Genomic DNA, 56,427 nt, shown 5'->3' on the forward strand with positions numbered 1-56,427 from the left:
GAGGATGATGGCAGCGTTCTTGATGCCGTCGCCAACCCACTCGCTTGTCACGTCTTCTGAGTAGTCGGGGACGACGGCGAACCCGACGAACGCACCGATGAGGAGCGCAACGGCCGGGTCACCGATGAACAGAAGCGCGGTCTGTGCGGCTCCCGTGACGAACGCCGGATTCTCGGCTTCCGGGTAGGCCGCAATGCTCCCGAGCGTGATGAGCACGATTGGGACGAGCAGTGGCGCAAACGACGCGGCCTTCGAGGGAAGCTGACCGTATTCGGCCTTGATGTCCTCGATGGTCATGTCCGGGTTCGGGTCGATGTGGTACTTCGAAGCGACCGTTGACGCCCACTTCGCGGCGACGAGCGTCACTGGAACCGAGACGATAATCCCGGCAATCATGACGAGTCCGATGTCCGCGCCGAGAATCCCGGCGGCGGCGATTGGGCCGGGCGTTGGCGGCACGAAGACGTGTGTGGCGTAGAGGCCGCCTGCGAGCGCCACGCCGAGCGTCGCAAGGGAGAGACTGGAACGCTCTGCGAGCGACCGGTTCAGCCCGGAGAGAATGATGAACCCGGAGTCACAGAACACGGGGATACTGACGACGCTGCCCGTGATGGCCATCACCGTCGTCGTGTGTTCCTCGCCGATGAGGTCCAAGATGCTCTCTGCGATGACGATTGCGGCACCCGTCCGTTCTAAGATGATGCCAATAATCGTCCCCGCGAGGATGACTATGCCAATATACGCGAGCACACCGCCGAAGCCGTCGGTGACGAGTGAGGCAACCTCGGTCGGGTCAAGTCCGGCGAGCAGTCCCGTCCCGTAGGCGGCGATGAGCAACGCGAGAAATGCGTGGAGGTTCAACTTGGCCGTCGCCAAAATGATGAAGGCGACTGCACCAAGGAGCAACAGTACCAATGGGAGTCCTTCTAGCATACACCAAAGCCTCAGTAACCGTCGGTATAAAATTTAATAATGAGAAATATGGCGAAAATATTGCGCGAATTTGTTGACAAACGTGAGTGTCTAGTCTGTCGACCACTCCATGGTGAGGTTTTCGACGATGAATTCAGTGTCGGCGTCTCAGATAATAGGTTTTATAATAATTTAAATATGTTTGTTGCCGACAGTTAGAACGTGTGCTCGTGATTCGCAGCGAACTCGACGATGCGCGATTTCGCGGTTTCGACCGTGTACGTCCCCCCGACGAGTCCGTCGAGAATCTCGCGGTGGAGCACGAGTTCGTCGCTCACTTGCTCGTTGTACCGCGCCATCTCTTCTAGGTGGGCGGCGACCGAGAGCGAGTCATCTGCGACGGCTTCGGGGTTGAGTGTGTCTGTTTCTTCGAGGCGCTGGCCGAGTTCGTCGAGCGTCGCATCCTGCTCGGTTCGAATCGCCTCGAGTTCGTCAAGCACGCTTGCTAAGTGTTCGATGCGGTCGGTGAGCACGACTGCGAGGTGTTCTACGTCGCCGGGTTCAATGGCAGAGACACGTCGCAGAAATTCGTCCATGAGTAGTGAGGGAGATGCAGGCAAAAAAGCGCGCTGCCTCAATTTTCCCAACCCGCGTCCGCTTCGGCAAACTCAGTCTCGGCAACTTCGGCGCGGCGACGAATCGCCCGTTCGATGAACTCCGGTGGTAAGTCGTCGATTTCACCCGCCTGCACCCGCCAGAGATTGGCGTAGAGGTCGTCGTTATCGATGAGGTCGCGGTGGGTGCCGCGTTCGACCACGCGGCCGTCGTCTAAGACGATGATTTCGTCTGCGTGTCGGATGGTCGAGAGGCGGTGGGCAATCGCAAACGTCGTCTTCTCTGCGGCGAGACGGTTCAGACTGCGCTGGATAAGGGCCTCCGTCTCCGTATCGACGTGGCTCGTCGCCTCATCTAAGATGAGCAGTGGCGGGTTTTTGAGAATCGTCCGGGCAATCGAGATGCGCTGGCGCTGGCCGCCCGAGAGTTTCACGCCGCGTTCGCCCACCATCGTGTCGTAACCATCGGGGAGGTTCATGATGAACTCGTGAGCCTCGGCGCGTTTTGCGGCGTCCACGATTTCCTCGTCTGTGGCGTCGAAGGTGCCGTAGGCGATGTTCTCCTTGACTGTCCCGTAAAACAAGAACGGGTCTTGGCTGACGTAGCCAATCGCCCGCCGAAGACTTTGCGTGTTCACCTCGTGGATGTCCGTGCCGTCGATGCGGATGGTCCCCTCGTCCGTGTCGTACATCCGGACGAGGAGTTTGAGGAGCGTCGATTTGCCCGCACCGGTCGGGCCGACGACGCCGAGCAACTGCCCGCGCGTGGCGGTGAGCGAGACGTTGTGCAACACCGGTTCGTCTGCTTTCGCGTAGCCAAAGGATACGTCGTCGTATTCGACCGTGCCCTCTGTGACGGTGAGGTCAGGAGCGTCCGACGATTCCATGTGCTTTGCCGTCTCGCCCATCAGCCCGAAGATGCGCGCGCTGCTCGCCTTTGCGCGCTGGTACATGTTGATGATTTGCCCGAACTGCGCCATCGGCCAGATGAACTGCTGGGTGTACACCATGAACGTCACGAACTGGCCCGCAGTCAGGGTTCCCGGCAGCCCCGCAGGTGCGCCGTTCAACACCCAGAAGCCGCCGACTGCGAAGGTGATGGCGAAGCCAATCCCGGTAATCACGCCGAGGCCGGGGAAGAAGACGATGCGCGTCGTGATGGCGTCCCAGTTGGTGTCGAAGTAGTGCTGTGAGGCCCCCTCGACGCGTTCGACTTCGTAAGACTCTGCGTTCTCCGTCTTGATGACCTGAATCCCGCCTATGTTGTTTTCGAGGCGGCTGTTTAACGCCCCGACGCTCGCGCGGACGGCGGCGTACTTCGGCTGAATCTTCTTGACGAACAAGTAGGTGAATACGGCGAGGACGGGCACGGGAAGCAACGCAACGAGCGCGAGCGGCCAGTTGATGGCGAACATGATGACGCCGATGCCGAGCACCATCACGCCAATGCGCAGCGCAGAGCTGATGCCCTCGTTCAAGAACGTCTCCAGTTGGTTCACGTCGTTGTTGAGAATCGAAAGCATCTCCCCAGTCTGCTTCTCGTCGAAAAAGCCCATGTCGAGCAGTTGCATCGTGTCGTAGGTGTCCACGCGCAGGGCGTGTTGTACGTGCTGGGCGAAGCTGTTCCAGCCCCAGTTTGCGAGCCACTGGAAGACGGCGCCGACGACGGTTGCTCCGGCGATGACGGCAATTGAGAGCCAGAGCAGGCCTGTGGGCGTCGATGGAACCCACGCCTGTGGGAGGAACGGAAGCGTGTACTCGCGCTGGCTCAGGAACACGGCGTCGATGGCGAGCCCGAGGACGAACGGCGAGATGAGGCCGACGCTGCGCGAGGTGAGCGTGCCGAAGACGCCGAGGATGGCCTGTGGAACCTGTTCCCTGCCGTACTCTGCGTACAGCCGCCACATGGGGTTCGTCTGCACCTGCGTGCGCAGCCGGGCGGCGCGTGTCGTGTCGGGTGGGTGCGGCTCAGTCACTTCCGTCTAGAGAGGCGCGGAATCGTTATCCCCTTGCCGCCGGGAAAGCGCCACACACAAACCGGCAGCCCACAGAGTGTGGTAGCAAGCACCTATGACCAGCCACGATGTCGCCGTCATCGGCGGTGGCTGCGTCGGGTTATCGGTCGCAAAGCACCTCGTCGCGCGCACCGAACTCGACGTCGCCGTCCTCGAAAAAGAGCATCACCTCGCTGCCCACCAGAGCGGTCGCAACTCGGGCGTCCTCCACCCGGGCTTTAACTACCCTCCAGAATCCAAAAAAGCCCGATTCGCTACCGAAGGCACCCGCCGGATGAAGGCCTACTGTGCAGAACACGACATCCCGTGTGACGAACTCGGCGTGCTCGTCGTCGCAACTACTGACGAAGAAGAACGCCGCCTCCACGACCTCGCAGACCAAGCCGAAGCGAACGGCGTCGAATGGGAACTCTTCGAATCGCAAGCTGAAATCCGCGAGCACGAACCCCACGCTGTCGGCCAAGCCGCCCTCTACGCCCCGGAAGCCGCCTCCGTCGATTCTCAACAGTACGTCTACACGCTCGCCCGCGAGGTGCAAAAGGCGGGTGTCTCGCTCTATCTCGGCCACGCTGTCTCGCAGGTTCGCCATACGGAAGCTGGCTACCGACTCACCACGTCGAACAGCACCATCGACGCCGACTATCTCGTGAACGCAGCAGGCCTCCACGCGGACACCCTCGCAAAGCAAGTTGGCGTCGGCGAGGAGTATCAGGTCGTCCCCTTCCGCGGCGAGTACTACGAACTCACCCCCGAGAAATCCCACCTCTGTCAGACGATGATTTACCCGACGCCCGACCCGGAGTTGCCGTTTCTTGGGGTTCACTACACCCGCCGGGCAGACGGGAAGGTCATCGTCGGTCCGAACGCCGTCCTCGCCTTTGGCCGCGAAGCCTACAAGAACACCCAGTTCGACCTTGCGGAACTCAAAGAGACACTGACCTACGAAGGATTCTTGAAACTCATCGCCTCGCCGATGATGCTCAAGGTGGCGTGGGAAGAGCTCAACAAATCCTACCGCAAGGAGAAGTTCGCAGAAGCCTCCCAAAAACTGGTTCCCGAGGTACGAGAAGCAGACCTGAACAAGAGCTATGCGGGCATTCGTGCCCAGCTCGTCACCGACGACGGCGAACTGGTCAAAGACCCACTGTTCATCGAAACCGAGGATGCCGTCCACATATTAAACGCCGTTTCTCCCGGCTTAACGTCCTCACTGCCGTTCGGTGAGGAGATTGCGAAAAAGCTAGAAGCGAAGGAGTGAACGACAGTCTCTGCAATTGACGATTAACGGCGAACACACCACACCGACTGCTCGTTTTTCAATTTATTACTTTACCGCCTGCCAGTAATCCGGTACTGAGGTTTTCAGATGAACCGTACGCTAGTTATCGCTGTTAGCTTCGTATTGCTCGTTTCCCTATCAGGTGTCGCTGTCGCGCATCCCGGACTCGGAATCTACAAAGACATCAATCGAGCGGAAGCGGACGGCTACGTCCAGATTTCTCCGTGTGTACCGGGCATGGGGTATCACTACGGAAAATTCGCTGAGATAGACGGTGACGTGAATACGGCCTCGCCAGAGGTACTCGTGTACGCATACAAAGACGGTGAACTCACGCTCGTCGCCGTCGAGTACATCGCAACTGAAGAGTTCAGACTCTACGGTAAGCACGCCCACCCATTCGACGTGATCCCGGGAACGTACGCGATTCACTCGTGGCTGTTCCTGCGGAACCCCGATGGGCTGACGACCGACTTCAACCCGCGGGTTGACGAGAACTGCAACGTCGTCTAACGCCGTCGCTATTTTTCGAGAAGAATCAAGAAAGCAGAGAGAAACCGCTAGTTTGCGCCAGCCGTTGGCGTCGCCCCCGGCCCTTTGTTCAGCGTGTACTGTTTGAGGAACACTGCTGCGATGATGCCAAAGCCAACCAGGTCTGTCATCAGGCCGGGTGCGATGAGCACCACGGCACCAGTGACGAGTGCTGCGCGTTCGAGATAGCTAGCCGCCGTGTAGAAGAACCCTTGCGTCCCTGCAGAGAGGGCGAGGACGCCGATGATGGCGCTCGTTGCCCCGATGACGATTTCTGTCGTACTCCCGATGAGCAGGAGCTGTGGCCCATACACGAACATGTAGGGCACGAGGAAGCCAGCAGCGGCGAGGTTCAGCGCGGTAAACCCGGTTTTCCACGGGTCAGATTCCGCAATCCCACTCGCGGTGAAGACGGCGAGCATGATTGGCGGCGTAATCGCACTGATGATGCCGAAGTAGAAGATGAACAGGTGCGCCGCCAGGAGTTCCACGCCCATCGCGGTGAGGGCGGGTGCGCCGAGTGCAGCGAGCACGACGTAGGCGGCCGTCGTTGGCAGCCCCATCCCGAGGATAATCGAGGTGAACATCGTCAGGATGAGTGCGATGATGAGCACGCCACCCGACGCGCTCGTGATGAGCGTGCTGAACTTCAGCCCGAGGCCGGTGAGCGTGACCATGCCGACGACGAGACCGGCGGTGGCACAGGCTGCGGCCACGACGATGGTCATGCGCATCCCGCGTTCCATCGCGGCAATGCCCATCTCGACGGCGTTGCGCCCGAGGCGCGTTACCGTACTCGTATCGCCGTTCGTGAGCGCGCCCACGAACTCTTTGGCCGTCGAGAGCGGAATCGCAACGACGAGCGTCAGCATGATGGCGTAGAACGCGGCCTTCATAGCGGAGTTACCCTGGACGAGCATGTAGACGAGCAAGACGAGCGGAATCAGGAAGTGTGCGCCCGTCTTGAGCAGGTGCCATGGGTCGGGCAGGTCTTCTGAATCGACGCCCTCTAAGCCCTGCTTTTTCGCGCGGAAGTGGACGGCCGCGCCAATCGAGAGGAAGTAGAGCAACGCCGGAATCGACGCGGCGGCGATGATGGTCACGTAGGAGATGCCCGTCCACGAGGACATGATGAACGCGCCTGCGCCCATCACGGGTGGCATAATCTGACCGCCCGAGGAAGCCGCAGATTCGACGGCGGCGGCGTAGCGCGATTTGAAGCCGGTGCGCTTCATCAGCGGGATGGTGAACGCGCCGGTGGTCGCGGTGTTTGCGACGGCACTGCCGTTCAGGCTGGCGAGGAAGCCACTTGCCATCACGGAGGTTTTCGCGGGGCCACCGGTCGTCTGGCCCGTCGCGCCGTAGGCGAGGTCGATGAACCAGTCTCCGATGCCGGTCACTTCGAGGAACGCCCCAAGGATGATGAACACGACGACGAACGTCGCGGAGACACCGAGTGGAATCCCGAAGATGCCCTCGGTCGTGAGGTAGGTGTGAGAAATGATGCGCTCGATTGAGTAGCCACGGTGGATAATCGGCTGTGGCATCAGTCGCCCCCAGTAGGCGTAGGCGAGGAACGACCCGGCGATGATAGGCAGGGCGCGGCCCGTTGCCCGACGCGTGATTTCGAGGACGACGAGAATGGTGATTGCGCCGAATACGAGGTCGGCCATCACGGGGTCACCAGAGCGTTCTGCGAGCGTCCCGAACTCGATTGCGTAGGCGATGTAGAGGATGCTCGGAACCGAGATTATCAGGAGCAACAAGTCGTACCACGGCACGCCCTCGTCGTCCTTCTCACGCGCGGGAAAGAGCAGGAAGGCGAGGATGGTGACGAACGCGAGGTGCAGGGGCCGGTTGATGAACGCGCCGGGCGTCCCGAACCCGGCGGTGTACACGTGATAGGTACCGGCGATGACGGCCACGGCCATTGCGAGGTAGCGAGCGAATCCGGCGATGCGCCTCGTCTTTTTTGTTTCCGCTTCGGTCTTTTCTTCGGTGTCTGCGTCAGGTGTATCGGTCATAGCTTTGCTTTTGCTTTCAGATAGGCATATTCGAGATACGAAACGCGCTCAGTAGAGAACTCAAGGGTATCCCACCGGTCCGCATACGCTGTGAGCGGTGTCTCTTCGTCCCCGACGACGAGCGACTGGTTGGTGTACGTCGCAACCCGGAGGGCGAACGAATCAAACGACCGGTTCATGTGGAGGACGGTGAAGTTCCCGACCCGCTCTTGGTCTCGCTCCGTGTATTCGAGGCCGATTGCAAAGTACTGAAACTCCTCGCGTATCTGGACGAGCTTCCCATCTCTGCTGACGAACACTTCGTGGATGGGCGTTTTATCGAACGAGTGGATGTAGTGGATGGCGAACTCTTGGCCGGGATCTAGTTGCACTACGCCGACCGTTTCCCCAGTCTGGGCGTCTTGAATGTGAAGTACAGTCACACCCGTTGTTGCGCCAGCACCCACGAGTAAACAACACGCGACGAGGATGGCGGCTAGACGGGTGCGCATGGTGTCGTGATTAGAGTCCGGCTTCGTCGAAGTATTTCTTGGAACCGGGATGGAGTTCGATTGGTGCGGCGCGGGCCGTCCCTTCGAACTGGTTGGCTGCTGGGTGGACTTCAGCGAGCTTGTCGAGGTGCTCGAAGATGGTCTTCGTCAGGTTGTAGGCGAGGTCTTCGCTCATGTCGCTCTGGACGATCATCGTGTTGGTGACACCGGGGACGTTCACGTCTTCGTCGACGCCGTCGTAGGTGCCTGCTGGGATGGTACCCTTCGAATAGTAGTCGTACTCGGAGGTGATCTGGTCTAAGTCTTCGTCGGGGAACTGCACGAACGCGATGTCGCGCTGGCTTGCGAGGTTCTGAATCGACGATGCCGGGTAGGCAACCGACCAGAAACCGGCGTCGACCTGTCCGTCCTGAATCGCCGTTGCAGTCTCAGAAAAGGAGAGACGCTGGGCGTCGATGTCGTCGTAGGTGAGGTCGTACCAGTTGAGCAGTTCCTTTGCGATGACTTCCGTCCCGGAGCCGGGCGCACCGACCGAGATGGTCTTGCCTTCCATGTCCGGAATGGTTTCGATGCCCGAATCCTTCGTCGTGATGACCTGCGTGCTGTTCTGGTAGGCACCGAACGCAGCCTTGAGGTCGAGCGCTTCGTCGAAGTCGCCTTCGCCGTTTACGGCGAGGAGGACGGCGTTCCCGAGAGCGAGCGCCATCGTCATCTCGCCGTTTGCGACGAGACGGCAGTTCTCGACAGAGGCCCCCGTGGACTCTGCGGTTGCTTCGACGTTCTCCATGTTGTTGTTGAGGATGTCTGCCATCCCACCGCCGAGTGGGAAGTAGACACCGCCTGTGCCACCGGTACCGATGGTGACGAACTGCTGGCCTCCGTCTTCACCGTCGCCACCAGAGCCACCAGGGCCGCCGGAACAACCGGCGATTGCGGCCGCTGCGGCCACTCCTGCACTTGATTTTAAAAAGCTACGGCGGTCGATACCGTTTTCTGAATTGCCACGAACCATACCCGAAAACCCTGATAGATAGCAATAAAGGTGACGAATAGATTGCTCCTCCATCATTATTACCATTAGTTAGAAAACCGGTAATAGACGGCCACTTGAGCTCGAATTTTTCCAATATTGGGTAGATTCATATTAACAATATCAACTGTGCGAATAGCGGTACTTTATATTCTATCACAGTGTTCCTGCTCAACCCGTGTAGCCGAGCCGTCGAAATTCCACAAACAACAAATACAATAGGGTGAAATGGACCTCCCCAGTCGGGAGGTTACTTTACGTCACTTTCGAGGACGCCAACCGGCTCCACGACAGCTTTGACCGCGTCTCCCGGCTTGATGACACCAGCTCCGGGCGTCCCGGTGCTAATCACGTCGCCCGGCTCGAACGTCATGACCAGTGAGTGAAACGCCACGAGCTCCGGCGGCTTGAATAGCATTCCTTCGAGGGTGTTCTCTGCGATGACTTCGTCGTTGACGACCGTTTGCACGGACACGTCATCGAGGAAGGCAGCAGGCGAGTCGGGGATGGCAATCCACGGCCCGGCAACGAGGAACGTGTCAAAACTTTTGGCGCGTGTGAGAAATCGTGGATTCTTCGCAAGGATGTCTTCGGAGGTCATGTCGATGATGGGGACGAAGCCAGCGACTACGTCGTCGAACTCGTCTTCTTCGACGTGCGAGAACGTCCGCCCCATCACGACACCGAGTTCTGCCTCTGCAGTCACGCGATTCGTAACCTCCTCGTCGGGAAGTCGAATCGGGCCGCCCGGCCCGGTCGCCGTGCTCGGCGGTTTGACGAAGCTCGCCGGTTCCTCTGGGCGAACCTCGTCTAAGTCTGCGGCGTGGTCTGCGTAGTTGAGGCCGATTCCCCAGAGCTTCTTGACCGGCGAAAGCGGTAGGCCGAACGAAATCTCGTCTGCGGGAATGCGCTGTGCGCGTGCGTCACCCGGTGCAGGAAGGCCGTCGGGAGCCTGTTTGAGCGCGTCTTGGATGGTCTCTAACGACGGGTCGGCCGCCGCAAGTGGCACGAATCCCTCGTCGTCTCCGAGCAGTGGCGTGCCGTCTGCACTGCGTGCGAGATACCGCATCTATTCCTCCCGGTCGGTCCAGAAGTCAAAGCTCCGCCCCGGTGCGAACACGTCGAGGCCGATTGCGAGTTCGTCGCCCGTGTTCTCGACGCGGTGGGACTCCCACGCGTCCAGCCAGACGGAGTCGTACTGCCCGAGGGTGACGTCGTCGTCTTCGGTGTAGATGGTGAGTTCGCCCTTGAGCACGAGACAGACCTGCTCGTTTTCGTGGTCGTGCATCGGTGAGGAGTGACCCGGTGGCTTCTCGAACCACTCGAACGTGAACTTGTCACTGCCAGCGAGCGAAACCCGCCGCCACCCCTCGTCCGGTTCGTACGTTTCTGCCGCGTCAAAATCGACTTCCTTCATGCCCGCTTGCTAATTGGGGCGGTGCCATTAGTCTAGCGATACCCCGTCACATACTGCAAAAAAGACGTGCGGAGAAGCCAGTTACAGGTTGGAGTTGCCGAGGCCGCCGTCGATTGGTAGTGCCGTGCCGTTGATGTAGCCCGAAAGCGGCGATGAGAGGTAGGCAACGGTGTCACCGAGCTCCATTGGCTTGCCAATCCGGGTGAGCGGGTTGGACTCTCCGCGGGCCGCGAGGCCGTCTTCGTAGGAGGCGTAGTCGCCGCGTTCGACGCCCTGTTCGATGAGGTCGCGGATACGTCGGGTTTCGTGTGGGCCGGGGAGGACCGCGTTCACGCGCACATCAGGTGCGAGTTCCGTAGAGAGCGTCTTTTCTAAGCCGATGACGCTCATGCGCACCGAGTTAGAGAGCACGAGCGACGGGATGGCTTCTTTGACGCTGCGGGAGGTGATGTTGACGACGGTGCCGCCGTCGCCCGCGGCGAGGTGGTCTGCCGATTCGCGGACGAGGCGAACGACGCTCATGACGAGCAGGTCGAAGGCGTCGTACCAGTCTTCATCGGTCGTTTCGAGGAACGGCCCGGACGGTGGGCCGCCCGCAGAGGTGACGAGGTGGTCAAGGCTGCCGAACTCGTCGACCGTCGTCTCGACGAGGTTCTCGATGTCGTCGGCTTCGGTGAGGTCTGCTCTGACGCCGATGACCTCACCGGTTGCGACCTCACGGACTTCTTCGACGGCGGCGTCGAGTGAGTCCTGTGAGCGACCGTTTACGACGACGTTCGCGCCTTCGCGGGCGAGCGCCTTCGCGGATGCTTTGCCAAGACCACTGCTCGATGCGGTCACGAGCGCGGTATTGCCCGAAATTTGCAGGTCCATGTGTGACAGCAATTGACCCCCATACTTAGGGTTATTGTTGGCCGTATTCGTCGAATGAACACGTCGCCAGCACGGCCGCCGTGCGCGTGCGCGATTGGGAAAAATCGCTCTGCAGAGACGGTGGAATTTGCCGAGAAAAACCCCATCGAAATAGTTTAACCCGGTTTTTCCAAATGCCCTAGTAGACTATGTTAGATTTCGTCTCACTAGAATCTGACCTTTCAGCCGAAGAGCGGATGGTCATGGAGACCGCCCGCGAATTCGTCGAAAAAGAGGTCAAACCAGACATCGCAGAGCACTACATAGAGGGGACGTTCCCGACGGAACTCATCTCACAACTCGGAGAGCTCGGCTTTTTCGCACCAAATCTTGAGGGGTACGGGCTGCCGGGCATCAGCGAAACCGCCTACGGACTGTTGATGCAGGAGCTCGAAGCGGGCGACTCCGGCCTTCGCTCGATGGCGAGCGTGCAGGGGGCACTCGTCATGTATCCCATCCACGCCTACGGGAGTGAGGAACAGAAGGAAAAGTGGCTTCCGGACATGGGTCGTGGCGAGGCAATCGGCTGTTTCGGGCTGACCGAGCCAAATCACGGGTCGAACCCGACCGCAATGGAGACGTACGCCGAAAAAGACGGCGACGAATACGTCTTGAACGGCGCAAAGACGTGGATTACGAACTCGCCCATCGCAGACGTGGCAATCGTCTGGGCACGCGACCGGTCTGCTGAAGACACACCCGTCCGCGGCTTCCTCGTCGAGACTGACCGCGACGGCGTGACGACGAACAAGATCGACGAAAAGCTCTCGCTTCGAGCGTCCATCACGGGCGAAATCGGGCTGAGCGACGTGCGCATCCCCGAGGACAACGTCCTGCCGGGCGTCTCCGGCATGAAAGGCCCACTGTCCTGTCTCACGCAGGCGCGTTACGGCATCGCCTGGGGCGCAATCGGTGCTGCCCGCGACTCGTTCGAGACGGCGCGTCAGTACGCTATCGACCGCGACCAGTTCGGGGGGCCAATCGCGCGCTTCCAGCTCCAACAGCAGAAACTCGCGGAGATGGCCACCCAAATTACGACTTCTCAACTCCTTGCGTTCCGGCTTGCTGAACTCAAAGAGCGCGGCGACATGCGTCCCCAGCACGTCTCGATGGCGAAACGCAATAACGTCCGCATGGCGCGCGACCAGTCGCGCATCGCCCGTGAAATCCTCGGTGGCAATGGCATCACGGCCGATTACTCGCCGATGCGCCACATGGCGAATATGGAGACCGTCTACACGTACGAGGGTACCCACGACATTCACACCCTCATCCTCGGCCATGACTTAACGGGTATCCCCGCCTACGAGTGAGCACACATGGTTGGTGAAGCAAAGAATCCAGAGACGAACACCGGGCCGTTAGACGGCGTCACCGTCTTAGACGCCTCGCGCGTGCTCGTCGGACCATTCTGTACGATGCAGTTGGGCGACCTCGGCGCGGACGTCATCAAAATCGAGCGTCCAGACGGCGGCGACCAGACGCGCGGCTGGCACCCGCCGACGTACGGCGACTCAGAAGAGAGTGCCTACTACCTGAGCGTCAACCGCAACAAGCGCTCGATGACGCTCAATCTTGCGAGCGAAGACGGCCGCGAACTGTTCCGCGACCTCGCAAGCGAGGCGGACATTGTGGTCTCGAACTTCCGCGTCGGCAAGATGGAAGACTGGGGCCTCGACTACAAAACACTCCGCGAAGAGAATCCGGGGCTCGTCTACTGTGCGCTCTCGGGGTACGGCGAGTGGGGTCCCGACAAGGACCGCCCTGCCTACGACCTCATCATGCAGGCAGAAGGCGGCCTCATGAGCATCACTGGTGAGGAAGACGGCGCACCCGTCCGGGTCGGCGTCGCCATCGCGGACATTGGCGCGGGCATGTACGCCACCCAAGCCATCCTCGCCGCGCTCTTAGAACGCGAACTCGGTGACGGAACGGGCCAGAAAATCGATGTCTCGCTGCTCGACGGCCAAGTTGCGTGGATGAGCTACATGGCCTCTAACTACTTCGCCACCGGGACTCCGCCGGGACGCATGGGGAGCAAGCATCCGACGATTGCACCGTACCAAGCGTTCCCGACGAAAGACGGCTACGTCGTCATCGCGGTTCCCTCTCCGAATCTGTGGCCGAAGTTTTGTGCGGCCATCGACCGCGAGGACCTCGTAGACGACGACCGCTTTTCGGACAACGCTTCGCGCGTCGAAAATCGCGATGTGCTTGACGCCCTGCTCGACGAGGAGTTCGCGCAGTTCACGACCCAAGAAATCCTTGACACGATGGACGACTTTGGCGTCCCTGCGAGCGACGTAAAGGACATGGAAGACGTCTTCGAGAACCCGCAGGTCGAAGCCCGCGGGATGCACCAATCAGTCTCCCACCCAACCGCAGGCGACGTAGAGATGGCTGGCAGTCCGATGCACCTCTCGAAAACGCCGACGAACATCCGCCAGCACCCGCCGTTGCTCGGCGAGCAGACCGCAGAAATCTTAGAAGAGTACGGCTACACCGACGCGGACATAGAACGGCTCGAAACCGACGGCATCATCTAACGTCGGCTCAGCCCACTTTCTTCGCGCGTGCAAAGTAACATACTATGATAGAAATCGCAGCGTTTGGTATTACTGCCCAGTAACACTGCCTACTAGCACTGCCAAAGGTTTCCGACTGACTGCGTCCGATTTACACGTTCATTCAAGCGTTACCGTGAACCCCCACGCATCGGATTTTTGTTCGGCTGTTTCCATCGACTCGGTTGGCACGACGTTGTAGGTGGTGGTGAAGTGGAAGTTGCCGACGGGGAGACAGCCGTCACCCTCGGGCGCTCCGTAGAGGTCAATCTTCTCAGAGATGGATGTACCGGGGTCTACGGTGCGCATTCGGTACTCCTCGGTGACGGCAATCGGCTCGTTGAGTCGCCAGCAACCGGGTTCTGCGTCGTACTCCTCAGCGGCGGGGAGGAGCATCAACTGACGGTCATCGTCAGTTTTGTACTGGAAGAAGATGGCGCGGCCTTCGCCAACCATGAGTTGTTCGTCGCTCGTGTTCGTGAGCGTGACTTTGAGTTGCGGTGGGGCGTCGTCGGTCGCAACGTCGTGGGTGACTTTCACGGCCAGTTCGAGCGGGAGATTCGGCTGCTCGTCGGTCGAGTGAAGCGAGAGGCCGGGGCCGCCCGTTCCGGTGGGCCGCGTTCCACCAGCGCCGTTGCCAGTCGTGTTGTTCGACCCCGGCAGGCCGCCGTCAGTGGTGGTCGTGTCGGTTGTGTTCGGAGAGGCACCGTTCGAGACACAGCCAGCGAGCAAGCCGGTGGCTGCAAGTCCACTGAAGCGGAGCAGCGAGCGTCGTGTTGGGGACATGCTGTATGAGAGGGCAGTTCGGGCATTAACTGTCGTGTAGTCTCAAACACTTGTTTGTCACATGGGTCGCCGTGACCAGTACTGTTTTTGCGGTACGAGCGATTGGGTTGAGTATGCTTCACGCACGCGGGCCACTGCTCTCTGTCGATGTGGGAGCGAAAACGACCGAGGAAGTGAACATCGACAACGTACTCGCCCAGTTCATCGGCGGGCGCGGACTTGCAACACGGCTTTCCCACGAGCGCACGCCGTTCGACGCAGATCCATTCGGTCCAGAAAATCGTCTCTTTTTCACGACCGGGCCGATGCAAACCTCGAATATGAGTTTCACCGGGCGAATGAACGCAACGGCTATCTCACCGCTCACGAACGGAATTCTCTCGTCGAATGCCGGCGGCTTCGTCTCGCGCAACTTCGGTGCGACGGGTTACAGCGCCGTCGAATTCGTCGGGGAAAGCGACGAGTTGCTCGCCATCCACGTCACCGACGAAGGCGTCACCTTCGAGGAAGTCCCCGACCTCGAAGAAGCGACCGTCAGCGAGACGGACGAGTACATGGCAGACCAGCACGACCTCGGTGAAGACCAGCTCTGTGTCATCGGCCCGGCGGGCGAAAATCGCGTCCGCTTTGCCTCCATCATGACCTCAGAGTCGCGGGCGTTCGGCCGCGGCGGGCTCGGCGCGGTTATGGGCGCAAAAGGCATCAAAGCCATCAGTTTCGACGGCGACTCCACCCCCGATATCGAGATTTCTGCGACGCAGATGGACATCCACCGCGAGGCTGCCACCTCAGACAACATCATGAAGCGCCAGGGGACGACGAGCGTCACCGACCTCGCAAACGAGGTGGGCGCGTTCCCAACCAAGTACTTCGCAGAAACGTCTTTCGAGGGAGCAAGCGGTATCAACGGCGACGCAGTCGAGTCGAAAAAGTACAAGAAAGGTACCTGTTCGTCGTGTGCGTTCGCGTGCAAACTCCCGACCAAAGACGAAGAGCGCGGCGTCGAAACCGAAGGTCCCGAGTTCGAGACGGTGATGGCCTTTGGCTCGAACGCGCTCGTAGACGACATCGTGGACGTGATGAAATCGAACGAACTCTGCGACGAGTTCGGCGTCGATACCATCAGCGCCGGTGACGTGGTCTCCGCGTATCTCGCTGCGAACGACGAGTTCGGCAACGTCTCACTCATCCACGAGTTGGTCGAGAAAATCGCCTACCGCGAGGACGAGGGCGACCTTCTCGCAGAAGGTATCGACCGCTTCCACGAGGAGTTAGGCGTCGAGAACTGGACGGTCAAAGGCATGGAGTTCCCCGCCCACGACGGGCGCACGCTGAACGGACAGGGACTTTCGTTCGCCACCGCAAACCGCGGTGCAGACCACATGTACGCCACCTTCTACGCGCTCGAATACCCGCTCGTGGCCCACGATGATGCCCTTCCTCCTGAAGGCTTCGAGGGCAAGCCTGCCGCACTCATCGAAAAAGAGAACGTGATGGCGCTGAACGATAGCGGCATCGTCTGTAAGTTCTCGCGCGGGTCGATGACGCCAGAACGCTACGAGAAACTCTTCGATGCGAGTTACGACGAACTGCTCGCAGTGGGCAGTCGGGTGGTCGAACTCGAACGTCACTTCAACAACCAACGCGGCTTCTCGCGCGAAGACGACGTGCTCCCCTACGAGTTAGACGGCTTCGATTCGGCACTCTCTGAGTACTACGAACTTCGAGGCTGGGCAGAGAACGGCGTCGTGCCCGACGACGCAGTAACCGAATTCGTCGCGTAGAAGCGTGCGTTTTTGTAGCCGCTCGCCCAGAGCATGACCCATGCCTGAATCATTTGCCGATACGCTTCCGAACAACCCCGTCCCGGCGAGCCTCGCAGACGACTTAGAAGCCTTAGACGGCATCGAGCAGTGCGTGGCCGTGCGCGGGAACTTCGAGGGCGAAGAACTCGCCTACCAGTTGCTCGTAAACATCGAAGAGCGGGGCGTGCTCGCTCTTCACTTCGATGACGACACGGGCTGGTGTGTCGTGTATGATTCGGCGGACGAAGACCCCGAGCAAATCGAGTCTGATGAAACCGTGTATCGTCGCGCACACAACGCGCTATACGAACTCGCGCCGGACGACCCCGATTCGAACCACTACGAGACGACGCCGACGTTCTGGTCGCCGCCGGAAGACCAGTAACTACGCCGGACGGTCGAAGTCGTCGAGCAGGCCTTCGACCGCGCCTTTGAGCGCGCCCGTCGTACTCCCGATGTTGAGGAGCTGATAGCCGTTTTTCGCCTTCTCGTTTACGTCGTCCATTCCGAAGCCGAGGCCACCGAGTGGCACGCCCGCGTCGACGGCCGCCGCACGGATGGTTTCGACGGCTTCTGTCACGTCCACGTGGTCGAGTTCGCCGGGATGTCCGTAGGCGACCGAGAGGTCAAGCGGCCCAGCAAAGACGAAGCCCAATTCGGGAACCGCGAGGATGTCGTCGATGGACTCGACGGCTTCGCGAGTTTCGATGGTCACGCCAATCACCGTCTCCGTGTCTTCACTCTTCACGTAGTCTTCTGCAAGTCCCCATCGCGCGGCGCGCGGGTTTGCAAGCCCGCGCTCGCCTGCGACATTCTGGTAGCGAAACTGTGTCGCACTGACTGCGTCTTCGACTTCTCCCGGCGAGTGCACGCGCGAGAGAAACAGGTTTCGCGTGCCCACGTCAAGCGCTTTCCTGATGAGGCCGGGCTCAGTTGAAGGTAACCGAACGAGCAACTCGGTGTCGACGAGTTCTGCTGCGCGGAGCAGTCCGGTCAAGCGCTCGCCGTCCCACGGACTCGGCCCGCCATGCTCAAAGTCAATCCACACGAAATCGAGACCGAGTTCGCCGTAGTACTCGACCAGTGTTGGGCTGTAGGTGTTATCCAGAATACCGAGGGCGACCCCACCCGATTCCAGCGTTTTTCGCAGTGAGTTCTGTCGAATGCGCTCCATATACCCTACTCGCTTACAGGGGAGATAACTCTGCGTCGTAGGCGGACACCAGCGGCTCACCACCAGTTGAGGTGCTTGGGCGTAAGGTCGCCCAAGCGGGCTGCTGGTATCCTACGTCAGCAACCAAGCGACCGTTTGCACTTGCGAGGGAAGTACGTTCTGAAACTCGCGTGATTCAAGATACGGATACGACCACGAGCATATCAATTCAATATAGCAAGATGCAGTTTATACGTGTGCGGTCGGACATGCCGTTTCGACTATTTTCGCCACACTCGGCCACTTTGGGTGAACAATTGGGCGAATCGAGTGAACTGGGCTGCCAGTCGTGTCTCGATGAGATCACTCGAAGTCTTACCACGGAGGTGAGCCCGCCAAAGTGACCGCAATCCAGTCTCCGGCTCTGACAGGCGTTCTGTGCGCATTCCCAAGGTGTCTGCATATTGTCCCAGATTCTCACCTGCGAGAGTGCACTGGACGCGCTGTGAGCCAGATCTTCTTCTCGTGGCTACGGCCTGTGGGAGACTACAACAGCGGTGAAGCGTGTCGTGGCTGTGATCTCCGGTGCAAGCCAGCGGTCATGCCTCACAAACCCACACGGGCGCCACAGGCGGCTGCTGCACGCTTGCTGGCTCCTTCCCACCGTGGTGCACTGAACGGGCACCGGGCACTGAGCCCACGCTGGGGCGCTATCGAGCGGTGAACCACCACTGTATCAGCTCCCGCGTGTTTCGGCAACGAGCTCGGTGTATCGCTCACGACAGAGCGCTATTCAAAAGAAAGGAGATAGTCAGTGAGCAGTCATTCAAATTTGAGAGTGAGTGAGGAGTGCGATGTACGTTCACATCTATTGCTAACATATCGCAAAGCAACCAACCCACAATCATCGTCGAATGAACAAACACAAATCGGTTGGTCAAACATTCCACGTTCGACCGGCAGGAATTTTCACGTAATTCGATTCGTCACCCCAAAACCGGAAAATCTAGAAGCACGTTCTCGGCACGTAACTCCGGGGGTACACATAGTGAGAATGCACCTCCGCGAAAACCACCGAATTTTGCGCACTCACGCCGCTAATTCACGATATTTTCTCGGTTCTACGCCACTGGAATACGAGGACAATTTAAATGAAAATGTTCAGATAAATCGGGTGGATATTGCGTTTTCTCAAGAGCGTTCACGAGGCGAGAGTATCGTCGCAATTTCCTCGATTGTTGGGTGGGAAAACTCGCGTGTTCTTCCCTCCGAATAGGCGGACCCATTGGCGAAAAATGATGGGTGTTTCAGTCGGGCATTGGGCCGGGTTTTACCCGCTGATTTTCGATCAATTTGCCCCGCACATTTAACCAATATCTCTGAAATTTGATACAGTAGTATATATGTGATGATTGCGATGATTTGACTGCTCCGTTCGGTTGTGAACCAGAAATATTCTCAACCAGCAAAATTTGTTGTCTCTAGACCAACGCAATAGACTATTTTTTAGCAATGAATATAGGACTAATATGTCGAAATAGCAGCACCATATTTATTGATTAGTCCATATTCTGGCCGCCATTTGAGTCCTGCAACTCGTGATAAGATACTTTATCCAGTTATGTGGGGATACACTGATGTGGGTGGCGTGAGTGTTCACATTCAATGACTGACGTCGAGGTCGATACCGAGCGAACGGTGGTCAAAACGTATCTTCCGGCCTACCAGAAAGAAATTTGGCAGGAACACGCAGCCGAGCTGGACATGAGCCAAAGCGAGTACGTCCGGGCCATGGTACAGGCCGGAAGAAAGGGGTTCGAAGCCGACCGTTCGGAAGGCCGTTCTGCACCCACAAACCCCGGGGGTGATGGCCTCGAAACACGCATCCTCGCACTCCTCGAAAATGGGCAATATTTGTCGTGGGATACGCTCGTCGAAGAACTATCAAATTCGTTTGAAGACCGGCTCGAATCGGCGCTCGATTCGCTCCAGCAAGCCAATCAAATCCAGTACTCTGGACGCCACGGCGGGTACACCGTTTCCGGGGGTACGGATGGGCGTCAGTAACCAGACCGACGCGGCAGAAGACCCGGTTGGCTACTTCCTGCAGGACATGGTGTACCACGGCAAAAGCGAACGGACGAGGAATGCCTACGAACGCGTTCTACGGGAGTTTGAGGCGTTTTTAGCCGACGAGACGCGCAATCCACGCGGAACGGCAATCACCCCTGCCGAGGCAGGCCAACGCGACTGTATGGCGTGGGTACACACCATGCGCGGACAGCTCGCAGAGAGTACGGTTGCGACCTACGCCTCCTACCTCCACCGGTTTTACGCCTATATGACCCAGGTCGGGGCGTTCGACTCGAACCCCATGACGCTCGTCCGCGAGGAGATGGACGAACGCATCAACAAAGACCCGACGCGCCGCGAAATCGCGCTTCCCGCGATGCGCGAATTCGTCCGAGGGCTCGGCCATCCGCTCGAACAGGCCGTCGTCGTCACGCTCCTCAAGACAGGGATGCGTGTTGGGGAACTCTGTAACGTCGATTGCAGGGACATTCACATCGAAGACGAGTGGGTAAAATCGACATATGAGGGTACGATACGAGTGGCTATCGAGGCGCGACCTGACTCGCTGTTTGTCGCGAGCGAACCGTCTCGTGGGCTGGTCGTAAACGGCGAAAAACGCACGGCTTCGAGCAAGCGCAAACGAGATACGGTGATACCAATCGACGCAGAGCTGCGTCGCGTCCTGAAACGCTGGCTCGCAATTCGGCCGGATGCGGCGTCTCCGGCCGACCCGCTGTTCGTGAGCACCGGCGACGACTGGGGCAAACGATTGACCCCCGAAATGGTGCGCGGGATGATCAAAACCCACGCACGGGAGGCGGGTTGGTATCGCTCTGGCGGCGGGGCAGAAGAGAACGTCACGCCGCACTACTTCCGGCACTTTTTCACCACCCATCTTCGGGATGCAACGGGCGAGAGAGGCGTCGTGAAGTACCTCCGCGGCGATGTGGCAGAGGACATCATCGACACCTACACCCACAACTGGGGCGACCGCGTGCGCGAGGTGTACGAGGAAAATATCTATTCGTTGCTGTAGAAGCAACATTATTCGACCGTCGGTTGTGCGACTTGTAAAGTGTATGTTGCTATATCGAAACTGGAAGGTAATTGCTCGAGAAATAGTTAGAAATACATCACAATTTGCGCGGTAGTCCTGCAGTTCTGAGCAACCTATTTGCACCGTGTCACTGTTGGTCATACAATGGCCGGGCGATACCCAACGAAACGACCGATTGACGCGGCGGTGGTCGAAAGTGACTCTGCGTTCGAGCCGCCCACCGAACTGCTCTCGATGCCGTGGATAGACATCCATAACCACGCGCACACGCTCTCGTGGGGCGACCGAGAGAAGTTCGCCCTGAGTGGGTGTGAAAAAATGGTGATGATGGCGGCGGCGTACTACTGGCTCCCGTACAAGCCCGTCGCGCCCGACGACGTGCGATTTCTCTGGGACGACGCGCTCAATCGTCTCTCGCAGATTCGGCAGTCCCACTTGTTCGACGCGAAACTCGGCATTGGCATCCACACGGGCACGCGCGTTTCCGGTGTCTCAGAACTGCTCGACCTGATGCCCGAGTACTGCGCGCTCGACGAAGTCGCTGCGGTAGGTGAAATCGGGATAACTGCCTCTCAGCACGTCGAAGGCTGGAGCCTCGGCGAGCAAAAAGCAATGATGCTCCGCCAGTTCGAGATTGCCCGCGACGCAGACCTTCCCGCAATCGTCCACACGCCCGCAGACCTCGATGGCGTAGACATCCCAGACCGCGTGCGCGGCGGCTTGCCGGGGTACGAATTAGACCTCTCGATGCAACGAGAATCCGTGCTTACTGGAGAGAACGTGAAACAGCAAGCCACCGAACTCGACATTGCCCTCAAAGACGAGGCAGGTCTGCCCGATGAACAGATGGTCATCTCCCATGGCGACCAGCAGATTGCGCCGACCGTGCTCGAAACGACGGATTGCTACCTGAGTTTCACCGTGAGCTACCCGTGGCTTCTCGGCGTCACAGCAGCAGACGTTGCGGCGGTCATCGACGAGTACGGCCCCGAACGCGTCCTCATCGAGACGGATAGCGCCGGAATCCTGCGGGGGGACGTGTTCTCGTTCAAACGGACGCTGTTCGAACTCTACCGTCACGGGCTCTCAGTAGAAACTATCAGGCAAGTTGCCTACGAGAATCCAAACTCACTCATTTCGTGAATTTCCGCGAGTAGGTGGCTGTACGTGCGCATTTCCGCGACAGCCTTTTTACGTTCAACTTCCAATTAGTTACAAGTGTTTTTGCGGTCGTCCTACTGTTTTCTCCCGACGAGCGCGCACACGACCTACCCATGAGTGACGTAGCAATTCGTTCGTATTCGAGCGACGAGACACCTGTCTCGACAGAAGTGAAGAAACGCACCGTCGAACTACTTGCCTGCCCAGAATGCGGTGGCCGACTCGTAGCCGACGCAGAACACGGCGAGACGGTCTGCACGGAATGCGGACTGGTCGTCGCAGAGAGAAAAATCGACCCCGGCCCGGAGTGGCGTAACCTCAGCGACGGCGAGCAAACCGACGCAAGCCGCGTCGGCGCGCCGGCCACGAACCTGCTCCACGACAAGGGTTTGTCCACAAAAATTAGCTGGCAGAACGTCGATGGCTACGGCCAGACGCTCTCCTCACGCCAGCGAAAGCGCATGAACCGCCTTCGCACGTGGGACGAACGCTTCCGAACGCGCAACCACGGCGAGCGCAACCTGATGCAGGCACTCGGTGAAATCGACCGCATGGCCTCCGCGCTCGGCCTCGGCAAAGAGGTACGCGAGACAGCCGCCGCCATCTACCGGCGGGCGCTCGAAGCCAAACTGCTCCCCGGACGTTCAATCGAGGGGATGGCGACCGCCGCCCTCTACGCCGCAGCACGTATCGAGGGAAGCCCACGGAGCATCCCGGAAGTGGCGGTCGTGAGCCGCATCGACGAGATGGAGTTCAAGCGCACCTACCGGTATCTCATCCGCGAACTGAATCTGGGCGTGACGCTCGCAACCCCCGACGACTACGTCGGCCGGTTCGCCTCGGCACTCTCGCTTTCTGAGGAAACCGTCGCACAGGCACGCGCACTCCTGCGAATCGGTGAGACGAAAAACCTCCACGTCGGCAAGAGCCCAACCGGACTTGCGGCTGCTGCGGTGTATGCCGCCGCCCTCCTGACGAACGAAAAGCTCACCCAAGACGAGGTGAGCGCCGTCGCAGACGTGAGCACCGTGACCATCCGGGTGCGCTATCAGGAACTTCTTGAAGCGGCGGGGAAGACCGCCTAAGCGAGTGAATCCTGCCACCTCTTTTTACTACAATCTGTCGTAGATACAGGAATGGAACTCTCGGCTATGGCGGTGGATATCGGGACGCGTTCGCCCACCGTCCTCCTCAATCGAGCGGACGCCGCGGAGATGGGCGTCCGAGCGCTCGATAGGGTACAGCTTCGCCACGCAGACCGCACCTCGATTGGCATCGTCGAAGTGACCGACGGCCTCGTCGCCCGTGGGACACTCGGCGTCACACGCCGGCTCGGCTATATTTCAGGAACTGTTGACGTGACGCTCGCGCCACGGCCCGATTCGGTCTCGTTCATCCGCAAGAAGCTAGACGATATCGAACTCGAACATCACGAACTCAGGACGATTATCGATGATATCGACGCAGACCGGCTTAACGACGTGGAACTCGCGGCGTACGTGACGGCGACGTACACGAACGGGCTCTCACTCGCAGAAACCCTCTCGCTCACCGAACACATGACAGCCGTGGGTGAATCGCTCGTGTGGGACGACCCGATTATCGCGGATAAACACTCGATTGGCGGCGTTGCGGGCAATCGAATCACACCCATTGTCGTCTCGATTGTGGCGGCCGCAGGCGTGAAAATACCCAAAACCTCCTCGCGGGCGATCACCTCGCCTGCAGGTACGGCGGACACGATGGAGGTGTTCTGCCCGGTCGAATTTTCGCTTGCAGAGATTCAGGACATTGTCGAGCAGACGAACGGCTGTCTCGTCTGGGGCGGGGCGGTGAACCTTTCGCCCGTGGATGACAAAATCATCCGCGTCGAGACGCCCCTTGCCATCGACCCGCCGGGTCAGATTATCGCCTCCGTCCTCTCGAAAAAGAAGAGCGCAGGTTCGACGCACGTCATCATCGACATTCCCTACGGCGAAGGCGCGAAGGTGCGCGACCTCCCCGACGCCCGCGAACTCGCAGAGGACTTCAAGCGCGTGGGCGAGCACGTGGGGTTGACCATCGAGTGTACTATCACCGCCGGGTCTGCACCCATCGGCCGGGGAATCGGCCCCGTGCTCGAAGCCAGAGACGTGCTCTCGGTCTTGGAGGGAAACGGCCCCGAAGAACTCAAACTCAAGAGCCTCAGACTCGCAGAAATCCTCCTTGGGTGCTGTGCGTGCGACGAGAGCGCGAGCGAGTTGCTGGACTCCGGTGGCGCCCTCTCGAAGTTCCGCGAAATTATCGGCGCACAGGGGGGCGACCCTGCTGTCGAAATCACAGACCTCGTTCCCGGCAAAGAAACGGTCGAGGTGCGGGCAGACCGGTCCGGTGTCGTGACCCACATCGACAACGCACTGGTGAGCGACCTCGCGCGCCGAGCAGGTGCGCCAAAAGACGTCGGCGCGGGCATTCTCCTTGCGTGTGCCGTCGGCGAGGAAGTTACCAACGGCCAGTTGTTGTTCACCATCTACGCAGAACGCGCCGAGAAACTGGCCGACGCAGAGCGACTGCTCGCTCGCAGCGAGCCAGTCCGCGTCCGGAGTCGAGAAGAGGCGTTGGTCGAACGAATTTAATCGGCCATCGTGGGAGTTCTGTCGGCGGTTTGCCACTCTTTTTGGCAAACCTAAACTTCAAGTCGGGGTAGCGATTCCGGATAGCCAATGAGTTCCCACGAAGCCGAGGCGTTCACCTTCGACGACCTCGCCGTTGTCATGGGGTCGTACAACGAAGAAGACGCGATTGCGGCGGTCTGTCGAGACATCAACGACGTTACCGACGGGAAGGCGGAAATCGTCTGTGTCGATGGCTCGTCTGACCGCACGCCCGAAATCGCCCGCGAACACGGAGCAACCGTCATCGAACAGGAGCCACAGGGCTACGGAATCGCGGTGAAAGAAGCGGTCGAAACGCCCGAGCGCCCCGTCGTCGTCACGACCGACTGCGACGACACCTACCCGATGGCCAGACTTCCCGACTTCCTCGAGAAAATCAACGAGGGCTACGACGTTGTCAGCGGCGACCGGCTCTACTACGGCGCAGACGCGATGCCCGCATTCAACCGCTTTGGCAATGAGGCGTTCGCGCTGCTTGCGAGCACGCTCATGGGCAAGCGCGTCCACGACACGACGACGGGGATGCGCGCCTACCGCCGAGACGTGATTCAGCAAATCGAATGGACCGAAAACACCGGCCTCTCCGCAGAACTCCTGATGCGCCCGCTGATGCGTGACTATCGCATCTACGAGCTACCAATCGAGTACCACGAACGCGCAGGCGAGACGAAGTTAGACCCGCTCTCGGGGGGCGCAGCGATTGCGAAATCAATCGTGAAAGTCGCGGCCGAAGAACACCTGCGGTAATCACGCGCTCGTCACGTTCGTCTCGAAGGAGACGCCCGAAACGTAGTCGTCCGCCCCCGGGAGGTACGTGCCCTCATAGCCACAGTTTGCCTGTAGGCGACAGACGCGCTTTTCTGGCGGCCAGATGAGTTTGACCGAGTTCTTTTTCGGGTCTGCATCGACCGACACCGCCTGCCGGTAGGTCACGGTCGAACCACCGGGTTGGACGAACGTCACCGAGAGCACGACTTCGTCGGTGTCAGTGAGTGCGACCGTGTTGTTTTCGCCCCCGCCGAGGCGCTTGAGGTGGTCGTTTTGGATGCTTGCGTTTGCCGGCGTTATCGTCCAGTTGAGCGCGAGCGTGCCGTTCAGGTCGCCTTCGTAGGCATACTGGATGACCTCCTCGTCGGATTCGAGACGCACGGTTGCCGTCTCCCCTGCGGTCACGACGCCAACTTCGGTTTCGAGATTATGGACAGAGCCGTTTCGCACGGCGAGAGGCTGAATCGCCGGAGTCACCGGTTCCGGGTCGGCCGTCCAGTCCCCGCGGAACGTGTAGCGAAAGAGGTTGCGGTCTGTGTATCGCCTGATGACCGCGAAATCGTCGCCCGAATCGCCGTCGATGGCGTACACCGCATCTCCGTCGAGGTGTGGCTGATTTCGCAGAGATTGGAACGGGTGGTTGAGCCAGTCGCCGTACGGTGTGGCGACAAACACGACCGCGTTGTTGAACTGCTGGTTTTCGAATGGTGCGTAGGCCGATTCGTAACGTTCGGTGTAGCCGCGATTCTCGGAGACGGGATCTGCGAGGACGGCCATTTCGGCTGAGGCGACGACGGGGACACAGATTACGAGCGCGGCGAGGAGGATGACGCGGGCGGTTTTGGCGTCGAACTGTGCGACGACCGTTTCGCGGGCGAGGTCTGCGATGAACAGCGCGCCCGCCGCCCCGAAGATAGCAATCGGGAGGAGCAAGCCAAAGTGGTAGAACGGCCCGAACTGCGCGATGAGGCCGTCCGTGGGTGTGTCCATGCGCGCGAGGATGTTCAGGTTGCCCCAGAAAAAGACGTTGCCCGCCGGAATGCTCACGAACAGCGCGGCGAGCATCCAGCGAAGCGTGCCATCAGAGAGGCTCCACGGGTTCACCGAGATGTCGTCGCGGCCGACGCTCGACCCGACGCCGAGGGCGACGAGCGCCGCGCCGACGATGCCCGCGGGGAGCCAGCGCGTGGTGAACTCCCAGAGGACGTGGGCGTTGGCTTCGATGGCGAGCGAGGGGCTGTAGATGCGTTCATAGCCGAGCAATTCCCGGCGGCCAAAGCCGATGCCGTCAAGCGGGGCGAACGCCTCGAACGGGAAGATGAAGGGCGACCCGGTGACGTGTGCGTTGTAGGCGAGCGCGAGCGCCACGCCCGCGCCGCCGAGTACGCCGATGACGGCGTTTCTGAACGTGACGGTGAGCAGGGGTTCACCCGCAGGCAGCGAGACGCCGATGGTCGAGATTGCGTGGAAAACGAAAGGCGCGGCGAACAATACGGCCGTAAAGGGCCGGGAGAAGAAGGCGAGACCGATGGCGACGCCTGCGAGAGCCGCGTAGGCGTAGCTTCGACGGCGAATTGCGCGAACGTAGCCGAGGGCGAACAGGAGGTTCAAGAAGAACGTCGGCGCGTACGGCAAGAACACCGACGAGGAGATGAGAAACAGCGGACTTGCGAGGAGGACGACGATGGCCAGGAGGCTCGTTCGGGTATCAAATGCCTCCTTTGCGAGCAGGCCAACGAGCGTCGCAGAGCCAACGGCAATCAGTGCGAGGCTGATGCGAGGTTCGCCAAGCGCCATGCCGACGGCGAACATTGCGGCGGGGACGGGGGCGTATTTAGGGTACAGTCGAAAGCCGTCTTGGACGAAAAACCACGGGTGGAAGGCGTCAGGCAGTGGGGTTGCAAACCAGAACTCCCCGGAGAGCAAGAGCTGTGCCTGCTGAAGATACACGCCTTCGTCGTGGTTCGACGAGTGGTACGGAAACAGGTCTGTGGCGATGGCGTAGATGACGACGCCGACGAGCCCACTGAGGAGGGCGAGTGCGAGGGACGTGAGGATGGCCCGTTTGAGTTCGGACGCATCTGCGTACTTCCCGGGGGGCGTATCGGAGGGGGAATCGTCGGTGGCCGTCGTATCGTGGGGGGACTGGGTTCGGGGCTCCTGGTTAGTCATCCGCCTGAGTATCGACCCTCCAGCGGCTGTCAGGTGGGAACCACGCGAGGTCGTGGTCAGCCGCAAGTGAGACGGTTACCGGCATCCCGAGAGAGACGCGGGCATCGTGGTTATGCATACACTCAAGTACGTCTCCCGATTCGAGTTCCACCCGATATAGCACTGTTGGCCCGAGGTAGCGACGGTAGACGACGTGGCCGCCCGCCTGCGCTTCGCTCGCTGGCCGGGCGACGAGGTCGTCCGGGCGCACGAGCACGTCGATTTCCGTCTCGTCATACTCGGTGACGAGGCCGTGGATTTGTTCGCGGGGAATCGTCCCGATACCCGTCTCGACGCTGTCGCCGGAGACGGTTCCAGAGAGGAAACTCGCGTGTCCAAGGAACCCCGCAACGAAACGCGACTCTGGATGCTGGAACACCTGCTCTGGACTGCCAATCTGTTCGAGTTTGCCGTCGTTCATGACGGCGACGCGGTCTGAGATGGAGAACGCCTCTTCCTGGTCGTGGGTGACCGAAATCGCGGTGACGCCCGCTTCCTTGATGATGCGACGCACTTCTTCGCGCATCTCGACGCGGAGGTCGACGTCGAGGTTCGAGAACGGCTCGTCTAAGAGGAGGATTTCCGGCTCGGGGGCGAGCGACCGGGCGAGGGCGACGCGCTGTTGTTGGCCGCCCGAAAGCTGGTCTGGCGTGCTCTCTTGGTGGTCGGTGAGGCCAACGAGGCGGAGGAGTTCTTCGACGCGCTGTTCGCGCTCAGCGTTCGGCATGTCCTTGAGGCCGAAGGCGATGTTCTCTGCGGCGGTGAGGTGGGGAAAGAGGGCGAACTCTTGGAACACGACGCCGATGCCGCGCTCTTCGGGTTCGAGGAACGCGCCGTTTCCGGCGACGACGGTGTCGTTTAAGCGAATCGTCCCGTCGTTCGGACGGGCAAGCCCGGCAATCAGGCGGAGCGTCGTCGTCTTCCCACACCCAGACGGGCCAAGCAGGGTGAGGATTTCGCCTTCACGGACGGCAAACGACAGATGGTCTAAGACGCGCTCGCTGCCGAATGACTTGCCCACGTCTGCGAGCGTGAGCACGGCCCGGTCTGACGGTTCATCGAGCGGTTCATCGACTGAGATATTTCTTGGTGCAAAGTCGCTATTTGACATCGTATCCCTCCATTGCGAGCATCACGAGCATCGACAGCGCCGAGACGACCACGAGCACGAGCGCGGGGATGGCCGCGTGCCCGAAGTGGCCTGAAGCCTGTGCCGACCAGATGTGCGTGACGAGCGTCTTGAATCCTGTTGGCCGCAAGAGCAGCGTCGCGGGCAGTTCCTTCATCGTCGTCAAGAAGACGAGCAACGCGCCGCCGAGCAAGCCGGGGGCGACCAGCGGCAGCGTCACCTCGCGGAACGCGGCCACCGGCGAGCGCCCGAGTGTGCGTGCGGCGTCAGAAAGCGTCGGGCTGACCTGCAAGAAGCCAGCGCGTGTCGAACCGACGGCCTGTGGCAAGAAGCGCACGACGTAGGCGAAGATGAGCAGCGGGAACAAGATGAGTTCTTGCTGGTAGAGTCGCCCGCCGTAGCGCGCGCCGAAGTAGACGAGCGCAAGGCCCATCACGACCCCCGGGACGGCGTAGCCGACGTAGGAGGCACGTTCGATGAGCCACGACGCCCGCGAGCGGTGGCGCACGGCGAGGTAGGCAATCGGCAGCCCGGCAAGGCCTGCGACGAGTGCAGCCACCGCCGAAACGCCCACGGAGTTAAACGCATACTCCCACTGGAAGGCAAGCGACGCGGCCGCCGATTCTGAGCCACCGCGAATCAGCCACGCCGTGAGAATCCCGACGGGGACGATGAGCGCGAGGCCGGCAACGCCAAGACAGAGCGCGAGTGCGGGCCACTTCCACGCGCCGAGTCGAACCTCTGCGCCGCGAGTCGAGGTGCCCTGCGTCGAAATGGTGTCGCTCCCGCGCACGCGCGACTCAATTGCGAGGATGACGAACGTCACGATGACGAGTTGGAGCGAGAGGAGCGCGGCGAGGTCTTGGCCGAACGTCGAAAGCGAGTTCTGCTCTGCGTAGATGACCTTCGTGAACACATCAAAGCGCATGATTGCGGGCGTGCCGAAATCAGAGAGCGTGTAGAGGGCGACGAGCAGCGCCCCGGCGGTGACCGCCGGGCGAATCTGTGGAATCGTCACCCGGCGAAACGCCTCCCACCGCGAGTGTTTGAGGGTGCGCGCGGCGTCCACGAGACGGGCGTCCATCGTCTTCAGAGACGCCCGCGTGGAGATAAACACGTAGGGGTAGGTGTACAGCGTCATCACGAGCGCCGCGCCGGTGAATCCATAGATTTCAGGGAGCTGCTCGATGCCGAGTGGCGCGAGCAACGACTGAAGTTCACCCCGCGGCCCGAACGCGGAGACGAAGGCGAACGCACCGATGTAACTCGGGACGACGAGCGGCATCGAGAGCGCGACGGTCCAGAAGCGTTTGAACGGGAGGTCAGTACGGACGGTGAGATAGGCGAGCGGGACGGCAAAGGCGATAGTGGCCGCCGTGACGACCGCGACCAGTAGCGTACTGTTCACGAACACCCGAACGGTGGTCTCGCGGGTGAGGAGATCAAAGGCGGTCGTGCCGCCGACTTCGAGGGCGTTTGCGAGAATCCAGACGAGCGGGAACACGACGGCGGCCGCGATGGCTCCAGAGAGCAGCGTGAGGCCGAGCGGCAGTGACGACTCACCACCCTGCGAACTGGGGAACAACGAATCTGTCTCTGGAGCCATAGGCGGGTTAGACGCTGATGCCGACTTCGCGCATCAGGTCGAGCGTTGGGCGAATGTCGGACAGTTGTGTGAGGTCGAGGTTTGCCGGCGGGTTGAGTTCGTCGATGGTCGGCAGGTTGCCCACCGGTTCGACGTCGGGGATGAGCGGATACTCGTACGTCGTGGTGGCGAAGTACGCCTGTGCCTCAGCAGAGAGCAGGTGGCGCACGAAGTTCGCGGCCATCTCCGGGTCGGCTGCAGTGTCCACGACCGCCGCGCCAGCGACGTTGAAGATGGCTCCGGCGTCACCTTCGGTGAATGCGGTTGCGAGCGGCGCGTCCTCGCGGTCTGCGAGCACACGCTGGATGTAGTAGTGGTTCGTGAATCCAGCGTCGATTTCGCCGTCCGCGACGGCGAGGGCGATGGCGAACTCGTCTGTGTACTCTTCGACGCCGAGGTCAAGCATGCCTTCGAGCCACTGTTTCGTGGCTTCCTCGCCGTTCAAGATACGCATGGCCGTGACGAACGCCTGGAACGAGCCGTAGGACGGTGCCCAGCCCATGCTGTCGCGCAGTTGCTCTTGGTCCGGGAACGCCATGATGTCGGTCGGGAGATCCGATTCGCTGAGCGAGTCTGTGTTGTACGGAATCGTCCGTGCGCGCCCGGAGGTACCGACCCAGTTGCCGTCAGGGTCGTGGAACTCGGTGCGTACCATGTCCGTAATCTCGCTCGGGAGTGGGTCTGTTCGATTCTCGTCTGCGAGGAAGCCAAGCGACCCGGCGTTGACCGAGAAGAACACGTCTGCGGGACTGTTCTGGCCTTCGTTCAGAATCTTCTGGACGAGTTGACTCGACCCTTCGTAGCGCGGCTGGATGTCCAACTCGGGATAGAGGCTTTCGATGTAGGAGATGAGTTCACCGACGAGCGCCTCGCCGCGCCCGGAGTAGATGGTAATCTCACCGGAGAGGTCCGGCATGTCCTTCATCGAGGTGCCACCCTGAATCTGGTCACCGAGGCGTCCGGAGCCAATCTGGCCGAACTCGGGAGTTTCGGTGGTGTTCGTCTCTTCACCGGACATGAATTGGGTACATCCGGCGAGCGATGCGACGCCAGCGAGGGTGCCAGCGGACTGGAGGAACCGGCGTCGGGACGTGCCCGATGCCCGACGGTTCCGACTGCCAGCGGCGCTGGCGTCGGACGTGTCTCTCGAATCCATTAGTAGTAGTTTAGGGCCGCCTAAATCACTTTAACCTGCCGATTCGGGGTTAGTCGTCTGCGAGTACTTCGACGGGCTGGCTCGGGGCCGCTCCGTCGAGTTCTGCGAGACACGCGAGCCAGTCGTGCATGTACTCACCGACGAAGTTGAGAAAGCCACCATTGTTCCACTGGTCGAACTCGCCGTTTGCGAGGGCGTCTGCCATCGCTTCGAACGCTTCAGCGTAGGAGTCTGCATCGTCACCGACCTCGTCTACGAGTTCCCAGACGTGTTCGTTGAGTTCGAGCGCCGGAACCTCGTTGTTCAGGTCGTCGAACGTCGAACGCGGTGCTTTGTTGTGCTCACAGAGCGGGGAGCCGTTGTAAATCTCGGTTCCCATGATGTCACACGCGCGCTTGAGGAACACGCCACTCCAGATGTCGTCGAAGCGCCCGACGTTCCACTCGTTGTCGTCCATCGGGAGCTGGTAGAACGCGGGAATGACCTCACGCCGGAAGGCGAGATTCATCGAACAGACGGTGAGGTAGTTGTCGCGGGCGACGACGAAATCGTTCGTGAAATCTGCTGCGCCAGTCCGCGTCTGGGCTTGCCCTTCTAAGTCGCCGTCCATGAGGATGCGCACGGCATCGAGGTCGGGGACGTTCGTCCAGAGACCCTGTGAGGCGACGACGTTCGAGATTTCAGTGGTGTCGGTCTCGACTGTCTCGTTCATCGCGGCGTAGGGGTAGCCGCGGGGGTAGAGGCCGTGGTCGGCTGCGTTCTGGTAGAGCACGTTCACCCACTGGGTGTCTGATTGGACGCGCTCTATGTCGCCTTCGTAGTCAAGGTTGGCCAGATGACGGCCGAAGAAGTCCTCGTCTGGGTGTGGGAGGGTGTCGTCATCGATGAAAAAGCCGAGGTCGTACTGTGGGTTTGCCCACATGTAGAGCAGGCCAAAGCTGGTCTCTGCGTGGCTTGCAGCCGGGATGATGTGTGAATACTCGCTGATGTCGTGGGCTTCGTACCACGCTTCGCGCCGAGCGCCGTCGAACACGTCGCCCGAAACGCCTTCATCATCGAGCATCGCTTCCATCGCGTCGGTGTCACAGAACTCCTCGGTGACGAGCAAGAAGTGAAGTCTGTCTGTATCGAACTCGTGTTCGCGCGCGTTGTCGAGGTACGCACGAACGCACTCGTACTCGCGGATAGTTGGGATGATGACACAAATGTCTGTGGTCATTGGTCAGCTGATTTTACTTTTTTAGGTCGGCCTAAAGTATCTGTCGTTCGTCGCCGTCGTGATATGACATAACTTAACATGGAAAACAAAATGTGAAAAACAACGATTTTTCATATGCTAGACCGACACTTGGTGAACAAAACCATACTATTCTGACTCACACACCATATTTAATCCCATATAAGGACAATGCTTATCCCTCTATCACGGGTCGCTTTGAATAAGGGCAACGGGGGTGAGGAACAATGATAAATAGATTGTTCTGGTGTGGGCGAGTAGCCACCCGTTGCAACTTGGAGATTACAATATGGACCTGGAACACCAAACATGCGTTGTAACCGGTGCCTCTCGGGGTATCGGCCGTGGGATTGCTGTCGAATTAGCCAGTGAAGGTGCAAACGTCGTCGTAAACTACCGCTCCTCAGAGGGCGAGGCCTACGACGTCGTCGAAGAAATCGAAGAAGCCGGTGGGTCGGCCATCGCCGTCCAAGCGGACGTCGCGAACATCGACGAAGTCGAAGCCATGCGCAAGAAGGTCACCAACGCCTTCGGTCCGGCGACGGTGCTCGTGAACAACGCGGGCATCACGGTGGACAAGAAGTTCACCAACATGACCCGTGAAGACTGGGACCGCGTCATGGACGTGAACTTAGGCGGGATTTTCAACTGCACGAGCGTCTTCTTCGACGACATCACCGACGCCAAAGACGGCCGGCTCATCAACATCTCGAGCGTCGTTGGCCAGCAGGGGAACTACGGTCAAGCGAACTACGCGACGACCAAGAGTGGCCTGTTCGGATTCACCCGGACGATTGCCCTCGAAATGGCTCGCTCGCGGGCCACCGCGAACTGCGTCGCACCTGGCTTCGTCAAGACCGACATGCTCGAAACGGTTCCAGACCGTGTCCAAGAGAAAATCATCCAGCGCATCCCACTCGGTCGGTTTGCCGAAGTGGACGACATCGCCGGGATGGTCTCGTTCCTTGCGAGTCCGAAATCCTCGTACATGACGGGCCAGATTCTTGGCGTCAACGGCGGCATGGAGTGGTAGGCAATGAGTGGGGACGAGGGTTCTGGAGCCGGGGAGCTTCAGAAACGGCGCGAAAAAGCAGCGCGCGGCGGCGGTAAAGACCGAATTGAAGCCCAACACGAGAAGGGCAAGCTCACCGCACGCGAGCGTATCGACTACTTCCTAGACGACGGAACGTTCCGCGAGTTCGACCAGTTCGTCGAACACCGGTGTACGAGCTTCGGCATGGACGAGAAGACGCAGGCCGGCGACGCCGTCGTCACCGGTTACGGGGACGTAGACGGCCGGAAGGTGCTCGTCTTCGCCCACGACTTCACCGTGTTCGGTGGCTCCGTGAGCGAGGTCGTTGGCCAGAAAATCGCCAAGGCGATGGAACACGCCATCAACAACGGCGTGCCCATCATCGGGCTGAACGATTCGGGTGGGGCCCGCATCCAAGAAGGCCTCGATGCACTCGTTGGCTTTGCGAAACTGTTCAAGCTGAACACGAAAGCCTCGGGCGTCATCCCACAGATTTCATCGGTTATGGGGCCGTGTGCGGGCGGAGCGACGTACTCGCCTGCGCTCACCGACTTCACCGTCATGGTGCAGGACACGAGCCACATGATGATTACCGGCCCCGAGGTCATCAAGACCGTCACGGGCGAGGACATCACGATGGAAGAACTCGGCGGGGCACAGGCTCATTCGACGAGGAGTGGCGTTGCCCACTTCGTTTGCGACGACGACAAGGAGGCGCTCGACCACATCCGCGCGCTGCTGTCGTACCTCCCGTCGAACCACTTAGAAGATCCACCAGTCGTCGAATCGTGGGACGACCCGGAACGCGAACTCGACGACATCCTCGACATCGTTCCCGAAGACCCGAAAAAGCCCTACGACGTGCGCGACGTCATCGACCGCGTCGTCGACGAAGAATCGTTCCTCGAAGTCCAGCCCGCGTTCGCGCGCACGGTCGTCACTGGCTTTGCCCGGATGGACGGCAAGCCGGTCGGCATCGTCGCGAACCAGCCGAAAGTCAACGCCGGGACGCTGGACATCGAATCGAGCGAGAAAGCGGCCAGGTTCGTGCGTTTTTGTGATGCCTTCAACTTCCCCATCATCTCGCTCGTGGACGTGCCCGGCTTCATGCCCGGCACCGAACAGGAGCACAACGGCATCATCCGCCACGGTGCAAAACTCATCTACGCCTACGCGGAGGCAACGGTGCCCCTGCTGACCGTCATCACGCGCAAAGCCTACGGCGGCGCGTACATCGTGATGGCCTCTAAGTTCCTCGGCGCGGACGTGAACTACGCCTGGCCGGAAGCCGAGATGGCCGTGATGGGGCCACAGGGCGCAGTAAACATCCTTTTCAGAAAGCAGATTGCGGCCGCAGACGACCCCGACGCAGAACGCGAACAGCTCATGGAGGATTTCCGCGAGGAGTTTGCGAACCCGTACGCCGCCGCGAAACGCGGCTACGTAGACGACGTGTTGCACCCGCGCGAGACGCGAGCGCGGCTTATCGCTGACCTCGAACTGCTCTCCCGAAAACGCGTCGACCAACCAGACAAAGCACACGGAAACATCCCATTATGACCACGCAAATACTCCAACACCCAGCGGAACTCGAACTCCACGGACGCGAGAAACCGCGTCCTGAACCATCACCAGTCGAACAGACACCACCGGAGCCGGAACTGCCGCCCATCGAACTTGATGATGGACGGACAATTTCGCTTCCGGACACCGCCACCGAGGCCGAAGCGGCGGCGATAGCCGCGGCGGTGAGCGCACACCTCTCTGCAGAGGATGCTGCTCGCGTCGAAGCAGAACAGCCGACGCGAGAGAGCAACTGGACGGTTGCTCGGCGGCTCAAAATGGGCCGCGAAGCGCGGCGGTTGCCACGGACGGAGACCGGGAGCGCGTGGAGACTCGCAGGCCGTTTGCACTGACCACGTCACCGAAACACACACAGCAATTCACTGATTCATTCAATACATGGACGTCGCAATTATTGGCGCGTCGATGACCCAGTTCGGAAAGCGCGAGGGCTGGATTCGCGACTTGCTCGCGGAAGCCGGCGAAGCGTGTCTCACCGACGCGGGTGTCGACCCAACCGACCTAGACCATCTGTACGTATCGAACATGGCGAGCGGGGAGTTCGAAGGCATGACTGGCGTGCCGAACATGCTCGCCCACGACCTCGGCGCAATGCCCGCCTACACCGCGCGCATCGACCAGACCAGCTCCTCTGGCGGCGCTGGCATGTACCACGCCTGGCAGTCGGTCGCCTCCGGCGCGAGCGAGATGACGATGCTCGTCGGCGGCGAGAAGATGACCCATCGTTCGACGCCGGAATCGACGGACATTATCGCCTCGATTACGCATCCCGTCGAGTATAAACACGGCCTGACGCTCCCGAGTTTCGCGGGACTCACCGCGCGATTGTACCTCGACAAGTACGACGCACCCCGCGAGAGTCTGGCGAAAGTCGCGGTCAAGAACCACAAAAACGGCGTAGACAATCCCCACGCCCAGTTCCGAAAGGAAGTCGATTTGGAGACGGTCATGGAGTCGCCGATCGTGGCTGACCCGCTCCGACTTTATGACTTCTGTCCCATCACCGACGGCAGTGCAGCGCTCATGTTCTGCCCCGAGGAAGTCGCCAAGGAGTACACCGACGAGTACGTCGTCGTCTCCGGCGTTGGCGGCGCGACGGACACGCACGTCGTCCACGAGCGCGACGACCCGACCGTCATGGGCGGTGTCGTCGAAAGCGGAAAAATCGCGTACGAAATGTCCGGTTACGGCCCCGAGGACATCGACGTGGCCGAACTCCACGACATGTTCACCATCCTCGAATTCCTCCAGAGCGAGGGGCTCGGCTTCTTCGAACCCGGTGAAGGCTGGAAAGCCGTAGAGGAGGGCGTGACCGAACGCGACGGCGACCTCCCGGTCAACACCTCCGGTGGCCTCAAATCGAAGGGCCACCCGCTCGGTGCGTCGGGCGTTGCACAGGGCTACGAAATTTACAAACAGCTCATGGGCGAGGCCGGAAAGCGCCAAGTCGAGGCCGACGTCGGCCTCTGTTGTAACGTCGGTGGCTTTGGAAACTGTGTTATTACCACTATCATGGAGGCCCGCCAATGAGCTTCGACGCCTACGGCTGTGCGAACGGCCACCTCACGTACCCAAGCCACCCGCTCTGTCCGGAGTGTGGTGAGAAACAGACCGAAACCGTCGACCTCACCGAGGAAACGGCGACCGTCGTCACGTGGACGACGAGCATGGCGACGCCACCCGGCGTGGAGGCCCCGAACACGATTGCCATCGTGGAGTTCGACGTTGACGGTGAGACGGTTCGCGCCATCGGACAGGCGACGACCGACGAAATCGAGATCGGTGACGAAGTGCGACCCGTGTACGCAGACCAACTCCGTGAACCCGGTGCGGGCATCCGCGAGCCGGAGAGTCAGGAGTGGGATGGGTACCGGTTTGAACCTGTCCTGTAAACGACGCTTGTGTCGTGAAAGACAGGTTCAAGCCGGAGGTTTCGGACCAAGCCTGTAAGCGGGTCTTGTACCGTGGAAGACAGGTTCAAATCGGAGGTTTCGGACCTGTCCTGTAAGCGGGTCTTGTACCGCGGAAGACAGGTTCAAGCCGGAGGTTCCGAACCACTCCTGTAGCTGTCTCGCGCCCGACCTGACCGCTCTTTTTTGCTGTCTCCGGCCGTCTCTAGGTCATGGAACCTCGACTCAGCCTCGTCACGCTCGGCGTTTCCGACCTCGACCGTGCAATCGAATTTTACCGCGACGGGCTTGGGCTGCCTCTCGAAACTCGTGACCCAGACAGCGATGTGGCGTTTTTCACACTCGGGGCGACGAAACTTTCGCTGTACCCGCGCGAACTGCTCGCAGAGGACGCGATGGTGTCGCCCGACGGCGAAGGGTTTTCCGGAATTACGCTCGCACACAACGTGCGGTCTGCGCAAGCGGTCGATGCACAACTCGAAGAAGCAGTCGAGGCGGGCGCAACGCTCGTCAAACCCGGCCAAGAGGTGTTCTGGGGCGGCTATTCGGGCTATTTTGCCGACCCGGACGGGCACCTCTGGGAGGTTGCGTGGAACCCGTTTTTCGACATCGACTAGCTCAGCGTGCGGGCTGGTGTGTCAGTTCGTCGTGGCCGAGTTCCGATTCGAGCCGGTCGAGGAACTGGTTGATAGAGACGGCGTGATTCCCCTCCGTCCGCGGGAACACATCGACCAACTCGTCGCCGTCGTACACGGCGAGACACACCATAGGGAGGATGAGTTCGTTCGTGTCTTCGCCGGTGAACCAGTGTGATTCGTGTTCGGTAAAGTACGGACGGAGACTCACGTGGTGGGAGTGTGCCCAGTCGTCGAACTCCGTGTAGGAAGCGAGGGCGCGTGCTGCCCGCTCGTCGGTATCGCGCTCTAACACGACGCGCATGGGCCACTTGTGGGTCTCTATGTGTGTACCGTTCTCTCGTTCGAGTTCGTGGAGCCGCTTAAAGATACGCTCCTGTGAGTGGCGCGCTTCGTCTGGGGCTGGTGCTCTGTAAAACAGTTCGAGTCGTCGGGTGGGTAGGTTCTTCATACTGCGCTCCTGAAACCGGTGGTTCTTCGACGTTGGTTTGCAAATGGTAACACACCGCACGAATATGAAGATTTTTCTCTTCCAGCAGTCTATCCGTTCTGCTATCAGCTTTTGTCGTCTTCGTCGTCGACGGCGTCTAACTCCTCGCGTATCGTCTCCAGTTCTGACTCGATTTCCTCGTCAGCGAGGGCATCCTCTAGGTCGCGTACCGAATCGTCCAGCTCTGTGTCTTCGTCCGGCTCGACCGGGATGACGATGGGCTGGTCGCGAGCCGGACTGCGTGGCGACTGGCGAGAGGTTGGGTCGCGTCGCGTCTCGGCCAATCGCTCGTCGATTTCGTCTCTGAGCGTGCGAGCTTCGGTGAGCAGCTTGCGGGCTTCTGGGTTCTCGGGGAGGGCACCCTCTTCGAGAGAGACTTGAATCTCGGTTAGCGCGCGTTCGAGTCGGTCAATCGCATCTTGGCTTACGTTGCGGGCGCGAGTCGAGGCGTTTCGTGTCGATTCGGATGCGTCGAGGCCGCGGTTCGTGACGTGGATGACCTCTTGGACGAGTTCGAGCGCCCGGATGTTCGCTTCGAGGACGGCAATCGCGGTTGGAATCGCATACTCATCGGTAAACGAGAGGAGTCGGCGCGGTGATGGGGGACGGGGCAGACCACGGCGCGTGGTCGGTTCGAGCGCGGTTCTGAGTTCTGCAAGCGTCGCTTCGAGGTCGTCGATTAGCGGGGAGACCTCATCGCGCGCGTCGTGTGACATACCCCCACATATGGTGTGCACATGGAAAAAGGTGACAACTCGGAGAATCGCCCCTGAAACGCTCCCACAATCTTTATTAGCAACTAATTCCACTTAATATGAAAGATGCCGGGAGAGGGAGGAACTGGTCTGACGGAAACGACGGCCATCACGCAGGCACTTGCCGCGCTAAAGCGCAGAGGGAGCAGCATTTTGCTCGTCGGTTCTGGGTGTGACAGCGCCCACCACCACGCGTGTCAGCGCTTGCTGGGTGACGACCCCACAGCATCCCGTCGCAGACTGTTCGTATTCACAGACAGCCCGATTGATGTAGACCGCCGCCTCCCAAGTGGAAACTGGATGCCAGATTCGCTCAAGGTAATTAATTCCGCGGTGCTCACCCGGAGTGCCAGCGCGGCGACCGCGAACACCGCCACGTCCGTTCCGACGACGACGGTTGACGAACGCGACCTCGCTGGCCTCGGTCGCGCCATCTCTGCGGACATCGAAACGTTCGAGATGCTCTCCGATGGCCTCGACCCGGCCGAACTTCGCCTGTGTGTCGACTCGCTTGTCCCGCTGCTCGCAGACCACGACGACGAATCCGTCTTCTCGTTTCTCCACGCGCTCGAAGGCGAACTCCACCGCGTGGGCGGCATGGGTCACTTCCATCTGCCACTCGCCTACGACTCTGAAGCCGTCCAACTCATCGAACCGCTGTTCGACGCCGTCATCGAGACGCGCTGTGAAGGTGACGATGAATACCAGCGCTGGCACTTAGAAGACGGCAGCCTCACGACCGACTGGCTCGCGCTGTAATCACCCCGGTTCCGTTCTCCAACTCACTATCGCGTTGAGCGAACGCGCTCTGTGTCGGTACCTCCAACACGCCGGTGCACTCAGTCGAACTCGTCGAAGCCTTGTAGCGAGAACTCTTCTGGTTGGTAGCCCGCCCGGTCTACGACGGCGTCGGAGACGAAAATCGGGCAGTCTGCGCGCAGTGCGATGGCGATGGCGTCACTCGGGCGGGCATCAAAGACGAGTTCGCGACCCTCGCCGCCGACGTACTGTTCTGCGTCAATTTTCGCAAAAAAGGTGCCATCCGCGAGGTCGTCGATGCGGACTTGGTCGATTGCACCGCCGAACTCTGCGACCATGTCCACGAGGAGGTCGTGGGTAAGCGGGCGCTCGAACTGCCGCCCGCGCATGGCGAGTTGCATCGACTGCGCTTGGTCTGCACTCACGTAAATCGGGAGCAGTTCGCCTCTCACTTCGAGGACCACCGCAGGTGCGCCGGAACCTTCGTTCCCCACACTGACCCCGACGCCCCGAACGACGGCTCGATGAGTCATATCTCGTGATACGACGCCCACCGTCAAAAGCGATAGTGGTGCCAGTAACTGACTCCCGTTCTCGGTACGAAGACCGTTGAAGCCGGTTGAAATCTGGTGCGCCGATAGCCGTCGGAATCGTTACACGCTGTCGCTGAACACGTTTTCCGTGCCAATCACGCCTGCCTGTCCAGCGGCGACGAGTCCAGCACCAACGAGAACGAGCCCCGCGGCCACGCCGAAGGTGACGGTGTACCCCATTGAATCCGCGAGCGCGCCTCCGAGGGCGCTCCCGATGCCGCCGCCGACACTTGACAGGGCGGTGTACGCGCCGAGTGCCTCTCCCCGTACCGCGGGCGGGGCGAGTCGCGTGACGATACTGGTCGCGGTGACGGCGATTATCGCCCACGTGACGCCGATGATGGCGAACAGCGCGAGCAGTCCCGAGTAACCGGCCAGCGCACCGATACCGCCGACGAGCGCCACGCCGGGAAAGAGGAGGGTGCGCGCGCCGAGGGCGCTCGTCTGCAGCCGATGGGACTCCCACTTGGTGGCGAGTTTCCCTACCCGGCCGTAGAACACTGCAGACCCGGCGCTGTTCACGACGAACAGGATGAAAATTTGGTCGGTCGAGTAGTGAAGGCCGGTGAGGTACGCCGGGAGCGGCCCGAAATACACGGAAAAGCCAATGAAAAAAACGACGGCCGCGAACAGGTACGTCCCGAGCGCGGAGGTCGCTCGGTTAGAAAAGCGGCGTGCGTTGAACGACGCCAACCCCCAGTAGATGCGAGAGGGGCCATAAGGAATCGCACGAACGTACCGACCGGCCCCCCACCGGCCGCGTCCGAGGGTTCGATAGACGCGAAGAAACCGGTCGCGGCTCACCATCGAAGGTTCTGGGTACCAGTGACGAGCGAGCAGAAACGCGACGAACGTCGTGGCCGCGATGACCGAGAAAAACAGTTGCTGGGCTTCGACCTGTGATAGTCGGCTGCCAGCCAGCGCCATCCAGCCGGCTCCGGTGACGAGCCCGAGGAGCCAGCCGAAGCCCTGGACTTCGTTTAACCGGGCGATACGGTCGTCCCATTCGATGTCGGGGACGCCATCTACGACAATGAGGTTGAGTACCGGGGCCGCCGCGGCGACAACGAACCAGAGGGCAGCGTTCGCGACCAGCAACAGCCACGGTTCGGTGATGAGTGGCACGACGGCGAGGACGAGGGCCGTGGCGGCGAGCGCGACGAGGACGAACGGCCTACGCCGCCCGGTTCGGGTGGCGAGTCGTCCCCAGAGCAGGGCCCCCGGAACGCCGGCAAACGCGGCGGTCGAGGCCATCAATCCGACGAGGAATGCGTTGCTCCCGAGTGCGAGCGCGTACAGCGGAATCAACAGTGATGCGGCTCCGACTGCGGCGTAGCCCAGCCCCCACGCGTAGAGCCAACGGTCGTCGGTCATAGTGGTATCGACACAGACAGTCCACTTTGCTTTACTGAAGTGTCCATACGCTGGAATTGGACGCAGCGCGCGCTGAACGGTCTCGCAAAATACGAACCCAGAATCGCGGAGGTTACGTCAGCCGACTGTCCCTGAGTCGTTCGGGTAGTCACTGCCGACACACCAGCACATATGGTGATTCAATCGAAAGTCGGTGGATATGCACGAACGCGCCTCCCAGTTCGCGGCTCGCGCCGCAGAAGAGTACGGGTTCGAGGTTGATGTTCACGAGTTCCCTGAGGGGACGAAAACCGCAGCAGATGCCGCAGACGCCATTGGCTGTGCCGTTGCCCAGATCGCAAGCAGTATCGCCGTCATCGCAGACGGCGACCTCATCGTCGTCGTCACGTCCGGCGCAAACCGCGTCGATTTCGAAAAAGTCGCTGACTTACAGCAAGTGCCAGAAGGGACGGTCAGGATGGCAAATGCAGATGAGATAAAGGAGACGCTTGGCTGGTCTATCGGTGGCGTGCCGCCGTTTTGCCATTCGACGCGCGTTCCGGTGTATCTCGATGAGACGTTGCTCAGCCACGACCAGGTGTGGGCGGCGGCGGGGACGCCACAGACGGTGTTCCCAATCGACCCGGACACGCTGACGTCGTTTTCTGACGCCACAGTCGCGGACGTTCGAACGTAGTCACCACCTGCGCTTATCTGTCCGGGCGTCAAATTCCCAACCACTAGATGGGAACGCTATCGACACTGTTTGCACCCGAGCGAATCGCGGTGGTTGGTGCGACCGAGCGCACCGGGTCAGTCGGCCGTGCCATCACCGAAAACTTGCTCGCAGACTATCGCGGCGAGACCATCCCGGTCAACCCGCGCGCCGACACCGTCTGCGGCGTGGAAAGTTACGAGAGCATCGCAGCCGTCCCTGGGGTAATCGACCTCGCCGTCGTCGTCGTGCCGCCGACCATCGCCGTCGAGGTGGTGAGAGAGGCGGCGACGGCGGGTGTCGAGAACGTCGTCGTCATCACGGCGGGCTTCTCTGAGACCGGCGGTGAGGGTGCGGCGCGCGAGCAAGAACTCACCGCTGTCGCGGACGAGTTCGACCTCAACCTCGTTGGCCCGAACAGCCTCGGTATCATCTCGACCGGTGTGGGGATGAACGCCACCTTCGGCCCGGATAACGCGCTTCCCGGCTCTATCTCGTTTATGAGTCAATCGGGGGCGTTCATCACGGCCGTTCTCGACTGGGCGAACGACCGCGACATCGGCTTTCGCGATGTGGTTTCGCTCGGCAACAAAGCCGTCCTCTCGGAGGCGGATTTCATCCGCGAGTGGGGCGACGACGAGGGGACGGAGGTCATCATGGGCTACTTAGAAGCCATCGAAGACGGCGAGGGGTTCATCGAGGCGGCCCGCGAGGTGACCAAAGACACGCCAATCGTCCTCGTGAAATCGGGGCGTACCGAGGCGGGGGCGCGCGCGGCCTCCTCGCACACCGGCGCAATCGCCGGCAGCGAGCGAGCCTACAAAACCGGCCTCGAACAGGCTGGCGTCCTCCGCGTCGAGACGGTTCAAGACCTGTTCGACTTTGCGGGGATATTGAATGGTCAACCGCTCCCCGAACGTGGAGACGTGGCGATTGTCACGAACGCCGGCGGCCCCGGCGTGATGACGACCGACGCAGTGGGCGACTCCTCGCTCTCGCTTGCCTCGTTCTCACAGGAGACGCTCGATGCGCTCACAGAGACGATGCCCGAAGAAGCGAACATCCACAACCCAATCGACGTGATTGGCGACGCCGGTATCGAGCGCTTCGAGACGGCTATCGACCACGCGCTCAAAGACGACCGTGTCGGCTGTGCAGTGCTCTTGACGTGCCCAACGGCCGTCCTCGATTTCGACGCGTTCGCAGAGCGCGTCGTCGCCCTGCAAGCAGAACACGAGACGCCAATGGCTGTGTGTCTCATGGGCGGCGACTCGACGCGCGCGGCCGCTACGCGGCTGAACAGCGCGGGAATTCCGACCTACTTCGACCCGGCGCGCGCCGTCCGCAGTCTCGACGCGCTCTGGTCGTACAAACAGATTCGAGAGCGCGAGTACGTGCCACCGAAATCGTTCGGTGTAGACCGCGAGCGCGCCCGAGAAATTCTCGATGCGGCGACCGAACGCGGCCAACCGCAACTCGGCGTCGAAGCCTTAGACCTGCTCTCAGCCTACGGGATTCAGACGCCGACGGGGACGGTCGTAGACTCGCCCGCAGACGCCGTCACCGCCGCACAGGACATCGGTGACCCGGAAGTCGTCATGAAAATCGTCAGCCCGGACATCCCACACAAATCCGACATCGGCGGCGTGAAAGTCGGCGTCCCGCTCGAAGACGTGTACGACGCCTACGAAGACCTCATCACGCGCGCCCGGGAGTACCAACCCGACGCGACGATTCTCGGCGTCCAAGTCCAAGAGCTGGTGGCCCGTGCGGAGGCGACCGAAACCATCGTCGGGATGAACCGCGACCCGCAGTTCGGCCCGCTCGTCATGTTCGGGCTTGGGGGGATTTTCGTGGAAGTCTTAGAAGACGCCACCTTCCGGGTCGCCCCCGTGAGCGAGCGCGACGCGACGGCGATGCTCGATGAAATCAAGACCGCACCGCTCCTGCGTGGGGCCCGCGGTCGCAAACCCGTAGACCAGCAGGCGCTCGCAGAGACCATCCAGCGGCTCTCACAGCTCGTGACCGACTTCCCCGAGATTCTCGAACTCGACATCAACCCGCTGCTCGCCACGCCCGAGGGGGCAACGGCACTCGACCTCAGACTCACCATCGACCAATGAACACACTGCTCATCACGTCAACCGAAGAAAGCACCGGCAAGACGGCCATCGCCCTCGCGCTCGCGACGCTCGCGTCCGCACAGGGCACGGCCGTTGGCTACATGAAACCCAAAGGCACGCGCCTCCAGTCGAACGTCGGGAAGATTCTCGACGAAGACCCGATGCTCGCCCGCGACCTGCTCGATTCCGCGGACGACGTAGCGGAGATGGAGCCAATCGTCTATTCACCGACGTTCATCGAGAACGCCATCCGTGGGCGAGAAGACCCGAGCGCACTCAGAGACCGCGTCGCAGAGAACTTCGCCCACCTTGCCACAGACCGCGACCTGATGGTCGTCGAAGGCGGAGGAAGCTACACGACCGGCGGTATCATCGAACTGACCGACGCCGACGTGGCGGACCTCCTCGACGCGAACGTGCTGTTGCTTGCAACCTACAGCGAACCGGGCGACGTAGACGACGTACTCGCCGCAGCCGAGAGCTTTGGTGACCGACTCGGCGGCGTCCTGTTCAACGCCGTCAAGGACGCAGATTACGACCGCGTCTCGACGGACGTGGTGCCGTTTCTCGAAAGCCGTGGGATTCCCGTCTACGGCGTGCTCCCGCGAAAGCGTGAACTCGCCGGGCTCACCGTGGCCGACCTCGCCAAGGAACTCGGCGCACAGGTCGTGACGCCAGACGTGCCGACCGACGGCTACATCGAGCGGTTCGCCGTCGGTGCGATGGGCGCGGAAGCCGCGTTGAGCCAGTTCCGACGGACGAAAGCGGCGGCGATGATTACCGGCGGCGACCGTACCGACATCCAGACGGCGGCGCTCGAAGCGCCGGGCATCATGTGTCTGTTGTTGACCGGTGGCTTCCAGCCACCGGGGGCGGTCGTTGGCAAGGCCGCAGAACGTGGGGTGCCAATCTTGCTCATGCAAACGGACACGATGACGACCATCGAGCGCGCAGAAGACGTGATTCGCTCCGGTCGCACCCGCGACGAGGAAACCGTCGCGGCGATGCGTCACCTACTCTCGACACACGCAGACGTAGACGCAATGCTTCGGTGAGGAGAGCTATTCGGTTTCGCCCGCCGGAACCGCCAACACCGGAATATGTGAGTGTGAAAGCACGCGCGTCGTCGTACTTCCGAGCAGTTGTTCGATGCCGCGTGCGCCGTAGGTTCCCATGACGATGAGGTCCACGTCTGCGCGCTCTGCCGCAGAGACGATGGCCTCATTGATGTGAATGCCGCGGACGATTTCTGTGGTCGCCTCGACGCCCGCCTCCTGAGCCGCGTCAGCGATTTCTCCGACGGCTTGCTCGCCCGCTTCGGTGAACGCTTTGAGCATGTCGCTGAGTTTCTGTGAACTGAACAGCAGTGTGGCTGCGCTTTCGTCTACGACGTACACGACGTGGAGGCTCGCACCGGTTTCGGTTGCGAGGTCGATAGCGTACGTGCCCGCTCTTCGGGCGGCGTTGCTTCCGTCAGTCGGCACGAGAATCACGTCATACATACCGTACTGTACGAGGGAGGGAACCAAAAGATACGACGGTGAAACGGTCCCAGGAAATGGGAACTGGCGCGCGCCTTAAGCCCAAAACCGCCCTTTTTACACACGAGAAGTGAGGGGAGATTCATGTACAACACCATACTCGTTCCAACCGATGGCAGTGAGCAGGCAGCCCGTGCCGTAGAACACGGCATGAAACTCGCAGAAAAGTACGACGCGACGCTTCACACGATGTTCGTCGTCGATACCCGACGCTACGGCGACCCAACGCTCAGCAGCATCGAACTCATCGTAGAGGAGATGGAAGATGTCGGAACCGACCTCGTCACCGACATTGAACAGCGCGCCACCGACCGCGGACTGGCGGTCGTCTCGCGCGTCTGCCACGGCGTCCCCGACGAAGAAATCGTCGCCTACGCCACGGAGGTCGATGCGGACATCATCGTGCTCGGCGCACACGGGCAAAAGCGTGCAAATCGCATCCCGATTGGGAGCGTCGCAGAGCGGGTCGTCCGCACCGCAGACCGTCCGGTGCTCACGACGTAGCGTCCTTGTCGAGCGGGTCTTCTAAATCGCCCGTAATCGCCTCGAAGGCGTCCGTAGCTGTGACCAGCCCAACGACGGAGCCGGTCACGTCGTCTGCGTCCGCGGCGGCGTCCGGCACCTCAGTGACAAACGCGAGCTCCTGATTTTCTGCTTGGAACGTGTCGATGACCTCACTCACAGCGGTGCGGCCATCGATAGAGAGCGGCTCTGACGCAATCGATTCGAGGGTGATCGAGCCGTCGGTCACGGCTTCTAAGTCTTGGAGGAGGGCAGGAACGTAGACGATGCCCTCGAAGTCTTCGAGCGAGTCGCCAACGAGCGGGAATCGCCCGTGTGGGTTCTCTGCAATGATGTCGAGATTCTCCGCGAGCGAATTGGTGGTCGAAAGCGTCACGATCGACTCACGGGGAACCATCACCTCGTGAACCGGAGTTTTGCCGATTTCGAGCGCGTTCATCACCTCTCTGCGCCGCTCGTCGGTCAGGTCGCCTTCAGACAGCATGTCGCCAACGCGACTGCGGAGTTCGCGGCGCGTACTCGGGCCGTTGCCGTCTTCTTCCTCGGTCCACGACCGATCGATTTCGACGCCGAACAGGCGAAGGATGCCTTTGGCAATCTTATCAGAGAGGATGATGACGGGAGCCATCACCTTCGTCCACCAGTAGAGCATGGGCGCACAGTAGCGGGCGACGAACTTCGTGCGTTCGACGCCGAGATACGTCGGCGCTTGCTCGCCAATGACGATGTGGGCGATGTTAATCATCCCGAGGGCGAACACCACTGACAGCGCCGTGTGGCCGCCGCTGGTGATACCAAGGAGCCCAAAGGCACCAGAGAACACGGCGGCGACGGCTGGTTCTGCGACGACGCCGAGGCCGACGCTCGAAATAGTGATGCCGACTTGACAGCCCGAGAGATAAATCTCCAGCTTGTCGGTCATCTCCCACGCCTTGTCGAGGCCGGGGCCGGAGAACTCTTCGCGGGAGAACTGACGAACCCGCGTCATGGCGAACTCAGTCGTCACGAAAAAGGCGTTCGCCAGCAACAATGCCACTCCACCGACCAGTCGAAGGGCCGTTGTGACCTCGCTCATCTGGCCGGTGGTAAGAACTAGGGGCCCGTAAGCCTACGGGCCGTTAGGCGACTTCCTCGATGAGCGAGGAGAGCGTTGCCTTGTCTTGGACGCCGACGAGGCGCTTTGCCTGTTCGCCGTGGGCGTAGAGCAGGAGGGTTGGAATCCCTTGGACGCCGTTCGACTGGGCGAGGTTCTGGTGTTCATCGACGTCCACCTTCACGATGGTCGCCGCGCCCTCTGCGGCGAGTTCTTCCATCGTCGGTTCGAGCATTTTACACGGGCCACACCAGTCGGCGTAGAAGTCCACGAGCACGACGTCGTGGCTGTCTACAATCTCCTGCAGGTGTTCGGTGCTCTCGATGTGGATTGGTTCTGACGGAGACTCAGCGGCCTGTGCGTTTGCTTGCAGTTCTTCTGCTTTCTTCTGACGAATGGCGTCGATGTCGTCGGTACTTGAGGAATCGCTCATGTCCCACCCTATTACGTGGATGGCTTTAATCACATTGCCCGTGTGCCGACACGGTACACAACCGATGGCGGACAGTATTTTGGGTGCGAGCACGTAGGATAGGTGTGACCTCTCCCGACGCCGTGCTCATCTATGACGGCGAGTGTCCGTACTGCTCGATGGCCGCGATTGCGCTGAAGCGACTCGACACCGTCGTCGCCATCTCGTGGTACGACGACGCCGCCCAACAGTTCCTCGACGCACAGTTCGGCACGACACCGTTTGCGATGGTGCTCGTAGACCAACAAGCGAGACAGGTGTACGCGGGCAAAGCCGCAGCAAAAGAACTTGCCTCGCGGGCGGGAATGCCGAAACTCGCCGGGAATCTCGTGCGCGACAACTACGAAACGATAGCCGACCTCGTTGGCCGCGCGAGCGGTCGAGGACGCGACCCGGACGACTATCACGAACAGTACGACCTGACTGCAAAAGCGAGCAACCTGTTTACCGCGCTTGCCGCGGCCGCCACCGAGCGTCCCGCAGACGTGACCGCTTAGGCAAAGCGAATGACCGTTGGTTTCACCACGACATCGCCGAAGTCGAGGGTGACCCGCTTGCCGACATAGATGCGCTCGCCGTTGTAGTAGCGCAACTCGTCTTTCATCGTGAGCGTGGTTTCGACCGTCAGCTCAGCCGTGACCGTCTCGTTCGTCTCTGAAATTACCTCGATAGCTTCGATTTTGACGAGCGAATCGGTGGCGTTGACTGGCCCTTCTTCTATCGGTTCGAGCAGGTATTTCGGGACGCTTTCGAGCCGGTAGACGACGCTCACGTTCTCGGTCGGTGGCGGCGCAGTCGTGTTGTTCGTTTGATTCTGCGGCGTTGCTGTTGGCGTTGGCGTCGGTGTGGCGGTGGTGTTGTTCGTGGCGGGGTCTGCCGCGTCGTCGCCCAGCACGAGCGCGCCACCCGCGCCGACCACCGCAATCACGAGGAGGATGACGAACGCGTCGATGATATTCACGAGCCCGAATAAGTTCCCGTCCGAATCGAGAAGTGGCATTACTCAAACCGTTGGCAACCCCGGTTACAAACATGTCGGTTTCTCCGCTTTCTGTGACAGGAAAAAACTGCGGTGGAGACGGGGCAGTTAGGCGTATTCGAGGTCGTCGGTGTACCAGTCGAGCGCCAGCACGGCCGCTCCACCGACAATGGCGATGAACACGACCGCACCAATCGAGAGCGCCGACTCGAAGGTTCCGTTTGCGAGCACCCGCTCTGCCGGGAGGCGAAGCGCGCCGACCATCAGGCTCACGAGGAACGTGAGCGTCGCCGCGCGGTAGTGGGTGAGCGCCCACCGGATGACGTGGGCGATGGTCAACAGGCCAACGAGCGCGCCCACGCAGAACACGACGACGGTCGTGGCGGGTTCGATGACGACGTCCAGCGACCCCCCGCGAACCACGCCGAGGAGCGAGTCGATGAACCGGCGAAGCGTGCCGAGCATGAACTCGTACTGGCCCATGAGCAACAGGAGGAACGACCCGGAGATGCCGGGCAGAATCATCGCGGTGATGGCGATGGCTCCGGCGACGAACGCGAACGGCAGCGTGTTCGGCAGGCCGCCGCTGCTCGATGCCCCCGAGACGAGAAACGCGAACACGAAGCCGACGATGGCGACGGCGAAGCGGGCGGGCGTGTTCACGTTCACGTGGTTGTAGAGGACGATGGCCGAGGCGGCAATTAGCCCGAAGAAGAACGCGAACGTGAACGTCGGATACTCCACGAGCGCGGTCTCAACGATGCGCGAGAGCGTGATGAGCGCCGTCAGAATACCAGCCCCAAGTGCGACGAGGAAGAACACGTCCATGCGGAGCAGGTCGTCGCGGAACGCCGCGCGGCCGTCTGCGGTGTGGAGGCGAAACACGTTCGCAATTGCCGCAGCGTCGAGTTCCGTGATGGCGCTGATGAGCCGTTCGTAAATCCCGGTGATGAGCGCAATCGTGCCACCCGAAACGCCGGGAACCGTGTCTGCTGCGCCCATGAAAAAGCCTTTCAAGTAGATTGAAAACAGCTCCCCTCCGGGAATCCGAGAATCACTCATTAGGCAACTCGTGGGAGAGCCGAGGGTATATTGGCTACGGCCGGGGCGTCAGCCGCCTGCCACGAGAGCGTGGCGGGCGGCGTCAGCGAAGCCGAGGTGTTGGAGTCGTTCGTGGTGTTCGTCCCGTTCGGCGCGTCCGTGCCGCTTCCGTCAGACGTGTTGGTCGCGTTGCCGTCGTCCTGTGCGCCTTCGGGGATGTCGACGGTCTCCTCAGAAAGTGAGACTGTGACGGCGTTCGAATCCTCACCGATGACTTGGCCTTCGGTCACGTCCGCAGTCCCCTGCCACTGCGTGCCGGTCAGGTTGTCGTCGCGTTCGAGCGGCGAGGTGAACGTGTACGGGCCGGTCGCGCGAACGCTCACGTTGGTGTAGCCTTCGGAGAGACCGTATTCTTCGTAGCCCGTCGTCGAGTACGGCAGCGTCATCGTGAACTCGCCATTCTCGTCGGTCTGGGCCTGTTGGGTGTAGGTGAACGTCGAGTTCGACGTTGGCATCCGCATCTCGACAGACGCCGTGATGGTCGTGTTCGCCGGACCGGTGCCTTCCACGGTGGCACCCGGCACCTTCTCGAACGTCTTGACCCACGCTGGCGGCGTGTTGAACAGGGCGTTCGTTGAGAGGCCGGCTTGACCGAGCAACTGAGCGCGCGTGAAGAACGCCTGCTGGAACGTCGGTGAAGACAGTGCAGACGTGTTCGAAATCTTCACGAGGCGGTAATGTTGGAGTGCGGGAACGCGCTCGCTTGGGTACTTCCCGATGCCACCGATTTGCGAGGTGGCGTCGTTGTCGACGTACTCACGGGCTTCGTCCATCGTCTCGAACCGCTTGATTGCCGTCGCGTTCGGTCCGCTTGGCAGTGCTGGGAACGTCACCGTCCCCCGGTTGGTTTGCACCGAACTCGTCCCCCAGTCGGAGACGACCGGCTCGACTTCGATGGAGCTGCCGTGGTGGTAGTAGAGGCGCGTCCGCATGCTCTCGTAGTAGCGCTGTGACTGTACCGTGTAGACGAGCTGCGTCCCCTGCTGGTTGAACACGGGCGTGATGATGTCCCGCGAGGTCAGATTCCCCTTGTCATACCAAACAGGTGGTGCGGAGAACTTGTTGGAACTCGGGTCTGCAAGCTTCCAGTCAATCATGACGTAGCGCGTCTCTTCGCCCTCGTCGCTCACGAGTTGCTCGTTCGCTTCCGTCTCGTTGGTCGAGAGCAGGAAGTTCGCCGCTTCGGTGGCGCTCTGCTGGAACGGGTTGGCGTCAGGGATGCGCTCGCCTTTGACGGTGATGAAGTGGCCGTAGTCCCACCACGACATCACCCCATACGAGCCGTCTGGATAGTCGAAGTCGTCCGTCTGGGCGTAGGTACCGTAGAGGTCCATTTCGTTCTGTGCGCCGCCGTAGGTACCTTCTTTCGGCGTCTCGTTTGCGAGCCAGTCGAGGCTGTCGTCCCACTGGGTGACTTCACCTGGCTGGGACACCTGCCCGGCGTAGGAGATGGCGTTCGTCCCCCGCAGCGCGAGCGGGCCGGTGACGACGAGCAAGATGGCGACGACAGTGAGTACCTGATAGAGTTCGATGTCGCGCACCGAGCGAATCGCCTTCTCGGGGCTGACGTAGCGGAAGATTCCGCCCGCAAGGAAGGCGTTGAGCGCGACGATAGCGAGGATGAGGTAGTAGTTAAAGCGCACCTGCGTGAACGCGGCTGCCGTCATGAACACGGCCCACGTCAGGACGAAGAGGTACTCTGCGCGCGACTTGCCCGCGTAGAAGTACTGGACGAGCATGACGCCCGCGCCGACGACGGCGGTGTAGAACGTCAGCCCGTAGGAGAAGGAGAGGTAGTTCTGTGCTTGTGAGAGTTGGAGTGGTTGGGCCTCACCGACCGTTCGAGCACCGGCGCTCGACCCGAGTCCGGCGACACGGGAGAACTGCGAGACGAAGAAGTTGAACACGTCCGGGACGACGACCATCAAGAGAAGCGAAACGACCGCGATAGAGCCGACGATGACGCCGGGGAACGCAAGTCGTGGGTAGTCGGTCGTGTCGAGTTTCCGCGCGAGGAACGCGAGAAACACACAGCCACCGGCGACGGCGGCGGCGAGGAGCGGCTGGATGAGCGTGAACTGCGTCGGACTGAGGGCGAAGCTGTCGAACGACACGAGCGTGAGCACCATGACGACACCCATCATCACCGCGCCCGTGATGGCGAGGTGTTCTGGACTCCCGCCGCGCACGTAGACGATGCTCAGTGCGAGCGCGAAGAAGACGCCAAGGATACCGACGAGGAAGACGCCCGGTGGCCACGTCCAGATGTAGAGTGAGACAGCGACGCCAGCGAGCGCGGCCCACCCGACGGGGCTTCTGAGGTTATCCCAATCACGCTCCTGGAACTGTTCGTACACCGGTTTCTCGCGCTCTGCGACCGACAGGGCGACCATCACGGCGAGGACGGCAATCGACTGGAACAGCGCCTCTGCGACGTGGTGGTCCGAGAAGCCAACGAGGCTGCGTCGGAGTAACTCACTCGGCGCGAGCGCGAGGATGAGCACCGCGACGATGCCGCCAAAGCGGCCACCGAGGCGCTTCCCGATGAGGTAGGCTGGAATCGCCACGAGCGTCCCGAACACCGCAGGCGCGAACAACAGCGTCAGACCAATCGTGTGCTGGTCTGGACTGCCGAGGCCGACGATGAGCGCGACGGTGGCGACGATTTGGTCGTACAGCGTCCCGAACTGGCCAACGCTCGTGCCGACCGGGAAGTGCGTCCACGGGTCGAAGGGCATGGTCGAGGGCCAGTGTTGAACCGTGTAGCTCACCTGTCGGAAGTGGTACCATGCGTCGTTTCCAGAGAAGAAGACGTCGCCGCCACTGACGAAATTTTTCCAGCCCTGAACTCGGGTGTACAGCATCACGCCGAGGAGGGCCACGAGGAGCGGAACGTGATACCACTCCTCGATGAGGTCGGCCACCGACCCGGAACGACGGGTCTGTGCCGACGGCTGTTTATTGCGTTTGCTCATTGTCTTTCCTGACTAGGAAAACGCGCATAAACCTTGTTATCTACGCGTCAACACCAGCAAGGAATTGAAAGGAAACGCCTTTGGACAAACGTCACCTTTCTCTGAAAAATGCGGGTCTCCGTCGTCCTCTGTACGTATTCGCTCGACCTCTACGATGCCTTCGAGGAAGCAGCGGAAAGCATCCTCTCTCAAACGTATCCGAATCGTGAACTCATCGTCGTGGTTGACGGAACCCCCGAGGTGGCAGAACGCGTCATCGAAGACTTCGGCGCGCGTGAGGACGTGCGCATCCACCTGAACAGCGAGAATCGCGGCCTGCTCGCAAGCCGGAACACGGGCGCAGAGCTCGCAGACGGCGATATCGTTGCGTTCATCGACGACGATGCGGTTGCAGACCCAGAGTGGCTCGCAGAACTCGTCTCGGTGTACGAAGACCACGACGCGCTCGCCGCGGGTGGGCGGATGACCCCGGAGTGGGTCGCGGGCAAACCCTCGTTTCTCCCCGCCGAGTTCTACTGGCTCATCGGCGTCACCCACCGCGGCTTCGCAGACGGCCCCGGCGAGGTGCGGAACACCTTCGGCTCGAATCTCTCGTTCAAACGCGACGTGTTCACCGACCTCGGCGGCTTCGACACCGCCATCGGCGGCCGCAAAGGCGACAAAAACCTCCAGGGCGGCGAGACCGAACTCTGTGCGCGCCTGCGCCAGCAGTACGATGCCGGCGTCTACTACACCCCTGACGCGCGCGTGGCTCACAAGGTGTTCGCCTACCGCACCGACCCTGAGTGGTTGCTTCGCCGGGCCTTCTGGCAGGGCTACTCGAAGCGCGCGATGGAGGTGTTGGTACCGGAATCGAGCGGCGAGGAATCTGAATTCTTGGGTCAGTTGCTAACAGAATTTTTGCCACAGCGGGCGAAACGGCTCGTCTTTCACCCGTCGCTCTCAAAACTCACACAGTTAGTGATGCTGATTCTGTTGACTGGAGCAGTCGGAGCAGGATTTGTATATGGGATTACTCAGTGGCGATAGCTGATTAGTGATCGCCTATCGTTCTCGTCGATTTGCTCGATAAATGTTTAGATTTAGGACTGCTCGGTAAACTAAAACTACAGCAGAGACGATAGTTTCGTTAGTCCTTGATAGACATAGAATGAGAATCCCTATTACTGATTTTTCGTACTCAAGTGATATCCGAGATTCTTCACGGCCCCTTTGAAGTTGTCCATAGCGAAGTAGCTCTATTGCCATTTCCTTGTGAAAATCTGCTCTTTGCTCGTCTGTCAATTGGTCGTAAACAGCTTCTACATTTCCAGCTTCAACTTCTTGCTGTAGTTGCGGTGAAGCACGTCCTTGAATTCGCAATCGCGCATACCGCCCAAAGAGCTTCACTGAACGTAATTTTTCACTATAGATGCTGTCCGAAAGCAGACGTAGATTGTACAACGGCTCATCAATATTTGAAACGACATACTTCGATGCAAGACGAAGCCATAAGTCGTAGTCCTCGGTATAAGTTAGTGACTCATCGTACCCACTTACATCGATTACTGCTTCACGTCGCATCATCACCGAACCATGAACAAATTGATTCCCAGAAAGAAGCTCATTAAATGAGGGCCACTCTACGACGTGTCTTGTTGACCTTCGAGTCCCGTCCTCCGTGACGATATGGGTTCCAGACCCGACCAATGAAACTGCTGGATGTCGTTCGAGGAACTGATACTGTCTAGCCAACCGAGCTGGTTCTGAGAAATCATCTGCGTCGTGACGAGCGATATACTTCCCTCGCGCCTCTGCAATGCCACGGTTGAGGGCAGATGGAAGTCCACGCTCCTCACGAACTACAAGCCTCATTCGTGAGTCAGACCAATTCTTTGCAATCTCTTGCGTCCCGTCGGTAGATTGGTCGTCTACGATGAGAACTTCAAAGTCTTCAAATGTTTGCGCTGAAAGGCTTTCAAGGGCGTCCGGGAGGAAAGACGCCGAATTATACGTCGGTAACACTACAGTTACCTGTACCATAGATCTCGTCATCTCCCCGTCGTTAATTACATACCGATTGGCGAAAGGCTGTGAAGAAGTATTCAATACACACGGCATGGACATCGTTCATCAGAACGATGAAATAGATTGAATGACGAGCGAAGTGTATGCGAAACGTCTTGCTGGTAACAATCGATTCGCTCAGAGCAGACCACGTTGGTCATCTGGGCTATCATCGAGATACAACGCCTACAATCGATTCGATTGCCAATACTAGTTTGACTTTCTCTAACGCCTTTGCTCACGCTTGCAGTACTCGCCCATCATTTCCGACGATTCTCACATCGGTATACCCGCTGATGTATGGTGGGTTCGAACGTATTTCCAAGGAACAAACGGTGCTTGCAGAACCGTTCAGCGATGCGGAGTACGAAACTGCTGGATTCCATTCGAACCTGTATCTCTCTGCAGACTTTGGCTACGATGCTGGATTTGACACCTTTTTCGATTCGAAGTCAGACCCAACACGTCTCGCAAAAATTCGGCAACAAGTGAAGCGCAGATTAGATTCTTCTAGCCCAATATATCAAGCGATTTTTAAATTGTATAAACTCTTTGAGTCAAAAGCCGGCACAGACCTTGGTGCCACGTACGTTGACGCAACAAAAACAACTGATCTAGCAATCGACTGGATTCGACAACGCAGTTCTGAGCAGCCAAAGTTCCTGTGGGTTCATTATATGGATGTTCACCATCCATACGTGCCGCCTGCAAAACACCAGCGGACTTTTAGAGACGAGCCCATCAGTGAGCGAGAAGCGATTCAACTCCGTCGGAAGATGCTCGAATCTCCGACAGAGATTACAGAGACGGAGTTGGCGAAGTTGATTGACCTGTACGATGCCGAAATTCGCTACACTGACGCAGAAATATCACGACTTGTTGAGACAGTTACTTCCGAATGGGGAGAAACAATCACTGCAATAACAGCAGACCACGGGGAAGAATTTCTTGAACACGGCGGATTCAGCCACACATCGACGTTCCACGACGAAGTCGTGCACGTTCCATTTGTGTTAGATGTGGGTGTGAAAGCAGGGGTTTACGAAGAACTTGTTGGCCTCCTCGATATCGCCCCGACTCTTCTCGAATATGCAAATATCGCGATACCAGACTCGTATGAGGGC

At 60.2% G+C, this 56,427-nt stretch carries 53 protein-coding genes (2 of these 53 running past the window's edge); 26 read left to right on the forward strand and 27 right to left on the reverse strand.

What is annotated here, in order from left to right; genetic code table 11:
• The 3 genes from V5N12_RS09930 to V5N12_RS09940 form a co-directional block, all read right to left on the reverse strand.
• On the reverse strand, positions 1-933 hold the 5' portion of the coding sequence (locus V5N12_RS09930) for a GntP family permease (RefSeq protein WP_332899009.1). 429 nt of this gene lie to the left of the window's left edge; only the first 933 of its 1,362 coding nucleotides appear in the window; the start codon lies at positions 931-933; its stop codon lies beyond the left edge, outside the window.
• A gap of 194 nt (positions 934-1,127) precedes the next feature.
• Entirely contained in the window at positions 1,128-1,508 is a 381-nt protein-coding gene (locus tag V5N12_RS09935) for a hypothetical protein (RefSeq protein ID WP_332899010.1), read from the reverse strand.
• A 38-nt stretch (positions 1,509-1,546) separates the two neighbouring features.
• Positions 1,547-3,433: an ABC transporter ATP-binding protein gene (locus V5N12_RS09940; protein ID WP_332900089.1), complete on the reverse strand. Its 1,887-nt coding sequence runs from the start codon at positions 3,431-3,433 to the stop codon at positions 1,547-1,549.
• A 163-nt stretch (positions 3,434-3,596) separates the two neighbouring features.
• Between V5N12_RS09940 and lhgO the strand changes: the two genes are divergently transcribed.
• Positions 3,597-4,799, forward strand: coding sequence for an L-2-hydroxyglutarate oxidase (gene lhgO, locus V5N12_RS09945; RefSeq protein ID WP_332899011.1), 1,203 nt, complete (start codon positions 3,597-3,599; stop codon positions 4,797-4,799).
• Positions 4,800-4,907: 108 nt separating this feature from the next.
• On the forward strand, positions 4,908-5,333 hold the full coding sequence (locus V5N12_RS09950; RefSeq protein ID WP_332899012.1) for a hypothetical protein: 426 nt from the start codon (positions 4,908-4,910) through the stop codon (positions 5,331-5,333).
• Between the two features lie 47 nt (positions 5,334-5,380).
• Here the strand turns inward: V5N12_RS09950 and V5N12_RS09955 are convergent, their stop codons facing one another.
• From V5N12_RS09955 to V5N12_RS09980, 6 genes are all read right to left on the reverse strand, one after another.
• A complete protein-coding gene (locus V5N12_RS09955) occupies positions 5,381-7,375 on the reverse strand; it encodes a TRAP transporter permease (RefSeq protein ID WP_332899013.1) in 1,995 nt (664 codons plus the stop codon).
• On the reverse strand, positions 7,372-7,797 hold the full coding sequence (locus V5N12_RS09960; protein WP_332899014.1) for a DUF1850 domain-containing protein: 426 nt from the start codon (positions 7,795-7,797) through the stop codon (positions 7,372-7,374). The genes V5N12_RS09955 and V5N12_RS09960 overlap by 4 nt, the downstream gene beginning before the upstream one ends.
• A gap of 79 nt (positions 7,798-7,876) precedes the next feature.
• The gene (locus V5N12_RS09965) at positions 7,877-8,878 is read right to left on the reverse strand and encodes a TAXI family TRAP transporter solute-binding subunit (protein ID WP_332899015.1); all 1,002 of its coding nucleotides are present in this window, start codon (positions 8,876-8,878) and stop codon (positions 7,877-7,879) included.
• A gap of 268 nt (positions 8,879-9,146) precedes the next feature.
• Positions 9,147-9,965, reverse strand: coding sequence for a fumarylacetoacetate hydrolase family protein (locus tag V5N12_RS09970; protein ID WP_332899016.1), 819 nt, complete (start codon positions 9,963-9,965; stop codon positions 9,147-9,149).
• Positions 9,966-10,313 (reverse strand): cupin domain-containing protein, encoded by a 348-nt coding sequence (locus tag V5N12_RS09975; protein WP_332899017.1) that lies wholly within the window; start codon positions 10,311-10,313, stop codon positions 9,966-9,968. It abuts the gene before it with no gap.
• A gap of 81 nt (positions 10,314-10,394) precedes the next feature.
• The gene (locus tag V5N12_RS09980; protein ID WP_332899018.1) at positions 10,395-11,186 is read right to left on the reverse strand and encodes an SDR family oxidoreductase; all 792 of its coding nucleotides are present in this window, start codon (positions 11,184-11,186) and stop codon (positions 10,395-10,397) included.
• Positions 11,187-11,374: 188 nt separating this feature from the next.
• Between V5N12_RS09980 and V5N12_RS09985 the strand changes: the two genes are divergently transcribed.
• Both V5N12_RS09985 and V5N12_RS09990 read left to right on the forward strand, forming a co-directional pair.
• Positions 11,375-12,538 carry an acyl-CoA dehydrogenase family protein gene (locus V5N12_RS09985; protein WP_332899019.1) on the forward strand — a complete coding sequence of 388 codons (1,164 nt, stop codon included), beginning with the start codon at positions 11,375-11,377 and terminating at the stop codon, positions 12,536-12,538.
• Positions 12,539-12,544: 6 nt separating this feature from the next.
• Positions 12,545-13,771: a CaiB/BaiF CoA transferase family protein gene (locus tag V5N12_RS09990; RefSeq protein WP_332899020.1), complete on the forward strand. Its 1,227-nt coding sequence runs from the start codon at positions 12,545-12,547 to the stop codon at positions 13,769-13,771.
• Positions 13,772-13,909: 138 nt separating this feature from the next.
• Here the strand turns inward: V5N12_RS09990 and V5N12_RS09995 are convergent, their stop codons facing one another.
• Positions 13,910-14,575: a hypothetical protein gene (locus tag V5N12_RS09995; RefSeq protein ID WP_332899021.1), complete on the reverse strand. Its 666-nt coding sequence runs from the start codon at positions 14,573-14,575 to the stop codon at positions 13,910-13,912.
• Positions 14,576-14,688: 113 nt separating this feature from the next.
• Between V5N12_RS09995 and V5N12_RS10000 the strand changes: the two genes are divergently transcribed.
• Together V5N12_RS10000 and V5N12_RS10005 are read left to right on the forward strand one after the other, a co-directional pair.
• Positions 14,689-16,359: an aldehyde ferredoxin oxidoreductase family protein gene (locus V5N12_RS10000; RefSeq protein WP_332899022.1), complete on the forward strand. Its 1,671-nt coding sequence runs from the start codon at positions 14,689-14,691 to the stop codon at positions 16,357-16,359.
• 40 nt (positions 16,360-16,399) lie between these two features.
• Positions 16,400-16,765 carry a hypothetical protein gene (locus tag V5N12_RS10005; RefSeq protein WP_332899023.1) on the forward strand — a complete coding sequence of 122 codons (366 nt, stop codon included), beginning with the start codon at positions 16,400-16,402 and terminating at the stop codon, positions 16,763-16,765.
• Here V5N12_RS10005 and V5N12_RS10010 read toward each other — a convergent pair whose 3' ends face one another.
• A complete protein-coding gene (locus V5N12_RS10010; protein ID WP_332899024.1) occupies positions 16,766-17,554 on the reverse strand; it encodes an HpcH/HpaI aldolase family protein in 789 nt (262 codons plus the stop codon). It lies immediately after the preceding gene.
• A 1,644-nt stretch (positions 17,555-19,198) separates the two neighbouring features.
• On the opposite strand from V5N12_RS10010, the gene V5N12_RS10015 reads away from it, so the two are divergent.
• The 6 genes from V5N12_RS10015 to V5N12_RS10040 all read left to right on the forward strand — a co-directional run bounded on the left by V5N12_RS10015 (position 19,199) and on the right by V5N12_RS10040 (position 25,225).
• Positions 19,199-19,600: a DUF5805 domain-containing protein gene (locus tag V5N12_RS10015; RefSeq protein WP_332899025.1), complete on the forward strand. Its 402-nt coding sequence runs from the start codon at positions 19,199-19,201 to the stop codon at positions 19,598-19,600.
• Entirely contained in the window at positions 19,587-20,642 is a 1,056-nt protein-coding gene (locus V5N12_RS10020) for a tyrosine-type recombinase/integrase (protein WP_332899026.1), read from the forward strand. The genes V5N12_RS10015 and V5N12_RS10020 overlap by 14 nt, the downstream gene beginning before the upstream one ends.
• Positions 20,643-20,807: 165 nt before the next feature.
• Positions 20,808-21,806: a TatD family hydrolase gene (locus V5N12_RS10025; RefSeq protein WP_332899027.1), complete on the forward strand. Its 999-nt coding sequence runs from the start codon at positions 20,808-20,810 to the stop codon at positions 21,804-21,806.
• Between the two features lie 131 nt (positions 21,807-21,937).
• Positions 21,938-22,909 (forward strand): transcription initiation factor IIB, encoded by a 972-nt coding sequence (locus V5N12_RS10030; protein WP_332899028.1) that lies wholly within the window; start codon positions 21,938-21,940, stop codon positions 22,907-22,909.
• A gap of 51 nt (positions 22,910-22,960) precedes the next feature.
• A complete protein-coding gene (locus V5N12_RS10035) occupies positions 22,961-24,439 on the forward strand; it encodes an AMP phosphorylase (RefSeq protein WP_332899029.1) in 1,479 nt (492 codons plus the stop codon).
• A gap of 87 nt (positions 24,440-24,526) precedes the next feature.
• Entirely contained in the window at positions 24,527-25,225 is a 699-nt protein-coding gene (locus V5N12_RS10040) for a dolichyl-phosphate hexose transferase (protein ID WP_332899030.1), read from the forward strand.
• On the opposite strand, the gene V5N12_RS10045 is transcribed toward V5N12_RS10040, so the two are convergent.
• Genes V5N12_RS10045 through V5N12_RS10065 form a run of 5 tightly spaced genes read right to left on the reverse strand, consistent with a single transcriptional unit; the run spans position 25,226 to position 32,606 of the window.
• Positions 25,226-27,418 (reverse strand): DUF7846 domain-containing protein, encoded by a 2,193-nt coding sequence (locus tag V5N12_RS10045; RefSeq protein ID WP_332899031.1) that lies wholly within the window; start codon positions 27,416-27,418, stop codon positions 25,226-25,228. It abuts the gene before it with no gap.
• Complete coding sequence (locus V5N12_RS10050) at positions 27,411-28,568, reverse strand: ABC transporter ATP-binding protein (RefSeq protein WP_332899032.1); 1,158 nt, start codon at positions 28,566-28,568, stop codon at positions 27,411-27,413. The genes V5N12_RS10045 and V5N12_RS10050 overlap by 8 nt, the downstream gene beginning before the upstream one ends.
• Entirely contained in the window at positions 28,558-30,192 is a 1,635-nt protein-coding gene (locus V5N12_RS10055) for an ABC transporter permease (RefSeq protein ID WP_332899033.1), read from the reverse strand. Before V5N12_RS10055 ends, V5N12_RS10050 begins: the two co-directional genes overlap by 11 nt.
• A 7-nt stretch (positions 30,193-30,199) precedes the next feature.
• Entirely contained in the window at positions 30,200-31,387 is a 1,188-nt protein-coding gene (locus V5N12_RS10060; RefSeq protein ID WP_332899034.1) for an extracellular solute-binding protein, read from the reverse strand.
• A gap of 49 nt (positions 31,388-31,436) precedes the next feature.
• Positions 31,437-32,606: an alpha-1 4-glucan-protein synthase gene (locus V5N12_RS10065; protein ID WP_332899035.1), complete on the reverse strand. Its 1,170-nt coding sequence runs from the start codon at positions 32,604-32,606 to the stop codon at positions 31,437-31,439.
• A gap of 307 nt (positions 32,607-32,913) precedes the next feature.
• Here V5N12_RS10065 and V5N12_RS10070 point away from each other — a divergent pair, with 307 nt between their 5' ends.
• From V5N12_RS10070 to V5N12_RS10095, 6 genes are all read left to right on the forward strand, one after another.
• Complete coding sequence (locus tag V5N12_RS10070; RefSeq protein ID WP_332899036.1) at positions 32,914-33,657, forward strand: beta-ketoacyl-ACP reductase; 744 nt, start codon at positions 32,914-32,916, stop codon at positions 33,655-33,657.
• Positions 33,658-33,660: 3 nt separating this feature from the next.
• Positions 33,661-35,217 carry an acyl-CoA carboxylase subunit beta gene (locus tag V5N12_RS10075; protein WP_332899037.1) on the forward strand — a complete coding sequence of 519 codons (1,557 nt, stop codon included), beginning with the start codon at positions 33,661-33,663 and terminating at the stop codon, positions 35,215-35,217.
• Complete coding sequence (locus V5N12_RS10080; RefSeq protein WP_332899038.1) at positions 35,214-35,573, forward strand: hypothetical protein; 360 nt, start codon at positions 35,214-35,216, stop codon at positions 35,571-35,573. Before V5N12_RS10075 ends, V5N12_RS10080 begins: the two co-directional genes overlap by 4 nt.
• 46 nt (positions 35,574-35,619) lie before the next feature.
• Positions 35,620-36,771 (forward strand): thiolase family protein, encoded by a 1,152-nt coding sequence (locus V5N12_RS10085; RefSeq protein WP_332899039.1) that lies wholly within the window; start codon positions 35,620-35,622, stop codon positions 36,769-36,771.
• Complete coding sequence (locus V5N12_RS10090) at positions 36,768-37,133, forward strand: Zn-ribbon domain-containing OB-fold protein (RefSeq protein WP_332899040.1); 366 nt, start codon at positions 36,768-36,770, stop codon at positions 37,131-37,133. Before V5N12_RS10085 ends, V5N12_RS10090 begins: the two co-directional genes overlap by 4 nt.
• Before the next feature lie 230 nt (positions 37,134-37,363).
• Positions 37,364-37,768 (forward strand): VOC family protein, encoded by a 405-nt coding sequence (locus V5N12_RS10095; protein WP_332899041.1) that lies wholly within the window; start codon positions 37,364-37,366, stop codon positions 37,766-37,768.
• A 1-nt stretch (position 37,769) separates the two neighbouring features.
• On the opposite strand, the gene V5N12_RS10100 is transcribed toward V5N12_RS10095, so the two are convergent.
• Positions 37,770-38,237, reverse strand: coding sequence for an HTH domain-containing protein (locus V5N12_RS10100; protein ID WP_332899042.1), 468 nt, complete (start codon positions 38,235-38,237; stop codon positions 37,770-37,772).
• Between the two features lie 104 nt (positions 38,238-38,341).
• Positions 38,342-38,992, reverse strand: coding sequence for a DUF7547 family protein (locus V5N12_RS10105; protein ID WP_332899043.1), 651 nt, complete (start codon positions 38,990-38,992; stop codon positions 38,342-38,344).
• 105 nt (positions 38,993-39,097) lie between these two features.
• On the opposite strand from V5N12_RS10105, the gene V5N12_RS10110 reads away from it, so the two are divergent.
• Complete coding sequence (locus V5N12_RS10110; protein WP_332899044.1) at positions 39,098-39,790, forward strand: DUF7504 family protein; 693 nt, start codon at positions 39,098-39,100, stop codon at positions 39,788-39,790.
• 80 nt (positions 39,791-39,870) lie between these two features.
• Here V5N12_RS10110 and V5N12_RS10115 read toward each other — a convergent pair whose 3' ends face one another.
• Positions 39,871-40,323 carry a bifunctional nuclease family protein gene (locus tag V5N12_RS10115; RefSeq protein ID WP_332899045.1) on the reverse strand — a complete coding sequence of 151 codons (453 nt, stop codon included), beginning with the start codon at positions 40,321-40,323 and terminating at the stop codon, positions 39,871-39,873.
• Between the two features lie 120 nt (positions 40,324-40,443).
• Positions 40,444-41,757: an MFS transporter gene (locus V5N12_RS10120; protein ID WP_332899046.1), complete on the reverse strand. Its 1,314-nt coding sequence runs from the start codon at positions 41,755-41,757 to the stop codon at positions 40,444-40,446.
• Between the two features lie 199 nt (positions 41,758-41,956).
• Here V5N12_RS10120 and V5N12_RS10125 point away from each other — a divergent pair, with 199 nt between their 5' ends.
• Genes V5N12_RS10125 through V5N12_RS10135 form a run of 3 tightly spaced genes read left to right on the forward strand, consistent with a single transcriptional unit; the run spans position 41,957 to position 45,629 of the window.
• Entirely contained in the window at positions 41,957-42,433 is a 477-nt protein-coding gene (locus V5N12_RS10125) for a YbaK/EbsC family protein (protein ID WP_332899047.1), read from the forward strand.
• Between the two features lie 47 nt (positions 42,434-42,480).
• Positions 42,481-44,574, forward strand: a complete 2,094-nt coding sequence (locus V5N12_RS10130; protein ID WP_332899048.1) for an acetate--CoA ligase family protein — start codon at positions 42,481-42,483, stop codon at positions 44,572-44,574.
• Complete coding sequence (locus tag V5N12_RS10135; protein WP_332899049.1) at positions 44,571-45,629, forward strand: phosphotransacetylase family protein; 1,059 nt, start codon at positions 44,571-44,573, stop codon at positions 45,627-45,629. The genes V5N12_RS10130 and V5N12_RS10135 overlap by 4 nt, the downstream gene beginning before the upstream one ends.
• Before the next feature lie 6 nt (positions 45,630-45,635).
• Here V5N12_RS10135 and V5N12_RS10140 read toward each other — a convergent pair whose 3' ends face one another.
• The gene (locus V5N12_RS10140; RefSeq protein WP_332899050.1) at positions 45,636-46,076 is read right to left on the reverse strand and encodes a universal stress protein; all 441 of its coding nucleotides are present in this window, start codon (positions 46,074-46,076) and stop codon (positions 45,636-45,638) included.
• 123 nt (positions 46,077-46,199) lie between these two features.
• Between V5N12_RS10140 and V5N12_RS10145 the strand changes: the two genes are divergently transcribed.
• A complete protein-coding gene (locus V5N12_RS10145; RefSeq protein ID WP_332899051.1) occupies positions 46,200-46,619 on the forward strand; it encodes a universal stress protein in 420 nt (139 codons plus the stop codon).
• On the opposite strand, the gene V5N12_RS10150 is transcribed toward V5N12_RS10145, so the two are convergent.
• Together V5N12_RS10150 and trxA are read right to left on the reverse strand one after the other, a co-directional pair.
• The gene (locus V5N12_RS10150) at positions 46,609-47,712 is read right to left on the reverse strand and encodes a CNNM domain-containing protein (RefSeq protein WP_332899052.1); all 1,104 of its coding nucleotides are present in this window, start codon (positions 47,710-47,712) and stop codon (positions 46,609-46,611) included. The two genes, V5N12_RS10145 and V5N12_RS10150, sit on opposite strands and share 11 nt — an antisense overlap.
• Positions 47,713-47,755: 43 nt before the next feature.
• Positions 47,756-48,163: a thioredoxin gene (gene trxA / locus V5N12_RS10155; protein ID WP_332899053.1), complete on the reverse strand. Its 408-nt coding sequence runs from the start codon at positions 48,161-48,163 to the stop codon at positions 47,756-47,758.
• Between the two features lie 158 nt (positions 48,164-48,321).
• On the opposite strand from trxA, the gene V5N12_RS10160 reads away from it, so the two are divergent.
• Entirely contained in the window at positions 48,322-48,699 is a 378-nt protein-coding gene (locus tag V5N12_RS10160) for a DUF393 domain-containing protein (RefSeq protein ID WP_442904972.1), read from the forward strand.
• On the opposite strand, the gene V5N12_RS10165 is transcribed toward V5N12_RS10160, so the two are convergent.
• The 3 genes from V5N12_RS10165 to V5N12_RS10175 form a co-directional block, all read right to left on the reverse strand.
• On the reverse strand, positions 48,696-49,202 hold the full coding sequence (locus V5N12_RS10165; RefSeq protein ID WP_332899055.1) for a DUF4330 domain-containing protein: 507 nt from the start codon (positions 49,200-49,202) through the stop codon (positions 48,696-48,698). The genes V5N12_RS10160 and V5N12_RS10165 overlap by 4 nt on opposite strands.
• 87 nt (positions 49,203-49,289) lie before the next feature.
• Complete coding sequence (locus V5N12_RS10170; RefSeq protein ID WP_332899056.1) at positions 49,290-50,243, reverse strand: DUF368 domain-containing protein; 954 nt, start codon at positions 50,241-50,243, stop codon at positions 49,290-49,292.
• On the reverse strand, positions 50,243-53,257 hold the full coding sequence (locus tag V5N12_RS10175) for an oligosaccharyl transferase, archaeosortase A system-associated (RefSeq protein WP_332899057.1): 3,015 nt from the start codon (positions 53,255-53,257) through the stop codon (positions 50,243-50,245). The genes V5N12_RS10170 and V5N12_RS10175 overlap by 1 nt, the downstream gene beginning before the upstream one ends.
• A gap of 108 nt (positions 53,258-53,365) precedes the next feature.
• Between V5N12_RS10175 and aglG the strand changes: the two genes are divergently transcribed.
• Positions 53,366-54,286, forward strand: coding sequence for a glucosyl-dolichyl phosphate glucuronosyltransferase (aglG, locus tag V5N12_RS10180; RefSeq protein WP_332899058.1), 921 nt, complete (start codon positions 53,366-53,368; stop codon positions 54,284-54,286).
• A gap of 15 nt (positions 54,287-54,301) precedes the next feature.
• On the opposite strand, the gene V5N12_RS10185 is transcribed toward aglG, so the two are convergent.
• Positions 54,302-55,279: a glycosyltransferase family 2 protein gene (locus V5N12_RS10185; RefSeq protein ID WP_332899059.1), complete on the reverse strand. Its 978-nt coding sequence runs from the start codon at positions 55,277-55,279 to the stop codon at positions 54,302-54,304.
• Positions 55,280-55,407: 128 nt separating this feature from the next.
• Between V5N12_RS10185 and V5N12_RS10190 the strand changes: the two genes are divergently transcribed.
• Positions 55,408-56,427, forward strand: partial view of a sulfatase-like hydrolase/transferase gene (locus V5N12_RS10190; protein ID WP_332899060.1) — the 5' portion only. It continues 336 nt past the right edge of the window; 1,020 of the gene's 1,356 nt are visible here — the first part of the coding sequence; the start codon lies at positions 55,408-55,410; the stop codon falls past the right edge of the window.

Source organism: Haladaptatus sp. CMSO5 (genome assembly GCF_036689885.1).
Classification (GTDB): domain Archaea; phylum Halobacteriota; class Halobacteria; order Halobacteriales; family Halococcaceae; genus QDMS2.

Excerpts from the sequence above, each read along its gene's own strand:
- V5N12_RS10055 (WP_332899033.1), bottom strand. The coding sequence starts at position 30,192 with ATGGCTCCAGAGACAGATTCGTTGTTCCCCAGTTCGCAGGGTGGTGAG.
- V5N12_RS10135 (WP_332899049.1), top strand. The coding sequence starts at position 44,571 with ATGAACACACTGCTCATCACGTCAACCGAAGAAAGCACCGGCAAGACG.
- V5N12_RS10085 (WP_332899039.1), top strand. The coding sequence starts at position 35,620 with ATGGACGTCGCAATTATTGGCGCGTCGATGACCCAGTTCGGAAAGCGC.
- V5N12_RS10090 (WP_332899040.1), top strand. The coding sequence starts at position 36,768 with ATGAGCTTCGACGCCTACGGCTGTGCGAACGGCCACCTCACGTACCCA.
- V5N12_RS10000 (WP_332899022.1), top strand. The coding sequence starts at position 14,689 with ATGCTTCACGCACGCGGGCCACTGCTCTCTGTCGATGTGGGAGCGAAA.
- trxA (WP_332899053.1), bottom strand. The coding sequence starts at position 48,163 with ATGAGCGATTCCTCAAGTACCGACGACATCGACGCCATTCGTCAGAAG.
- V5N12_RS10150 (WP_332899052.1), bottom strand. The coding sequence starts at position 47,712 with ATGAGCGAGGTCACAACGGCCCTTCGACTGGTCGGTGGAGTGGCATTG.
- V5N12_RS10035 (WP_332899029.1), top strand. The coding sequence starts at position 22,961 with ATGGAACTCTCGGCTATGGCGGTGGATATCGGGACGCGTTCGCCCACC.
- V5N12_RS10185 (WP_332899059.1), bottom strand. The coding sequence starts at position 55,279 with ATGGTACAGGTAACTGTAGTGTTACCGACGTATAATTCGGCGTCTTTC.
- V5N12_RS10130 (WP_332899048.1), top strand. The coding sequence starts at position 42,481 with ATGGGAACGCTATCGACACTGTTTGCACCCGAGCGAATCGCGGTGGTT.
- V5N12_RS09990 (WP_332899020.1), top strand. The coding sequence starts at position 12,545 with ATGGTTGGTGAAGCAAAGAATCCAGAGACGAACACCGGGCCGTTAGAC.
- V5N12_RS09970 (WP_332899016.1), bottom strand. The coding sequence starts at position 9,965 with ATGCGGTATCTCGCACGCAGTGCAGACGGCACGCCACTGCTCGGAGAC.
- V5N12_RS10145 (WP_332899051.1), top strand. The coding sequence starts at position 46,200 with ATGTACAACACCATACTCGTTCCAACCGATGGCAGTGAGCAGGCAGCC.
- V5N12_RS10105 (WP_332899043.1), bottom strand. The coding sequence starts at position 38,992 with ATGTCACACGACGCGCGCGATGAGGTCTCCCCGCTAATCGACGACCTC.
- V5N12_RS10120 (WP_332899046.1), bottom strand. The coding sequence starts at position 41,757 with ATGACCGACGACCGTTGGCTCTACGCGTGGGGGCTGGGCTACGCCGCA.
- V5N12_RS09940 (WP_332900089.1), bottom strand. The coding sequence starts at position 3,433 with ATGTGGCGGCTGTACGCAGAGTACGGCAGGGAACAGGTTCCACAGGCC.
- V5N12_RS10065 (WP_332899035.1), bottom strand. The coding sequence starts at position 32,606 with ATGACCACAGACATTTGTGTCATCATCCCAACTATCCGCGAGTACGAG.
- V5N12_RS10070 (WP_332899036.1), top strand. The coding sequence starts at position 32,914 with ATGGACCTGGAACACCAAACATGCGTTGTAACCGGTGCCTCTCGGGGT.
- V5N12_RS09980 (WP_332899018.1), bottom strand. The coding sequence starts at position 11,186 with ATGGACCTGCAAATTTCGGGCAATACCGCGCTCGTGACCGCATCGAGC.
- V5N12_RS09995 (WP_332899021.1), bottom strand. The coding sequence starts at position 14,575 with ATGTCCCCAACACGACGCTCGCTGCTCCGCTTCAGTGGACTTGCAGCC.
- V5N12_RS09985 (WP_332899019.1), top strand. The coding sequence starts at position 11,375 with ATGTTAGATTTCGTCTCACTAGAATCTGACCTTTCAGCCGAAGAGCGG.
- V5N12_RS10125 (WP_332899047.1), top strand. The coding sequence starts at position 41,957 with ATGCACGAACGCGCCTCCCAGTTCGCGGCTCGCGCCGCAGAAGAGTAC.
- V5N12_RS09965 (WP_332899015.1), bottom strand. The coding sequence starts at position 8,878 with ATGGTTCGTGGCAATTCAGAAAACGGTATCGACCGCCGTAGCTTTTTA.
- V5N12_RS10170 (WP_332899056.1), bottom strand. The coding sequence starts at position 50,243 with ATGAGTGATTCTCGGATTCCCGGAGGGGAGCTGTTTTCAATCTACTTG.
- V5N12_RS10075 (WP_332899037.1), top strand. The coding sequence starts at position 33,661 with ATGAGTGGGGACGAGGGTTCTGGAGCCGGGGAGCTTCAGAAACGGCGC.
- V5N12_RS09935 (WP_332899010.1), bottom strand. The coding sequence starts at position 1,508 with ATGGACGAATTTCTGCGACGTGTCTCTGCCATTGAACCCGGCGACGTA.
- V5N12_RS10025 (WP_332899027.1), top strand. The coding sequence starts at position 20,808 with ATGGCCGGGCGATACCCAACGAAACGACCGATTGACGCGGCGGTGGTC.
- lhgO (WP_332899011.1), top strand. The coding sequence starts at position 3,597 with ATGACCAGCCACGATGTCGCCGTCATCGGCGGTGGCTGCGTCGGGTTA.
- V5N12_RS10040 (WP_332899030.1), top strand. The coding sequence starts at position 24,527 with ATGAGTTCCCACGAAGCCGAGGCGTTCACCTTCGACGACCTCGCCGTT.
- V5N12_RS10005 (WP_332899023.1), top strand. The coding sequence starts at position 16,400 with ATGCCTGAATCATTTGCCGATACGCTTCCGAACAACCCCGTCCCGGCG.
- V5N12_RS09955 (WP_332899013.1), bottom strand. The coding sequence starts at position 7,375 with ATGACCGATACACCTGACGCAGACACCGAAGAAAAGACCGAAGCGGAA.
- V5N12_RS10160 (WP_442904972.1), top strand. The coding sequence starts at position 48,322 with ATGGCCGCGATTGCGCTGAAGCGACTCGACACCGTCGTCGCCATCTCG.
- V5N12_RS10095 (WP_332899041.1), top strand. The coding sequence starts at position 37,364 with ATGGAACCTCGACTCAGCCTCGTCACGCTCGGCGTTTCCGACCTCGAC.
- V5N12_RS10100 (WP_332899042.1), bottom strand. The coding sequence starts at position 38,237 with ATGAAGAACCTACCCACCCGACGACTCGAACTGTTTTACAGAGCACCA.
- V5N12_RS10115 (WP_332899045.1), bottom strand. The coding sequence starts at position 40,323 with ATGACTCATCGAGCCGTCGTTCGGGGCGTCGGGGTCAGTGTGGGGAAC.
- V5N12_RS10010 (WP_332899024.1), bottom strand. The coding sequence starts at position 17,554 with ATGGAGCGCATTCGACAGAACTCACTGCGAAAAACGCTGGAATCGGGT.
- V5N12_RS10080 (WP_332899038.1), top strand. The coding sequence starts at position 35,214 with ATGACCACGCAAATACTCCAACACCCAGCGGAACTCGAACTCCACGGA.
- V5N12_RS10140 (WP_332899050.1), bottom strand. The coding sequence starts at position 46,076 with ATGTATGACGTGATTCTCGTGCCGACTGACGGAAGCAACGCCGCCCGA.
- V5N12_RS10020 (WP_332899026.1), top strand. The coding sequence starts at position 19,587 with ATGGGCGTCAGTAACCAGACCGACGCGGCAGAAGACCCGGTTGGCTAC.
- V5N12_RS10175 (WP_332899057.1), bottom strand. The coding sequence starts at position 53,257 with ATGAGCAAACGCAATAAACAGCCGTCGGCACAGACCCGTCGTTCCGGG.
- V5N12_RS10050 (WP_332899032.1), bottom strand. The coding sequence starts at position 28,568 with ATGTCAAATAGCGACTTTGCACCAAGAAATATCTCAGTCGATGAACCG.
- V5N12_RS10030 (WP_332899028.1), top strand. The coding sequence starts at position 21,938 with ATGAGTGACGTAGCAATTCGTTCGTATTCGAGCGACGAGACACCTGTC.
- V5N12_RS09975 (WP_332899017.1), bottom strand. The coding sequence starts at position 10,313 with ATGAAGGAAGTCGATTTTGACGCGGCAGAAACGTACGAACCGGACGAG.
- V5N12_RS10045 (WP_332899031.1), bottom strand. The coding sequence starts at position 27,418 with ATGACTAACCAGGAGCCCCGAACCCAGTCCCCCCACGATACGACGGCC.
- V5N12_RS10110 (WP_332899044.1), top strand. The coding sequence starts at position 39,098 with ATGCCGGGAGAGGGAGGAACTGGTCTGACGGAAACGACGGCCATCACG.
- V5N12_RS10015 (WP_332899025.1), top strand. The coding sequence starts at position 19,199 with ATGACTGACGTCGAGGTCGATACCGAGCGAACGGTGGTCAAAACGTAT.
- V5N12_RS10165 (WP_332899055.1), bottom strand. The coding sequence starts at position 49,202 with ATGCCACTTCTCGATTCGGACGGGAACTTATTCGGGCTCGTGAATATC.
- V5N12_RS09950 (WP_332899012.1), top strand. The coding sequence starts at position 4,908 with ATGAACCGTACGCTAGTTATCGCTGTTAGCTTCGTATTGCTCGTTTCC.
- V5N12_RS10060 (WP_332899034.1), bottom strand. The coding sequence starts at position 31,387 with ATGGATTCGAGAGACACGTCCGACGCCAGCGCCGCTGGCAGTCGGAAC.
- aglG (WP_332899058.1), top strand. The coding sequence starts at position 53,366 with ATGCGGGTCTCCGTCGTCCTCTGTACGTATTCGCTCGACCTCTACGAT.